Raw genomic sequence first — 57,671 nt, 5'->3', positions numbered from 1 at the left:
CTATCCCTAACGAGGAGAGCGGGATGACCGACACAGGCATCACCCCGACACCCAAGGTCGGGACCTGAGGCTCGGTTCAAATCAAGACGATCAAAGCCGGCTCTTAACGGGCCGGCTTTTTTCGCGTCCTGCGAAGCCGCCTGCACGTCTCCTTCGCTATGATCGCGATTCCCGTTGCGCGACGCTCGAATGACCCGCAACCGGCGTTACGCCATCGATCAAACTAAAATAATCCGTGGCGCTGGCATCCGGGATCGTGGTGATCGGGGCTTGGCCACACCTCAGACATACGACGTCGAAATGGCAAACCTGCTCAGGCTCAGGCTCAGGCCTCATGACTGGCGACGGCGAGATCGGTAATAGTCGCGACCGCATTGGCCAGCGCCTGTTTCCGTTGGCGGTTGAGAGGGCGTCGGCCAGTCGCTCTGGGCCGCTGTCCCGCGGGCTGTTGCGTCTGTCCGCCGGCCTGGCCATTCCGCGGGTCCAGCGCCTCGGCCGCGCGGCGATCGCGGTCGGCGTCCTAGGCGGGGCAGGGCTGGCTGGCGACCATGACCGGGAGCAGGACGATCACCAGCCAGCCAGCCAGTGAAGGTGAAGCCGCCAAGGACCGCCGTCATGCCGCCAGATCGAAGCGTTGGCCGTCCGCGAAAGCCGTCTTGCCCATCTTGCGGCGGCCCTAGGCCGAAACGGACGCCCCCATGGCCCCCGGCGTTCGGGTCTTGATGTCCGAAAGGCGGGTCCAGACCCGTCCCAGCCGATCAGCCTTCTCAGGCCGCGCGAGGCCTGCCAGACCGGGGCGGCGAGGTTAGATCGCCGGCCACTCCCAACCCAGCTTGCCGTTGACGAAAGGCGCTAGGTCCACGGCTTGGCAGCGCCCACCCCTGAGGGGCTGGGGCAGGCTAATCGTGGTCTGGGACGCGCCCGCCGTCACACGCCGGCACTGCTTCCAAGCTGTCCTCAGACCGTCGCGGACGCTGAAGTCTCGCCCCCTGATCGGGGGTCGACCGCTGGATGACGCGGACAAGATCGGGGTGGGGACCCTTGAATTCGGTGCGCGACTTCGCGCCCAGCCAATGAGGCATGGGTCGGTCTTCCGATTGTATGGCGGGGTTTTGAAAGCGCGTGTTACGCCAGCGCCCAACCAGGCGGCGTCGCTTGGCCAGGCCCTCTCCGAACCGTTACTGGCTCCGGGTTGGGCCGCCCTTATCGGGCTTGCACCGGGCGGCGCGGAACAGCCGCAGATGCTGCGGGTTGTCAGGCGATGACCAAGCCTGCTGACGACACGCCCCTGATCACCGACCCGCTGAAACCTGAGGCCGTAGATGGCCGCGTCGAGGCCGTCGATCCGCCAGAATCCAAGCTGAAGATGACAGCGGACGCGGCCGAAATCTCCGCCATCCGGCTGCTGGACGCAGCCGATGCGGCGCGGGAGTCCATCAAACCCAGCCGGAAATAGCGATGGTCGTCAGGATGTTCGAAGGAAGAGGTCGCCGAACGCGCGACGAGCGGGCGCCGCTTAAGGGAACATGGCTGTTCCGGGCGTTTATGCGCTGGTTCGCTCGCTAGCGTCCGCTGCGCCCCCTGTGCGCAGGGCGTGGGGTCTTCTGTGCGGTCCGATGAGATCGCGCACGCGGCGGGCTGACCTACCGCAATAGGATCGTGACCCCTTTAGGGAGACTGACAGGGCGAACTTCAGCCCGTGGCATTGGTTGATCATTGGCGCCCAGCTGTTTCTGACATAGCCGCGCGAGGACGCAGGAACCGACCGGGCGTTTTGGCGCTGAGTCCGCCATGCCGATCGTCCGCACCCGTGTGATGTCCGCCTCCGGCGTGAAGCTGATCAAGGTGGAGACAATGGCCGGCGACCGGGTCACCGACCTGCAGTACCGCGTCACGACCCTGCGTCAGGCACAGCCGCGCATGATTGCGGATCGTGAACTCGCTGAGGCAGCGTTCCTCCAAGAGGTTACGGCGTCCAAAGCCGATCCCGTCGCGGTCAGACTGGCGATGTCCGGGTTCTAGCTGCGGGAGCGTCCTTTGCCGAAACGCACATTGCACAGTCTCGAGCCTGCCTCCCAGCGCACCTGTTTGCGAATGGCGCGCCGAGCGGAGTTTGCTGCTGGCGTGGTGAAAGATCCTCAAGCCCAGAGGATGTTCATGGCGGAAGCCGACGAATGGCGCGCAAGGGCCGCACAACGGGTGTCTACCTGAACGAATGAAAGCCCCCGCCGCTTCTGGGGCCAGGGCCAGGTTCATCTGGTCAGGATCCCCTGGAGCGGCGCGTGCCGCCGGGCCACCGCTCGCTTCGGCCGTCGCCGACTCCACAACGGTTGATCTCCATGGCAGGGTTCCGGCCATGACCCAAGTGGGCGACGTGATCACCGACCCGACCTTCCCGGCCCTCACGGTCGAGATCGCCCAGGCCGTGTTCGACGCCCTGAGGCCGAGCCTCGAAGAGCCAGCCGCTGCGCCGTCAAATGTCGACGCGGCCGAGGCCTGGCGCACCGTCGTCCGGCTGGCGTTCACCCTGCCTTTTCCTGCACTGAGCGAGACCCTGGAGCGGATGCAGCGGGCCGAAGGGCCGGTCGCCAGGGATGCGGAATACGCCTTCACCTGGGGCGTTTACCATTCGCGCGCCGAGGATGAGATCGCCCAAGACCATGTGTAATCTCTACCGACAGAACAGCGGCCCCGGCGACATCCTGGCCATGACTCGCGCCCTGACGAACAACGCCGGCAACCTGGAGCCGCGCGACATCTATCCCGACTACGCCGCCCCGATCGTCAGGCTGGACGTGAACGGCGACCGCGAACTGGCGCTGGCGCGATGGGGGATGCCGTCTTCGAAGAAGGCGCTGTTCGACGCCGCGACCAAACGGGCGGACAAGATGCGAGCCAGGGGCGGCGAGGTGGACTTTCCCAAGCTGCTGGAGCTGGAGCCCGACAGCGGCACGACCAACGTCCGCAACACGGTCTCGGCACACTGGCGGCGCTGGCTCGAACCGGCCAACCGCTGTCTGGTCCCTTTCACGGCCTTCAGCGAGCCGGGCCGCGACGCCGTAGGGAAATACACGCCAGTCTGGTTCGAATTGCCGGATCAGCCCCTGGCCTTCTTCGCCGGCATCCATCTCCGTGACCACACCTGCGTCCGCAAGATGAAGACCGGGCCCGAGACCTGCGACCTGTTCGCCTTCTTGACAACCGAGCCCAGCGAGCCGGTGAAGTCGGTTCACCCTAAGGCCATGTCCGTGATCCTGACGACCGAGGAGGAGCGCGATGTCTGGGTGCGCGCGCCCTGGGACGAGGCTAAGGCGCTGCAGCGGGCTTTGCCGGATGGCGCCCTGGTTGTCATGAGCTAAGGCCTAAGCATGACCCTCGATGAACTGAACGACACGCTCGACGCCATGGCGGAGGCGGCCGCGGGTGATCCTCAGCAGATGCCTGGCCTGATCACGATCAACACCGACCTCTGGGTGAAGGACCTCGCCGACATGCGGGCCCCCTGCAAAGCGATCCATGACGGGATGCGGCATCGCGACGTGGCGGTGCAGGTGTCGAGCGGCTCCAAGACAGAAGTGCTGATCCAGGCTGAGGCTGGAGACCGGGGCGCACCGTATCGTGATCTGGCGCCGAAGGACTGAAACCGCGAACGCCCTCCACCCCCGTCCGCCGCCGACGGACCTATCCGATTACGGCGCACATCAGCGCCTCGGTCCGTGCACGCGCCTCGGCAGCCGCTGCGCGGACGAGGTCCTGAATGCGCACAGAGGCCGCCGCCCGCCAGGCCATGGCTTCGCCTCGCAGGTCTTGTCTTTCCGGTCCGTGGGATAGCCGCGCTTTCCTGTCGGCTTTCCAAGGCATAGACATAGGACTGCTCGATGGTCGGTCCGGGGGCAGGAACAAGTAGGGGTTGCGGGTGCCTGGAGAGACCCGCGAGAGTCTCTACGAGGGTGCTCGTCTGGTCATGCCGAGCGCTGCGCCAAGAGGGCGGTCCGCTAGGGTCTGACCTCGCCCTGGTCCTCTCCGTCCCAGTAATGGATGCGCTCGGCATGGGCCTTGATCAGGACGAGACCGGGCGTCTCGGTCCCCTTGTCAAACCAGCGCTCCAGGTCCTTGATCCAGTGGGCGTCCAGAGTCGCCTTGTCGCGGATCAGTTCAGCCACGCCTTCGATGGCGATGAAGACGCCCGGCTGGCCGAGCAGGCCCTTGGCCCCCTGCAGGGTCAGACCGACGCGTGGATTGCCCTGGATGTCCGTCACCGCGGTCGTGTCCTCCATGGCGTAGAACCAGGAGTCGCCGTCGTATTCGACGTCGCCGTTGTTGCTCATGGGACGGGCGGCGATGGCTCCATTGGCCGCGTAGGTGGACAGCATGGTGAAGTCGATGGCCTTCATCGCCTTCGCCAGGTCTTTCAGGGTCTTGTCGCTCATGGATCGCATCCTCTGTGTGGTTGCAGACCCAACCCCGCTGGAGGCGGATCGATCCCGCCCGTGATGCGCTGGGCTAGCCGGCGGCTCCTCCGCGCCGGCGTCAAGCGAGAGCGATGGCCGTCTGTCCGCATCGGGACGTCATCGGGACGCTGAACCAGAGGCGGCTTGAAGGGGCCGGGGATGTGCGGCCGCTGGGGCGCGAGCCAGTGATGAGCAAGGGGGTGGCTCTGGGGTTCCATGACGAGGCTGGCGCGTCGCCCTGGGTGGTGGTGCGGGCCCGGGCGGGACTGGAGGGGGCTGTCAGTCCAACGCGAACTCGTCTCCACTGACGGCAGTACGGGCAGGGGAGGCGAGGCTTATGCGGCGAGCGTCTGCCACTCGGCCAGGTCGGCCGAGCGTTGAGCTCTGACAGAGCCGCGGAAAGGGTTCGTGCTCTTGGCCATATGGCCAAGCTACGGGAGCACCTGCTCTCGCGCTAGCGGTTTGGGCTGACAATGCCCCGCCGCACAGTCACGGCGGCTCCGGTGTACGCCACGGTCTGGGCAACGCCCGCATCGAAGTCGTCGGCGTCGCGACGCGGCCCGTCGATCCAGCGGATGTTGAACGTCCGCGTCGCCGGCATCCCCGGATAGGTCCCGGTCCGCGCCCCGATGGTCAGGGTCCGCGACGACTGGTCCCAGCTCAGCGGGATGCGCGAGAACTCGCCGCGTTCGTAGCCGTAGGTCGTGCCCGCATCGTCATAGAGTTCGAACGACCCGTCGGCGCCCACATAGACGTTCAGGGTAATCGGCCCGTCCAGCTTTTCGGCGGTGTATTGCACCTCGGGACCCGTCGGCAGGATCGAACCGGCGCGGACGAAGACGGGGATCCGCTCCATCGGCGCGGCCACCGTGGCGGACCGGCCGCCGCGATAGTTCTCGCCCGTGTCCAGGGCATACCAGTCGGTTCCGGCCGGGAAATAGACCGACCGTTGGCGCGCCCGATACTCGTGCACCGGCGCCACCATCAGCGACGGCCCGAACAGATACTGGTCATTGATGTCGTGGGTCTTCTCGTCTGCCGCGAAGTCCATGACCAGACCGCGCATCATGGTGCCATCCTTGTGGAAGGCGTCGCCGGCCAGGGTGTAGATATAGGGCATGAGCCGGTAGCGCATTCGCATCTGCTCGGCGAAGGCGTCGTACTGGGGCGTGCCCGGCTCGGCCAGGTTGTAGACCTCGCGCAGCGGGAACTCGCCGTGCGACCGGAACACCGGCGAAAAGGCGCCGAACTGGAACCAGCGCAGGTTCAGCTCGTCCCACTCGGCCTTGTCCTCGGGCTTCATGCCGGCGGCGTTGGAATAGCGCGCCTCGACCGCAAAGCCGCCGATGTCGTGGGTCCAGTTGGTCAGGCCCGACAGGTTGGTGTTCATCCCCGCCGAGATTTGTTCGCGAAGATCGTCCCAGCGCGCCACCACGTCGCCCGACCAAAGGACCGAGCCGGTCCGTTGCAGACCGCCCCAGGCCGATCGGGTCAGAATATAGGTCCGCGTGTCCGGCTGTTCGGCGCGGAAGTGATTGTAGACCCCCTGCGCGTTCACCAGCGGGTAGGAGTTGAACACATAGGCGCCGGGGCCAATGGCCGTCGGGCCCATGCGCAGGGTGCGCTCGGGGATATCGAGGTTGGAGTGCATGTCCGGTTCGACCGAATCCAGCCACCAGCCGTCGAAGTCATACTCGCGCATGCTGTCGGAAATCTGCTTCCAGTACAGGTCGCGCGCCGCCGGCAGATAGGCATCATAGAAGCTGTTGGCGTAGCCCGGTCCGACCCAGTCGCGCGCGCCCATGTCGACGTTGCGCGTGTACATGCCGCCGATGGCGTCCAGCTCCTTGTAATGGTCGGTCGTCGGATAGAATTTCGGCCACACCGATATGATGATGTTGGCGTTCATGGCGTGGACGTCGCGGACCATCTTGCCCGGATCGGGGAAGCGGGCGGGGTCGAAATCGTGCGAGCCCCAGGCGTTCTCGGGCCAGTAGAACCAGTCCTGAACCACGTTATCGATCGGCAGGCCCAGCTCGCGATAGCGGGCCACGGTCGAGACGACCTCTTCCTGGGTGTTGTAGCGCTGGCGGCTCTGCCAGAACCCATAGGCCCAGCGAGGCAGCATGACCGACTTGCCGGTCAGGGCGCGATAGCCCGAGATGACGCCGTCCAGATTGTCGCCGCCGATGTAGAAATAATCGATCGCGGTCCCGACCTCGGACGACAGCTGCAGCGCGCCCTGATCGGCGGCGGGCAGCGGGTCCTGATGGCGCAGGGCGATATAGCCGTCGCCGGGAATCCATTCGATCTTGATCGACACCTGCCGGTTCGCCGGCAGTTCGACGTCGAAGTCGTGGTTCCACGGGTTCCAGTTCTGGCGCCAGCGGTCGATCACCAGTTCGCCGTCGATCCACACCTTGGCGTAGTTCGACGAATAGAGCCGGAATTTGTGCTGTCCCGCGGCGGCCGTCTCGATGGTGCCTTCCCAGACGACGCGTACGCCTTCCTGGCCCGACCGGCCCATGTCGCCGACCTGGACCGGCTGGTCGGGCTGCAGCTTGAAGCCCTCGGGCCAGCGCTGCATGTCGCGGATGAACTCGTAGTTGACCTCATGCTCCTGGCGCTGAACCTTCAGTTCGTCACCCTGGTAATAGCTGGCGGTCAGCCCGCCGAAGCGGCCCGTGGCGTCGCGCAGGATCAGCTGCTCGTCCAGCATGCCGTAGGGGCGCGGATCGCCGAACCGGGTGATCGAGTTGTTGTCCCACAGGATGCCGTAGTTGCGGCTCGACACGACCAGCGGAATGCCCACGTCGATATTGTGCTGGGCCAGTTCCACGTCGTGGTTCTTGTAGTTCATCACGCCTTGCTGATGCTGACCCAGGCCATAGAAGGCCTCGTCGGCGGGGCTTTCCCAGATCTGGCGGGTGCGGTGGAAGACGTGGTCTCCAGCTTGGTCCTCGACCGTGACGGGGGCGATCTCGCGGCTCAGCGGGCGCTCGCTGACGACCAGGTCGCCATTCTCGTCGAGAAAGCGCACGGCTCCCGTGACGGTAGAGATCTCGGCCGAAGCCTTGGCGGTCTTGAGCACCAGCAGGTCGCCGCGTGTTTCGACCTCGAAGGGCGTGGCGACGGGACCGTGGACGACTATGATGCTGGCCGGCAGGGCCAGATCCAAGCCGGGCGTGGCGGTGACGCGGATGGTCTCGGGACCATAGACCTGCAGGCGAACGCGACGTGCCATGCCTTCGGCGGGCGTGACGACGATACCGTCGGCCAGACGTTGATAGGCGGCCGTCGCCGTCGCCTGGGGCAATTGCGCCAGAGCAGTCGTCGCCGTCAGGGGAGCCAGACACAGCAGGCCGATCAGGCCCGACATCTGAAGGGAGGGTGCGATCTTGCGCATCATCAGGGTGACTCCGGTATTCAGTAGGTCGCGGTGACGACGCGCAGCAGCTGCGGGCGGTCCGTGAAGTTGAGGCCGTAGTCGGTCTGGTCGCCGCTCAGGATACGTTCGAACACCCATTCGCCGGCGGCGTCGAAATGCCCCTGTTCGTAACGGACGATCATCCGGCGCTTGCCGTCTGTCGAGGGTTTGGGCGTCAGGTCGAGACGGGCGCGATAGCCGGTGACGAAGAACTCGTCCGGACCCCGCTCGGCGATGATCACCCCGCCGTTCGGCGTCTCGGTGTTCGGCACGGTGTCGAGCGGTCCCAGCCATGTCCAGTCCGGCTGTCCGAACTGCCAGCGGCGATAGCCGACCTTGGCGGTATAGTTGCCGAGGTCGATGGTCTGCTCTGACCGGTCGTCCGGCTCTGACACGCCCCACACCCGGTTCTCATAGGCCAGCTTGGCCCAGACGTGCGCCCAGGGCGCGATGACGCGATAGACGTCACGCAACGGCGTAAGCGTCTCCTCGGTGACTTCTTTCGCCCCCAGCGGATAGTTGGCGTAGCCGGTGTAATCGATGCCGAAGGGCGAGAAGCCGATCCCGCCGCGGCCCAGGGTCGAGAACAGGTAGCGCGGATACTGGACGTCGTTTCCGGTCTCGGCGACGAACAGGGCGTTGTCCGGTCGCGCATAGCGATCCAGATGGCCTTCGTAGGTGCGGCTCTCGCGATTGTAGATGTCGGGGCTGAGGAAATCGATCGACGTCCCCGCCGCGAACCAGGCGTCGAACACGGGCCAGACCGGGCCGCCCGAGGCGTAGCTTCCGGGATCGGGACGCTCGTGCGGATCCGGCAGGGCGGCGTTGACGTACATCGGCAATGGATATTCGCGCGTGCCCGCCTCGGCGACCGTGTTGACGTAGCTGGCGATGGCCCAGGCGTGGAAGAACTCCTCGGCCTCGCCGCCGAACACGGCGGACCATGTTCCCGCCGGCTTGTGGACCCGATCCAGAAGCGCCTGCGGAACCGGCCCGTCAAAGGCGGCTTGGGCCGCCGGAGAATAGTCGCGCACCGAGCCATATGTGCCGGTCTCGTTCTCGGGCTGCATCATGATGACGGTGCGCTCGCGCTCGTCGATCTGGCGGATGTGGCGCATCAGGGCGGCGAAGGCGCGCGCGTCTGCGGCCAGGGTCTCGGTCCCGAAAGGCGACATGGCGTAGGAGTCCGTGCCGTCAGACTTGACCAGCAGCGGGAACCGCTCGGGGTTCAGCTTGACCCAGGCAGGGGCGTATTTCGGCGAGGTGTTCTTCCACGTCGCGAACCACAGCAGCACCAGCCGCACGTCATGGCGGCGCGCCTCGGCGACGACATGATCGACGAATGAGAAATCGAACTGGCCCTCGACCGGCTCGATCTGCTCCCAGGCGATGGGCACCTGCACCGTATTGGCGCCGACGAACGCAACGGCCGGCCAGACCTCCGCCAGGGGCGCGGGATAGTTGGACGAGTTGTTGACCTGCGCGCCCAGGATGGTGAAGGGCGCCCCGTCCACAATCAGGGCGTGCCGGCCGCCCTCATGCAGCACATGGGGGATCGAAGTCTGTGCTGCCGAGGGACAAGCAGCTGACAGGCATGCTGCGATGAAAAGAGAAACGACGCTGGTCCACGGGTGAAGACGGCATGTGGCCCCGACTGCAACGACACCCCGCGTTTGCGCGCTGTGGGGCATCGTCCCCGAAAACCGCCAAGGCTCAGGTTGTATCGGCGTTTGTCGATGCGGCGGTTCCGACATTTCTTGTCAGTCGCAACGGGATGCGGAACGGCTGACGCCAATCGACTGAACCATGCCGGACCCGTTCCTCGATACCCGTCCGCTCTCTTCAGGCGCTGCGGCCCGTCCGCAGCCAAACCGTTCTCGGCGCGATCCGCTTTTCAAGGATGCATATGTTTTCAAAAAAGAGAACGACTAAATTCAAAACGACATTCTGGTCCGACCTCGCGGACCGAAACTTCGAAGTGAAACCGCCTTTGACGTGACCCCCTGAAACTCCTCCAGGAATAGCTAGAGTCCGTTCCTCAATTTGACCTTGCCCCCGATGTTGGACCGGGCTTTGCCGGAACGTCTCGGTGTCTAGGCGCCGGGCGGGCCATATGGCCCGCCCGACCTTAGCTGAATAGTTCTCAGGATCATCCACGGCGGCGCGCCTTCGCTAGACTTCATCAAGGCGCGACAGTCCGCTCAATCGAACGACCGAGTCTGACTCTTGGCGGAAGTTCGCAACGTCCGCTTCCGCGAATCCCGCTCAGCCGCGGTTTCAAGGGACGGCGGCAGGGCCGCTCGACAGTTTCAACGCTTCACCTCAACCGGAAGCCGATCTTTCGTAATGGATCGACCCCAAGCGGTGCTGTATGAAGAACAGTATCCTCACGCTCGATTCCGAGAACAACATCAGGATGAGGAGGCAATGTGAGCCTTTTTCCTAAACCGCTCGGCACGATTGATCTTCCTCCGCTTCCCGAGCGGAAGATCAAAGTTGGCGGTAATTGGATCGTACAGACTCCCTTCTTGGGAGCCACCACGAAGGCCCAGATTTCATCCTCGCAGTTCAAAGGGCACGATCTCATCACGACGGGGCTGAGCGCGCCCTACGACCAGTTATTGCTTCGACATAGGGGAGCCAGGAAGGTCGAAAGCGACACGCCTGTGGTGACAGCCTCGACCACTGTCACCTACGAAGAGCAGCCTGCCGGCTTCACGTTGCAATGGGACAATCTCGGCAAGCTCGCGACTTACGCCGACACTCCGGAAAAGGTTCTCGACGCCTGGATCAACGCCTTCGACTTTCACACCGAAGATGAGGTTGCCGGCCGCGCTGGACTCCGAACGCCGCAGATCGGGGCCCTTCACGCCATCTCAGCGCATTTCGCCGTGGGTACGGACTTCGAACCTGCTACGGTCGTTTTGCCGACGGGCACCGGCAAGACCGAAACGATGCTGGCTACACAGGTCTATCGCCGCCTGGAAAGGACACTCGTTCTCGTGCCGAGTGATGCGCTGCGCTCGCAGATCGCCGGCAAGTTCATCAGTTTGGGCGTCTTGCCCGAAACGACCGTCGTGCGGCACGAAATCGCTTGCCCGCGCGTGGCGGTGATCGCGACCGGATTGAAAACCGTTGAGCACGCCCGCGAGATCATTCGGCAGGCGAACGTCATCGTCACCCTGCCAAACACGCTGGAGGCTTCCAATCAGGAGGCCGTAGCGGTGCTGATCGAGAGCACCACCGATCTGTTCGTGGACGAAGCCCACCATGTGTCTGCGGCAACCTGGTTGTCCATTCGCGACAGATTCGATGCGAAACGCATCCTTCAGTTCACGGCCACGCCATTCCGCCGAGACACCAAACGCGGCGATGGCAAGATCATCTTCAACTACAAGCTCGGGGACGCTCAAGCGGCGGGCTACTACCGGCCGATCAACCTCCGCACCGTCGAAGAATACGGAGAGGACGAGACGCGCGATCGCGCCATCGCCGTCGCCGCCGTCGCCGCATTGCGCCATGACCGGGACGAGCTGAAACTCGACCACCTTCTCATGGCGCGCACCAAGTCCAAGGACAGGGCCGAGCAGATCTGCAGGCTCTACGCCGAGCTCGCGCCCGACCTGAAGCCTGTGTTCGTTCACTCCGGTTTGGGCGTGATCGCCACGAAGGAAGCGATGGCGAAGCTGTTCGATCGAGGACCGGACGGTTCCCGCATTGTCGTGTGCGTCGACATGCTGGGGGAAGGATTTGACCTGCCTTACCTCAAGGTCGCTGCTCTGCACGACAATCACAAATCGCTGGCGATCACCCTCCAGTTCATCGGCCGTTTCGCCCGTAAGGGCCACCCCGACAAGATCGGGGAAGCCACCGTCGTCACGAACATTGCCGACCCGGAAGCGGAGAAGAAGCTGGCCGACCTCTACGCTGAAGGCGCGGATTGGGACCGGATCATCAAGCGCCTTAGTGAGGAGCGCATCGACGAAGAGCTCCGCCTGCAAGACGTCGTCTACGGCCTGAAGGCGGAAGGAACGCTCCACGATCAGCTATCGCTATGGAACCTGAGACCAGGGCTCTCGGCTCAGTTCTTCAGGACCAAGTGCGAGACTTGGAGTCCGGCCGCATATCAGGAGGTTCTGCCAAAAGGAGCCGAGAGCTGGTTTTCCTATAGCGAAGAGGACGGCGTCCTGGTCGCGGTCATCTGCCGCGCCGATGAGGTGGGCTGGGGCAACTACCAAAACGTCCTGAACACGATCTACGATCTGCTCGTCGTTCGCTGGGACAAGGACGCCGGTGCCCTTTGTCTCTATTCGAGTGACTACAAGGGCGTGCGTTCGGAGAAGCTCGCCCAGATCATAACCGATGACCAAACCGAGCTCGTTTCGGGCACGCCGATTTTCAACATCCTCAACAACGTCGAACTGCCGCTCGTGAAGAGCCTCGGCTCATCGCGGATTGGCGCGATCAGCTTCACCTCGTATTTCGGCCCCAACGTCACCGAAGGGCTCGCGCTCATCGAGAAGGCGCAGTCCGAGCTCAACAACCTCGCTTGCCTCGGCTATGAAAACGGCGAGCGCGTCATTTGGGGCGGCACCCAACGCCGCGGCAAAGTCTGGCAACAGAAGGCCGGTACGATCGCCGAATGGATCGAGTGGACCAAAGCCACCTGGGCTAAGGTCACGAAAAAGGGCGAGGAACAGGCGAACGTCATTCGCGATTTCCTCAAGCCCGAAAAGCTGGACAAGCCGTATCCGTTCCAGCCCATCACAGTGCAATGGGGCGAGCAGGCGCAGCAGCGATTCAATGACCGTCAGTCGGTCCTGTTCGGCGATGTCGAAGTACCCCTTTACGAGATCGATCTCGATCTCGGCGATGCCGGCCCGAATGCCGAGATCCACGTCAGGATCGTCACCGACAACGCAGCGTCGGAATACAGCCTCACCATCCGAGAGGATCTACCTGGAGGCTACCAACACGACCACGTGTCCGGTCCGCTGGTTCGCTTCAAGATCGGGAACGGCGATCCCGTCGATCTGCCTGAATACCTGCTCAAGGACCCGTTCGTCGTTCACTACGTCGATGGCACCTACTCCTACAATTGCTACCACATCCCTGCGAATCTCGACGCCGGCCTGTTCCCGAAAGATCGCCTGGAAGCTTGGGACTGGACGGGAATACCCCTCAACAAGGAGTCGATGCACAAGGCGGCCGACCAGGCGACCATTCAGTATCGAACGGCCGAGACGCTTAAGCCGGAATACGAAGTCGTGTTCAACGACGATGGATGCGGGGAAGCCGCTGACTTGGTGTGCCTGAAGGACGTTGATGAGGACACGATCCGCATGTGTCTCGTGCATTGCAAAGGCGCGCATGGCGGTCAGGTGTCGCGGGACATCACCAATTTCTACACCGTGTGCGGCCAGGCGCAGAAGAGCATCACCGCAAAGCACGCGGGACTTCCGACGCTCTACCGCGATCTCAAACGCCGGCACGAAACTTGGGCTCGCGTAGGTGCAAACAGGTTTCTCAAGGGCAACATGAAGCAGCTCGCCTACTTCAAGGAGAAGGCCCGCCGCGCGAAGATCGAGTTCGAGATGATCCTCGTTCAGCCTGGCGGATCGGCAGCGACAATTACCGACGATGCGCTGCGCCTGTTGGCGACCACGGAACTCTATCTCTTCAAGACGACGCAGGCGAAGTTGCGGGTGGTCATTTCGGCCTGATCCTGAGGCGGCGTCACCGTTCCTCTCGCCCAAAGGTTGCGACTAGTCGCTTCAGGGCGCTAAGTTCCGACAGTTGGAAGCGCGGGGACGGGATGAGTAACAGGGGGGCTGAGTGGCGGCGTTGGGAGCCGCACGTCCATGCGCCGGGGACGGTGCTAAACAACCAGTTCGGCGTCGATCCGTGGCCCTCGTATCTTGCAAAACTGGAGACGGCGACGCCGACGATCGAGGCGATCGCCGTCACCGACTACTACGTCACCGACAGCTATGACACCGTCTTCGCCCACCGTCTCGCCGGCCGTCTGCCGCAGGTGAAGCTGCTGTTCCCGAATATCGAGCTTCGCCTCGATGTCGCGGCCAAAACCGGCTTCGTGAATATCCATCTGCTGGTCAGCCCCGAGGACGACGATCATATCGCCGAGGTTGGGAGGCTGCTTTCGCGGTTGCAATTCAATGCCTTCGGAGATCGCTTCGACTGCACGCGATCCGACCTCATCCGTCTAGGAAAGAAGGCCGACCCGACGATCGTGGATGATCGGCCGGCGCTCGCTCATGGAGCCACGCAGTTCAAGGTGAACTTCGCTCAACTGCGCGAGGTGATGGGTGAAAGCGACTGGGCGAAGGCCAACATCGTTGTCGCGGTTGCGGGCGGCGCAGGGGATGGGACGTCGGGCGTTCGGCAGGCCGCAGATGCCGTCCTTCGTCAGGAGATTGAAAAATTCGCCGACGCCATCTTCTCAAGCAACGTGGGGCAGCGTGAGTTCTGGCTCGGGGAAAAGTCGCTGACGGCGGCGCAGATCCGAGAGCGCTACAACACCTGCAAGCCTTGCCTGCATGGCAGTGACGCGCACGACCTCGCCACAGTCGGTCAGCCAACAGACAACCGGTTTTCCTGGATCAAAGGCGCTCCAACCTTCGACGCCTTGCGACAGGCGTGCATCGATCCGGCAGGGCGAGCCTTCGTGGGCCTTGCACCGCCCAACTCGGCCATGCCGTCCCAAGTCATTTCCTCGGTGACAATCGCCGACGCCGACTGGAGCGCGACGCCGCAGATCGATCTCAATCCCGGCCTCGTGGCGATTATTGGCGCTCGCGGGTCCGGCAAGACTGCATTGGCGGATTTGATCGCCGCAGCCTGCGATGCGATCACCCCGCAGGCTTGGACCGCCGACGAAAACGCCAGTCCTTCATTTCTGGTCCGCGCTCGCCCCCTTATCGGCGACGCGAGTGCGACCCTGACTTGGGGCGGTGGAGCGAGCGTGACGCGCAGGCTGGACGGCCGGGACGCCAACTTGCCGACGGCCTTTCCCCGAGCGCGCTACCTGTCCCAGCAGTTCGTGGAGGAGCTGTGCTCCGCCAAGGGGGCGTCGGAGGGTCTGATCCGGGAGATCGAAAGGGTCATCTTCGACGCCCATGCACTCGAGGACCGCGATGGGGCCGTCGATTTTGCGGATCTCCGTCAGAGGCGAACCAGTCGTTTCGAACTGGCGCGGCGTCGTGAGACCGAGTCGCTCGTGTCCCTATCCGACCGGATCGCCGACGAACTCGAGAAGGAGAATCTGGTCGGCCTGCTGGAACAGCAAACCCGGCAGAAGGCAGAACTGATCGCCGGCTACAACGATGATCTGGCGAAGTTGGTGGTCAAGGGATCCGAGGTTCAGGCCGCTCGCCATGCCGAGTTGAACCAAGCAAAGCAGGCTCTGAGCACCAGAATCCAGAACCTGGGCTCCCAGCGTCGCACCTTCGAGGCGATGCAGGACGAGGTGGTGAACATGCGGTCCGCGAGGGCACCCGAGATGCTTCGCGACGCTCAGGCGCGGCACGCGAACGCCGGGCTGGATGCCGCGAATTGGGATCAGTTCCTGCTCATCTACAAAGGCAACGTGGACAACAGTCTCGCCTACTACATCGCTTGGGCCGATCAGGAGATCGCCAAGCTGCAGGGGCTGCGGCCACCCGATGGTGACCCGGACACGCCCATCATCCCCGACGGAACGGATCTGTCGACCGTCCAGGTCGGACCGATCGTCGCCGAGATGGCTCGCCTCGAAAAGCACATCAATGCCGATGTACTGGTGCGCAATCAGTACGGTGCCTTGGCGGCCCGGATCGCCGCAGAGAACGGTGCGCTCGCCACCCTCCAGACTCAACTTATGGACGCACAAGGCGCGGTGGAGCGCAGGCGCATTCTCCAGTCCGAACGCGAAGCCTCCTACGGTCGGCTGTTTCAGGCCGTCATCGATCAACAGCAGACCCTGCAAGAACTCTACGCCCCCCTCATGGCGCGCCTGATGGCGGCCTCCGGGACTCTTCAGAAACTCAGCTTCTCAGTCGCCCGAATCGTCGACGCGAAAGCGTGGGCGGAGGCGGGAGAGAGCGATCTGATCGACTGCCGGCGAAGCGGACCATTCTTCGGAAAGGGATCGTTGGTGAATGTCGCCGATCAGGCTCTTCGCCCGGCCTGGGAGCGCGGGGACGCCGCGGCTGTGCAAGCGGCGATGACCGGGTTCATTGCAACCTACACCAAAGATCTGCTGGCTCATGCCCCGTTCGCGCCGGATCAGAGGGCGGAGTTCCGAGCCTGGTCAACCCGCTTCACGCAGTGGCTGTTCGATACGAGCCACATCAGGGTGAGTTATGAAGTCCGATACGACGGGGTGGATATTCGCAAGCTCTCGCCCGGAACGCGCGGCATCGTTCTGCTGCTGCTATATCTCGCGCTCGACGAAGCCGACGACCGCCCGCTCATCATCGATCAGCCGGAGGAAAATCTGGATCCGAAGTCGATATACGACGAACTGGTAGCCCTGTTCGTGAGGGCGAAGATAAAGCGTCAAGTCATCATGGTGACGCACAACGCCAATCTCGTGATCAACACTGACGCCGACCAGATCATCATCGCCGAGTCGTGCCCCCATTCCTCGGGAGGCCTTCCGCAGATCCGCTATCTCTCGGGCGGCCTGGAGGAGGCGGACATCCGACGTCGGGTCTGCGAGATCCTTGAAGGGGGGGAGGCCGCGTTTCTTGATCGTGCCCGGCGCCTCCGCGTCAAACTCTCACGATGAACGCTCGGATGAAGGTCTGCTTCCGGGCGGAGGGTGAATGTCCGTTCGTGGCGGTGGGCTCAACCGGTGATCGCAACACGCTAACTTTTCCTCGGAGATGGAGCGTGGGCGATGAAGCAGCGGCGACGGATCTACTATTCGGCGGCCCAGCGGGCTGAGATCTGGGATCGCTGGAAGGCCGGGGAGTCGATGAGTTCGATCGGACGACGGTTTGATCGCGAGTCCTCGTCGGTGTTTTCAGTGCTGTCGCCGACGGGCGGTATCCGGCCGCCCGACCGGAAGCGGGCGGATCGGGCGCTCAGTCTTGGCGAGCGCGAGGAGATATCGCGAGGGCTCAGCATCCGCTGCTCGCTGCGCGGGATCGCCCGGCTGCTGGGACGGTCACCCTCGACGATCAGCCGCGAGGTTCTGCGCAACGGCGGCCCGGAACGGTATCGGGCGACAGGGTCCGATCAGGCGGCCTGGGACCGGGCGCGGCGCCCCAAACGCTGCAAGCTGGCTTGCCGACCGGCTCTGGCGCGGACAGTATCGGCGAAGCTGCGGCGGAACTGGTCGCCCGAGCAGATCGCCGGCTGGCTCAAGCGCACTTGGCCCGGGGAGCCGCACAGTCAGGTGTCGCACGAAACCATCTATCGCAGCCTGTTCATCCAGACCCGAGGGGTGCTGAAGAAGGAACTTCTGGACCACCTTCGGGCCAGGCGGACCATCCGTCACGCGAGCCTGAAGCGGCAAGGTCTTGGCCAGATCAAGGACGCCGTCTCCATCAGCGAACGGCCCGCCTGCGTCGAGGACCGCGCTGTTCCCGGTCATTGGGAAGGCGATCTGGTCAGCGGTTCGCGCAACAGCTACGTCGCCACTCTAGTCGAGCGGCATTCGCGCTACGTCATGCTGGTCAAGGTCGCCAACAAGGATACCGAAAGCGTCGTCACAGCCCTGATCAAACAGTCAAGGAAGCTGCCGGGCGAACTCTATCAATCCCTGACCTGGGATCGAGGCTCGGAGCTCGCCAGCCACAAACGGCTGGCGATGGCTTCCAACGTCGAGGTCTACTTCTGCGATCCCCGGTCACCGTGGCAGCGCGGTTCGAACGAGAACACCAACCGGCTGCTGCGCCAGTACCTGCCCCACGGGACCGACCTGTCTGTGCACAGCCAGGCTCAGCTCAGCCCCATCGCCCGACAGCTCAACGAACGGCCCAGAAAGACCTTGCTCTATCGGACGCCAGCAGAGACCTTCGCCGAGTGTGTTGCGGCGATCGGTTGAGCCCACCGTCGGGAGCAGACACTCGCCCAAGGGGGGTTAGCGGACATTGGGATCGGCATTGAGTGCAGCGGAGGGATCACGCCTCTGGGGTCGGAACTGGTCTAGGGCAACTACGGCGTCTTCGAATGTGCGGTCCGTGCCGGTAACCGATACTGAGATGTCACCCCCTGTGAGACTGCGATTGGCGGCGGCGGTCATGGCGGCAAAACCACGTCCGGGAAAACGAGCCCGGTCGCGCAGATGCAAGACAATCGCGTGCTGTCGATTGGCGGTCCAGGTTGTAACATCGACGATCTCTGACCAAGGAATGGTCTGATCGGACCATGGTGTCGAACGAAGGCCGTCCACTCCGATCCGCAGGTGCTCACGCCGGTCCAGAAACCGTGTCCCACCCAAGACGAAGCAAACGCCGGAGAAAGCGATCGTAAACCAACCCATCACGGTGATGAAACCGGACGAGTAACGGCTCGATTCTGGAGGTGGGCCAAGCACACCGGCCATCCAAAGTCCGATAGCCACAAAAGCCATGGCGCCGAGGATCATCACCGCAATCCTTGGGCGCGACGGATAGGCCACAAAATCGTCCATAGGTGCATCGTGATCTGATAGCCGGGCCGTCGGCAGGGAGCGGGTGGACCTTAGCCAGGGGGCGGCAATGTCCGCAACGGGTCGAATTGCGACATCAGCACCTCGCCGGTAGTCGGACACTCCGCGACCGCCTAAACGCGGACCCGACACGCCCCTCGCGCAGTATCTGGGACATTGGACAGACGCGCATCAGAAACAATCATTCGTCCGATCGCCTTAGTTGTCTTAGCTGGACAGATGAGAGTTCTTGCCCTGACCTGCGCCTTGAGTGTTTTTCTTGTGGGGCCGTCCGCCGCACAGATCGTGCCGCTCTGGCGTATCGTAACTGACGTCACGGCATCGATCTGCCCCCTGCTGGTCGATGGCGATCTGGACGCAGCGACCCGACGCGCCCAGGAGTTTGAATACCGCATTGATAACGAGGCGAGGCCGCACCCCGAGGCCGTCGGTGCCACCGGCAGGTTCGTCTTTCTGAAAGGCCGACACTCCGACGACATGTTCCTGTCGGTGTCCGAGGGGATGGCCTGGTGCGCGATCTCCCTGCCTCAATCCACCCCGGGCTCGGTCGCGGACGTCGCAGATCCGCATCTGGCCGCTCTCGGCTACGCGCGTGCGTCTACCGAGGCTGATCGCGTCTCCTGGACTGGCGACGGCCGGGAGGCCTCGGCCTTTCGCACGTTGGAGGCCCAGCCCCGCACCACCTTGGCCTTGCATTTTCCCTACGCGTCCCACGATCAGCCGTGATGAAACCGTTCGCCGCCGTTTTCACAGCGCTCTGCCTCAGCGCGTGCGCGACAGTGCCCGCCGATGTCCTGCGACCCGTCACCGCCTCTCTGACGCGCTCTGATGGAGGCCTGGGCCGAATTTCCGATCCCGCCGCGCTCATCTCGCAGGTGTCCGTGGCGCGACCGAACGATGCTTGGTTCGTAGACTATGGAAAGACCGGCGATTCAGCCTGGTGCGGGACGGGCGGCTGCAGGCGCGAACTCTACGTTGCCCGGGGCGACGGCTACCCGCTGGTCTTCGACCATGAGGTCCTCGACTGGCGGCTGACCCAAGGGGCCACTGCAGTCCTTGATGTCGAACTGCACCGCGCCAACTGCGATGCGATAGGCTCGGAACCATGCCTGCGTCGGTTCGTGTGGAATGACGTAACGGGGCGTTTCGACGAAGCTGTGAACCGCGAGGGCTTTGGCTATCTGGTTGGGCCTCTCTTCCAGCCGATAGCGCCTCACTTTGACGACTATCCGGATATCGTCACCGCCGAAATCGAGCGGAGGGAGATGCTGTGCCACACCGCAGGCGGTCTGATGGACTCGGGCGAGTTTCGCGCTGTCAGCAGCCCCGACCTTAACGGCGACGGTCGGCGGGATTGGATCATCGGTTCACGATACACAGCCTGCCGTGGCCCGTCGGGCGACACCCACGAGATGCCCGACATGGGCGTGAGCGTCATCGTCAGCGTAGGCGATCGCTGGACCGTTGCCTTGCGCGCGCCAACAGCGGCCTATGCTGTTGACCTCGCCTATCAGCCGGCGCGGTTCGGTGTGAGGGATGAGCGGATGTGCACGGGACGGCCCGGTTGCCCGACCCGGATGTATGTATGGCATGAGGATGACCAGATGCTGCACGACTCGGGGCTGAGCGACTGGAACCCCAGCCCCACACCCACTGCAGAGACCTGGCTGGAGTGCATCGTCGCAACCGAGCGCAGCTCCGCGGACGCAGCCGAGCAATTTCTCCTCCGAAACCCAGGTCCAGCGGGCGAGGCGCGGCGTCGCGATAGTCTCGACCATTACAGCCGCATGATGGCGCTCTACCGAGAGCGGATGGAGGCGTCCTCGCCTGCGCTGACGGCTTCGGAGATCGCCGAGAGGCGGCGCGTGTACGAAGGCCGATATGACGAACCCACTGAGCTGGAACCGGCACAATGGCGGGGCGACAGCTGCGTCGCATGGCTGTAGACGCAGAACCCCGTCTGAGTCCGCCTGAGCGAATGCTAGCAGGCTAGCCCATCACCGTCATGCAAGCCGGATGTCCGTAATGGGTCGATAGCGGTCTATCGCACCGGGCCACATAGCGGGCGTCCATCCAGGTCACAGACGTATTGGAGCCTCCTCAGACCTCCGGGCGGGCCAAGGAACCGCAAAGGTTCACGCGTATCAGTGGGATGTTTGCTGGTCGGCTTTCTTGCTTAGCTGTTTCACACACAAACCAACGCCCTTCAGAGATAGTCAGGGCTGCCCCGCCCGCATCGTCAGGAACTGTAGCTGTCGTTGGCAGAACCCCGCGCGCATCATCGATTGAAACGGGAGGAAGGGCTAACATGCGCCGGTGGGTTCTGGCTTCGACGGTTATGATCTTGCTGTTGGGCGGCGGCCGGGCCGCCTTGGCGCAGGAAGGGTCCGAGGGTGCGCAGCTTTTTGTCCGCATGGTCTACGGCTCTTATCAGGACGACCATCCGTCGCCGATCGACGAAACACAGCTTGGCGCCGTATGGTCGCCGCGCATGGCAGGGCTTATCCGCCGCAGTCGTGAACTGGCAAATGGCGAGCCGTCTTATCTGCACGCCGACCCGATCTGCAACTGTCAGGATTTTGAGAACCTGACGGTTGAGCACATCCAAATATTCCAGGACCCGCAACGGCCGGATGTTGTGCGCATGGCGAGGGTGGCGTTCATCAACGCCGGACAGCCTGTGACTGTCTTGTTGGTCCTATCCGGCAGTCCGATCCAAGGCTGGCGGATAGACGATGTCGTGAATCAGGAAGGCCTCCCTAGCTTGGCCGAGGCCTTAGTTGCCTGGATCGCCGGCATGGAAGCGGGGGGGACCGCCCTCCGTCAGTGAAATCGGACGGGATCTAGGTCTGTAAGGATAACGGTCTGCGGAGGGGTGACGCGTCTCCACAGAAAACCGTCGAGCGCGACGATACCTGATTCAGTATACCTGTTATCGCCGTGAGCGAAGAGTCCGCTAAGGGCCGAGAGCTGTCCTCGCCATGAGGGCAACAGTCAGACGTTCGCATACCGCCGAATGTCGCCTTTTCGGCGGGCTGCCAATGTCTGCTCCTGGCGCATTTGCGACATCGCCGAATAGCCGAACCTGACAGAGGGCGGCGGTTGGGAAGGTCGGCTTTTGGGCAGACGATCGATCAGCCGGATTGCGCTGGTCGGAATCATCTGGGGCAATCCCAAGGGTTTGTCAGTCGCAGGGACCGCATGGATGGGCCGCTTCTCATCGACCAGCGCCGTGTGTCCGGCTGGCGGGTGAGGGATCGAAGAGTCCGGGCCCTTAGTGTCCGCCTTCTTGACCGCCCGCCGCGCGCAGAAGGTCGCCCACCCGTCGACCGTTCAGGCGGCATGAGGCGATGACCCGGTCATAGACGATGACCCGGCCGGTCCGTCCGCGAACCGCCGCACAGGACAGCACCCGGCCGCGAACCAGATTTGAAAGCCGGTCACGGTCTTCGCGGCCCGTGGGACTGTGAAGCTCCGGGGCATCGAAGTCGGAGAGCCGCACCTCGATCCAGGTCGCCGGGTCTGCGCTGGGTCCCACGCACAGGCTGTCGCCGTCACCGATGTATCGGACGACGCCCGAGAAGGTGTCGCCGGGGCGGCTCGGCAATCGCCCTTCGCAGGGATCGGCCCGGGCGATGGCGGGCGTGAACAGGAGGGCGGCGGTCAGAAACATCCACGTCATACGCCTAGGCTGGCGCGGCGAGACCGGGACGACAAGCCCGGGGAGGGGAAAAGGAAGGTCGATAGGGGGCGTGCTCCGTGTGGGAGTCGCAAAGGAGACCGCCATGAGACCGACCTTGAACCGGGCGAGCGACGGTAACGTCCATCGCCGTTCGCCTGGAACCCCCCGGCGCGCCCCCATGAGATCCTGTGACGCGTTGGATGACCAGGCCCTGTTGGCGGTTATGCTGCGGCGCTCCGACATCGATCCGGACGTCCTGGCCGCAGACCTGTTCGCCCGTTTCGGGACGTTGGGCGCCGTTGCGGGCGCGGAGGGTTCCGAACTCGGTCGGGTGCCCGGCGTCGGCCCAGAAGTGATCGAGGACCTGAAGGTCCTGCCTGAACTTGCGCTCCGACTTGCCCGCATCGAGGCCTCTCGTCGGCCTGTCATCACCTCCTGGACCGCCTTGTTGGGTTATGTGCGCGCGGCGATGGCGCATCGGCCGAGAGAGCAGTTCCGCGTCCTCTATCTCGATCGTCGCAACGCCCTGCTCAAGGATGAATTCATTGCCGAGGGCACAGTCGATCATGCCCCGGTGTATCCCCGCGAAGTGGTGCGCCGCGCCCTCGAGCTCTCCGCCTCGGCCATGATCCTGGTCCACAATCATCCCTCTGGCGATCCCGAACCCTCGCGGGCGGATATCGAGATGACGCGCCAGATCGTCGACGCCGCCCGGCTTTTCAGCCTACAGGTCCATGATCATCTGGTCATCGGCAGCCAGGGCACGGCCAGTTTCAAATCCCTCGGACTGATCTGAGGCGGCAATGACCCTGCATGCCCTGGTCGCCGCCCTCGGCGGCGATCTCTACAGCGGCGGCGCGCGCGCCAGCATCCCGGCGCCCGGCCACAGCGCCGCCGACCGGTCGATCTCCCTGCTTCTGAACGAGGGCAGGGTGGTGATCCATGGGTTCGGCGGCGCCGACTGGCGCACCGTCCGGGCCGACCTGCGGGCCAGGGGCTTAATCGACCAGGCAGGTCGCCTGATCGATGGTGGACACGCTGGGGGACGGGGCGGAGTCTCGACACGGCAGCCGGATCTGCGGGCGCGGCGGGAGACGGCTGCGCGGCTGTGGGCGGGGACCGTCGCCCTTCAATCGCATGACCCCGCGGGTCGATATCTGCGCCGTCGCGCGGTCCGGTCGGGGGCTTCGGCGCTCAATCTCGGCCTTCATCCGGAGGCGCCGGTGTCGGTCTATCGGGACGGCGGACCGACGCGACCGGCGCTCCTCGCGCGGGTCAGTGACGCCGACGACTGCGCGACGGCGGTCGAGATCACCTATCTCGATGCCAACGGAGGGGCCGCGACCGGTCTTTGGCTGACCCGCAAAACCGTCGGTCAGGTTCCGCCCGGCGCGGCCGTCAGGCTCGCCCCTGCTGCTGAAGACATGCTGGTTGGTGAAGGCGTGGTCACCACCTTATCGGCCATGGACAGCTTCGGTCTTCCGGGCTGGGCGTTGATGGCCGCCGCCAATCTCGCGGCCTGGTCGCCGCCTGCGATCGTGCGCCGCGTTTTGATCGCCGCCGACCGGGGCGCCGTCGGACAGAGCGCCGCGGCGCGGTTGCGTCGCCGGCTGGCTCGTCGGGGGCTGGAGGTTCGCATGATCTGGCCCGATGCCCCGTTCGGTGACTGGAACGAGGTCGCGGTCGCCGAGGCGAAAGGGAGGAGGGAGGGCGGTGAGGGGCGCCGGACCGGCGGGGATGAGCCTCGCCGACCGGTCGGAGAAACCTCATGACCGACCTTGTGCCCGTCCCTCATCCTGAGACGTCCGTCCCAGCCGTCATTTTCACGCCCGTCGAACGCATCGTTCGCCTTGGCGATCTCGGCATCGCCCGGGAAAACCTTCGCCACGGCGAACCGCCCGATGAGGAGATCCGGACCCTGGCCGCCACGCTCAAGGCGGCCGGTCAGCTTCAGCCCGTCACCGTCCGCCCTGGACGGGGCAAGAAGGAACAGCCCTTCATGGCGCTCGATGGTCGCCGTCGTCGGCTGGCTCTGGCGCTGTTGCTGGAAGCCGGCGAGATCGACGAGGACTATCCGGTCCGGGCCTATGTCGAGACCGATCCGGCGCGTCAGGCGGCGGCGGTCCTGCTGACCAATACCGCCGTGCCGGTCCATGTGGCCGATATCATCGCCGCGATCGGCCGGATGCTGAAGTCGAAGCTGACCGTCGAGGTTATAGCCCGCGCGCTCGGATACGCCGAGGTCGAGATCAAGCGCCTGGCGGCCCTGTCCGGCCTGCCGTCGGCGGCCATCGTGGCGCTCAGGTCCGGCCGGATGACCCTGAAACAGGCCAGACTCCTCGCCCGCCTGCCGGACAAGGCCGAGCAGGCAGACCTGGCCGAGGCCGCCCTGGAGGGCCACGGCTTCCAGGACTGGCGCATTCTCGAGCGTCTTGACGACGCCCGGGTCACGGTCCGCGATCGGCGCTGCGCCCTCGTTGACCCCCAGGCCTATGGCGCGGCCGGCGGCCGGACCGAGACGGATCTCTTCGGCGAACTGGCTCCGGTCCTGCTGGACCCGGACATCCTGACCGACGTCTGGACGCGACGCGCTCGCGGCATCGCCGCCGTCATCGAGGCCGTAGGCATCGCGGTCCAGATCACCGCTGGTCCCGAGCCGGACCTGCCCGCCGGTCTCGAAGCCCTCGGCTATGTCTACGAACGCTCGTTGCCGCCTGAAGACATGGCCCGCTACCGCGCCCAGCGCGAGGTCTATACCGACCGGCTTGAGGCCGTCCGCATCGCTCTCACCGACACCGAAAAGCCCGACCTCGCCGATCTGGCGATCATCGACATGATCCACGCCAGGATCGCATCGGACCAGACTGGCTGCGGCGGGCGGGTGGTGACCCACCTGGTGATGTGGCCGGCGTCGGGAACGGGCGTCGATCTCCGCTGCTATACCCCCGAGGAGCCGGAAATTGTGGACGACCGGGTCGCCGATGATGCGCCTCGTCACACGCCGGCGCCGCCCGTCTATGTCGCGCCGGAGGTCGAGGCGCCCGAGCCGGACACCGAGGGGGTCAACCACGCCCTTCACGGTGTCCGAACCGATGTCGCGACCCGGGGTCTGATCCGGGCCCTGGCCGACGATCCGGCGGCGGCCCTGACGGCCCTGATCGCCCGCCTGTTCAATGTGGTGGTCCGGCGGGCCCAGGTCGCTCGGTCGGACTCGGCCCTGGCCATTCTGGCCAGCGGCTTCAATCCGTCGGGCGGACACGTGATCGAGGCTCTCGACGGCGACGTGCGCCGGCGTCTCGAGGACCGTCGGGCCGCCTGGGAGGCGTCGGGCAAGACGGTGATCGCCTGGGTCCATGGCCTTCCCCACGCAGACAGGATGGGATTGCTGGCGGAACTGACCGCCATCAGCCTGGACGTCCGCGAAGAGCGTACGACCCTCATCCGGCGCAGCGCCCGGACGGAGGCGGCGGAACTGGCGGCCCTGTGCCACGCCGACATCACCCTGTACTGGACCCCCGACGCGCCCTTCCTGCAGCCCCACTCCAAGGGACTGCTGATGGGGATGCTGGAGACCATGGGCGCGGACGATGAACGGACGACGTCGCTGAAGAAGACCGAACTCGTCGACTGGGTCGCAGAACAGGCCGCAACCCGGAGCTGGGCCCCTGCCAGCCTGTCCTGGGCAGGGGCGACCGAGGAGGAGGGGCTCGATGAGGGCGAAGGGGCGCTCCAAGACGACACGGAACACGCCTCCGCCGAAAGTGGCGATGGCGCGGGCGTCCTGGTGGTGACCTCGGCAGGGGAAGCGGCCCTGGAGGCGGCCGCAGCCGCCTGAGTGACTGGAAGCCTCAACACCGCCCCGGCGCCTGCCGGGGCGGCGCCTTTAGGGGGAGCCGTGCCTGCGGCGGGAGCCTCCGACGACTGGCAGCGCCTGGCTAGGACGATTTATGAGCGGCTTGCCGCCGGGATGCTCGCGAGGAGACCCTTCCTGAAGGCGGCGGCCAAGATGGGGGCGGAAAGGTTTGCCGAAGCCACGACGCTTTCCCATCTGGCCGGAGATCACAAGCCCAGCCAGCGGATGGCGCCAACAGTCGTCAGACCGATGGCGAACACCAGCAGGCCCCAGCGGTTGATGAGGTCGCTCCTGGAGGTCGCAGGCCGCTGAAATATGGACAGAGCCCAGGCGACGCCCAGCCCGCCAACAGCGATCTCCAACCATGCGGGCCACGTACCGAGCATCAGATGAGCCTATGCCGTGGCTCCAGCCATGGCCACATCAGACGTTCTGAAAGCGGTATGCCGCCTGCCCGCAATAGGGGTCAGAAGCCTTTGCGGCTGAACGGGGCGACCGCGCGTAAGTTGTCCATCCAACAAGGGAGCCGGAGATGTCGATTAGAACCGGCTGTCTTACCCGTCGCTTCATGCATCGAATGGGGCGTCCGGTCCGGGTCTCTCCCGTTCGGTGGCGAGGAGGTTGGGTGCATCATGGACCTATAGGTGCTGGGCCTCATCCGCGCGCCAACGGAGTCTGCGCCGTCGCCAGACGAGAGCCACCAGGATCGCGCCCAGCGCATCGGCCAGGACATCGGCGAACTCCATGTCGCGACCACTGAGCCCTTGGACCCCCTCGACCGCGACGCCCGCCAGAATGGCGAGGCCGACTGCCTGAAGGCGCGTCACCTGCGGAAAGTTCAGCAGGATCGCGGCGGTAATGATGGCGAAGGCCAAGGCGTGGGCAGGCTTGTCGGTCAGACCGACACTCTGCTCCGCTCCTTGAAAGGGGCCGATCATCAACAGGAACAGACACAGGGTGGCCGCTGCAGCGGACCCTCGAAACAGTTTGGCCATCGAACGGACTCAGGCGGCGGGGAGGCCGACGCTTCTAGGTCGCACATCTCGATCCGCAGGCACACCCCCGCATTAGGAACGCGTCGATCCTGAGGGGAGGCGGTATCGCCGTCGAAGGGGAGGGGCGGGTGAAACAGGGCCTCGACGCCGGGGCTGCACCGAGAGCCTGTCTAGGGCTCCTGAACGGCGGCTTCCGCCAGGGCGCGCTTCGTCGCCCTGGCGCGCCGCGCCTTCGCATCGAGGAGCACAGCGGCCAGGCGGCCTGAGGGGTTGCTGACCGATGTCGGCTTGAAGGGCCTGCCGGCCATGATCAGCGCCTCAAGTTCCTGGGAGACCTGCTGGCGGAGCGAGGGGCTGAGTTGGGGCCAGCGCTCCAGCAAGAAGCCGATCCGCCAGTGCGCGGACCCTGCCCCGAAGGGTTCCACGCTGTAGGACCGCGCCAGGGCATCCAGGCTGGCGGGATTGAGCGGAGCGCCGTGTCGGGTCTGGATATAGGCCTGTCGCAGATAGGCATCCGTGTTGAGCGGCGATGTCCGCAGGATCGCAGCATTGGTCTTCAGCGTCTCTGTGTCGGCGTCGGGACGCTCGGCCAGGCTTCGTGCGCGGGCCTCGCGCGCCGGCGCCAGATCCGAGGCGAACGGGATGTCGAACGCGGTCTGGCTGGTCGCGAGGGCTGCGGCAGTGGCGGAGATCAGGGTGGTCAGGGCCAGAGCCCCGGCCAGGGTCAGTTTGAGCCGGTATTGGGTCGAGGGTTTCACGACGGGGTCATCCTGCTCGAACCGCTCGTGCCGGCTCTGGCCGAAAGCGAACTGGATGCCCAGGAGCAGGGCCCAGAAAGCCGCGATCGACGGCACCTGGAGCGCAAAATCCGTGGTTCCGTGGATCAGGACGACCAGATTGGACACCAGCAGGCCGCGCATCAGTCCCTGGCCAGACCGGAGCCTGAGGGATTGCCTGAGGGCGATGCCGATGATGGCGGCGATCAACAGGAACATGGGGGCGGCCCCCAGGATGCCCGCCTCTTCCAGCCACTGCAGATAGACGTTGTGGGTCGCTCTGACATTCCACAGAACGCCGTAGGTTTCGCTGGTCATCAGCAGATGATTGATCTTGTCGAAGGACCCGAGCCCATAGCCCATCAGGGGAGAGGTCCGGAAAGCGTCCCAGTGGGCGCTGAAGACCGATGCGCGAACCGCCGTGTCGAGGTGCAGCGTGTCGGTGCGCCGCCAGACGAGATCATTGCCGCCGAGGAGCAGAACCACACCCACCAGCAGCAGGATGATCCCGCCGATTAGAATGGGAAGGCGTCTCCCGCGGGCCTCGACGACCTCCCACAGGATCAGGATGCCGCAGGCCACAGCCGTCGCCGCCAGTCCCATCCGGGAAGCCGTCAGCAGCAGACAGGTCGCGAACAACAGCGTGCATGCAGCCGCTGGGGCGACATTGGAGATCATCGTGCTGACCCCGAGCCCGGCGCTCCTGCGGAAGCCGCGCATCAGGGCGGTCAGCCCGAGGACGGTCAGCACGCCAAAGACGGTTGCGGCGCTGTTGGGACTGAGGAAGCCGCCGCTCAGACGCCCCGTGTTCATGACCTGGGCGGCCGAGATAAAGGTCAGAAGAGAGACCGCCGCATAGGCGGCCCCGAGATAGACGACAAGGTCGAATGTGGCGCGCGCCCGGTCCGCGCGTGCGGACTGGAGGCAGCCGATCAGAAAGGCGCAGGCAAGACCGAGGAGCTTGAGAATCTCCACGAGGGTCGCGGATCGATCCACGGTCGAGGCGCCCGGCGCCAGGCCGGCCCAGGCCCAGATGGAATGCGGACCGCCCGGCGCCGAGGGCGTCAACGACCACAGGGCGACGCCGATCACGCAGGCGAACAGGATCGCCACAGGCGTCATGGGCCGCAGATCGAACAGGCCGATCCGCGCCGACGGGATGGCGAGGGCCAGCGCCAGACCAACGGCGAGAAGCACGGTCAGCCAGAGCGCGGCGACCGTCTGGTTGGCGCCGAAGGCGAGGTGAGCCAGATAGAGGGTCGAGGGAAGGGCGCCGAGCGCCGCCCAGGCCCCTGGACCCAATCTGGTCCTTGTTCTCGTCGAGGGTGCGAAGGCCTTGGACCGGCGCCGTCTTGCGGGGCTCGGGCTACCGGGGCTCGGGGCGCCGGGCGTAGGTGAAGAGGCGGGACGTGACATTCTGCGACCGTGATCTCAGTGTGACGGCGCTGGCGCGCCTGGCATAGCGGCGTTGAGCCCCTGCGGGCGTCGGGCGGCCTCGTGCGCGGCCGTGCTCCCCGATCAGGAGACAAAAACGCTGACCAGGTTTTTGGTCAGCGGTTCTTGGTCCCAAGTGTTTAGTGTCGCCGTGAAGAGGCGGCGTAGCATTTCTTGTAGTCGGCGTAATAATAGCCAGCGTCACCGTAGCCGTACCGGGCTTGGGCGCTCATGTCGACTTGGCGCCGGAGGCCTCCTCCAGATGCAGGACCGCGTCCAGCTTGGCCTTGCGCGTCACCACTTTCGGCAGCCCGCCCTCGGCCTGACTGATGTCGGCGATGCCCGGGCCGACGGCGCCCGGACTGCCGCGAGACTGCTGGATCTCAGCGTCCACCTCTCCCTCGATGGCGGGCTGTGGCGGAAGCGGGCGCGAGTCATGGGGCGCTGGCGGATCGAGGTGGTCGGCGGCCGGACCGATCACGACGCCCTCGTCGCGCTCGGAGGCTTCGTTGAGATCATCGCCTTCCGGCCCCGGGTGTCCGTGCCCTTGGCCTGACAAAGGTGCTGGAGGCGGTGTTGGGTCGCCCTCCGGTGCAGACCGTCGTCGATGGCGCTGCCGCCTGAGGTCCGTCAGGCGGCCTGAGACGTCTCCGCCGGCAGAGGCGGGCTCAAGGCGTCGAACAGGGCCATGGCCCGGGCCGCGTCATAGAGCACCTGGGGCTGGGCGGGCGGGGCGACCAGATAGAACATGGTCACGGGCAGCGGGTCTTCCCGCTCCCGCCGCCACAGGGTCGCGTGCGGCCGGGCCTCGATGACCGTCCAGCGGCCGGGGTCATTGGGATGGTCGTGGGGACGGGTCATGTCGGCAGGATAGTCGGGCCAACGCCGCGTGCGAAGGCCCGGTCCGCGATTTTCGAGTCGGCAGGGCCAGAAGACCACCCGGACCTTGCAAAGGGGCTCCGGGGGAGGAGGAGGGAGGAAGGGAGGTCCCAGGGTGAAGCGGGATGAGGGAGATCCGCTCCCTTGGCGCTTCGGATCAACAGGAGACTGACATGCAATCCATGATGTTCACCGGGCGCCTCGCGGCCGATCCCCAGATCAGCGACGACTTCGCCAAGGCGGTGTTCCGGTTGCTCGAGAAGCGCGGCGTCGACAATGCTGGCAAGGATCGGCTTGTCGGCGTCAACTGCGTCAGCTGGTCCAAGGGGCTCAACGAGAAGGTCATCGCCCGCGGGCTCGCCCAGGGCTGTGAGGCCACCGTCATCGGCGCCTTCATCGACACGGCCTACGCGACTAGGGACGGCCAGGAACGGACGGCCAAGGAGCTGGTGATCAACCGGCTGACCGTCCTCGACTGGGCCGAGGATCGCGACGCCGACACCGGCGCCGGCAGCGCCGACCGGCTCGCCGCCTGAACCCTCTCAATCATTGATATCCAGGAGACTGACCATGCAGACCCTCGTCATCGAAGGCTATCTGGCCGCCGACCCGTCCATCCTCTCGGCCCAGGGCTCGGGCAAGAAGCGGGCGAGCTTTCGCGTGCTGGAGACCACTCGCTTCCGCAAGGCTGACGACGCGCCCGGCGAGCGCACCACCGGCTTCAACTGCACCTGCTTCAATGAGGCGACCGCCGAGAACTACATCGAGAAATACGCCCGCAAGGGCAGCCGTGTGGTGATCCAGGGCCATGTGGAGAACAACACATGGACCGGTAAGGACGGGGTCGAACATTACGACCTGAGTGTGATCGTCGGCGACATCCGGGTGAAGAACCGGCGGGAGCGGCCTTCGGCCGACGAGGGCGCCAATGACCGTCAGGTTCAGGAGCCGGCCGGCGGATACGATCTGAACGACGACATTCCGTTCTGATCGGAGAACAAGCATGGGAGCGGCCCGGCGCGCGAGCGTCGGGCCGTTTTCCCGTGGCGGCAGGAGGAAAAGGCAGGGCGGCGCGAGGGGAGCCAATCAGGCTCGTTGATCCTGGAGCGCTGCCATGACCGCCACCGCCTGGACGGATGACCGGATCGGTCGTCTCAAGACCCTCTGGCTGGAAGGCCGAACAGCGGACTTCATCTCCAGGGACCTCGGCTGCGGCATCAGCCGCAGCGCCGTGCTCGGCAAGGTCTATCGGCTAGGCTTGTCCGCCGGGCGGACCGCCAAGGCGCCGAAGGTCTCGGCTCCGCAGATCATGAAGCCTGTCCCTGCAGGGAGGCCGGCGGCGACGCCGTCTCCGGAACTGGAGGCGGAGCTGGAGTCCGAGCCGCAGCGCGGAACCCGCAGCATCCTGTCTGTGGGTTGGCGGGACTGTCGCTGGCCGCTGGGCGATCCCCAGCAGCCGGGGTTCAGCCTCTGCGGTGGTCCGGTGGTGCGCGGCGCCTTCTGCGTCGACCATGCCCGGGTCGCCTATCGGCCTGGGCCCGCCACGTTCCATAGCCTGGAGGGGGTGACCGATTGAGCGGATCTCCGGCTTCGACCCTTGCTGTCACATCCCCAGTCCTGTGCAGACGGCGACCTCGACGAGGTCGCCGTTGTCGTGTGGGCCGATCGCCAATCCTGTCGATAACCGGAACGAAAGCAGAGCGAGCCTTTGCGGTCCTCGGTCGTCGGGGGGACACGCGTCGTCGGGTCGGCAGTCTTGGAGAGTGACGATGAACGACCAGGCCCTGGCCGATATGCGGGTTGAGCTCGATCTGGCGCTCGCGCGCCAGAAGGATCCGAACGAGACGGCGCGGCAGATCCTCAACTGCGTCGAACAGCGGGCGCCCGGATCCGTTCTTCGCCTTGCGGCGGGGATCCAGCTTCGGCGGCTCGGGTGCGCCACGGCGACGGGCTGGTAAAGTCATGCCCGATCCGAACAGGCCGCGCCTGGCGCGAGAGGATAGGGCGCCGGAGTACGGCCAGCGCCTGATCGTCCAGTGCGACCGGCCGGGTTGCGAGCGCGCCGTGTTGATGGATCCTCGTCCTCTGTTCGGCGCCAGGCGAAACTGGCCGGCCGAGGGGCGGTCCTAGCGGTTCCGTTGCCAGTGCGGACACCGTGAGGCCAGGGTGATCTATACCCGCCACGCGACGGCGCCCAACGGGCCCCTATCCGCCTCCGTCATCTCGCTCTGGTATTGATGGGCGCCGCCACCCGGACCGCTTCGCTGATGATGATTGGCGCGCCTGCGGCGGATGCGACTGATGGCCTGCGGCGCTGGACGGGGTCAACGACCGGGAGACGCCGCCGGCTCGCCGCCGTCGACGGATCTGAAGCGCGTCGCGTCTTCGTCCGTATCGGCGCGACGGCACCGAATGGGGTCCTCGCCCGAAGGGGGCGAGGACTTGCCCCCACACAACGCCCTCCGATCTTGTCACAGCACCCCGGAAGTCAACGGCTTCGCCTTATTCCCTCCGCGGCGGGCAAGCGGCCCGCCGCTCCGGTGACTGCCGGGGACCCCGCTGTGGCCAAGACCGGGGTCGTTGCGCATGGGGCGCTCGACATTTCTTCATCTCAAGGAATGATCCCATGACCCCCTTCACCACAGCTTCTTCCGCCTTCACCCCCAAATCCGACTCCGCCTTCGACGACCTGTCGGCGTCGCTCGGCGATCCGCGTCCGCATCCCACAGAGGAGGCGTTGGTCCAGCTCGGGCGGGCGCTCATGACCGAGCTGGTGGATGTGATCTCCGACACCGCGCTCGAGGATTACCAGACCATCCTGGGAGAGGCCCTGATCGGCGCTTTCCATTCGGCGGCCGGACGGATCGAGAGAGACGCGGACCGGGCGCGCGACACGATGCGATCGCTCGACCGGGACTTCGATGGATCAGAAGCGGCCGACACAGAGCTTCAGGACGCGACGGCCAAGGCGAGAGCAGGCGATGCGGCGACCCAGGCCTGCGAACTGATCCGGGACGCCGCCTCCGACACCTGGACGGTCGCAACCGGGGAGGTCTGGACGGCCTGGCGGGGAAGCCGGCGCGGCACGCATCTGACGGCGAGCCAGCTGGAAGCGAAACAGGCGATCCGGGCGATCCGCAATCGGAAATCGGGAGAGGCGGACCCGGGCGGGCCGGTGATCGCCTTCAGGGGCGCGCCAGCGGCCGACAGCGCGGAGGACGCGGGGCGGATCTTCGACGCCCTCAACTGGGCCAAACAGGAATGGCCCGACATGGCTCTGGCGACGACAGGGGCGAAAGGCTCCGAGAAGCTGGCGATCAAATGGGCCCAGCAGAAGGGGGTGAAACTGATCCTCGCCCGGGCCGATTTCGACACCCACGGCAAGGCGGCGCCCTTCAGGGCGAACGATGAACTGATCGCGCTCGAGCCGGAGGTCTGCCTGACCCTGGTCCATTCGGTGGATGGGGCGAAGGGAGAGCAGCGGCCGTTCGGACCGGCGCTCAACCTTGGACAGAAGGCGATGGAGTCCGGGCTGCGACATGTCTCCATCAAGGCCCGGGCAGCCTGAAAGATCGAGACTGTATCAACGACCCGCTCGGCTTTGGCCGGGCGGGTTTTTGTTTGTCATCCGGGGCCGTCTAGCGATCGGCGGGCGCGAGATCAGGGCCCCAGACATCCCAGGCCAGGCGGTGTTGATCGCCTTTGGTCGGATGTCGGCGGTGTTGATGGCGATGTCTGAGAATCCGTCAAAAGCGGTGGAGGGCAAGATAAAAGGCGGTTTTTGGCGTGGCCTGTTTCTCTTATTCTGCCCGCAGGTTAGCGGCCTGATCTGCGGTGTTGGACGACTTGTGGTGAGTTGTCGGACCGGAGCGCGTCGCTTTCCGGATCGGACGTGCGGCGATGCTTCTTCGAGAGGCCCTTGAGTTCCGACTTTCGACGGGGTCTGTCCAGGGGCGCGGTGATCTTCAGGTCGCCCTGCCGCTGCGCCTCAAGACCGAGCGGATGAACGTCAGGAACGGGATGCTGAAGCGGCTGGCGAGCTCGCGCGCCTTCGCCCTGGGAAATCGTTCAGGGGTGCTCAAGGCGGCGCAGAACCGTTCAGGCCGGGCCTTCCGTCTGGACGTCCGGCAACGGGTCATCGTCAAGGCCCTGGTGTCGCGCCACATCGGCAAGGGTGCCGACCGGGCGGCGGCCCTGGCCAAACACGTCGTCTATCTGGGTCGCTCCGGCGCGGGGGCGGAGGGAGCGCGCCCCGCGTTCTTCAACCGTGAAGGCGAGGGGATCGCGCCGCAGGCGGAGACCGCAGGCTGGAGCGAGGACCGGCACCATTTCCGCTTCATCATCTCGCCCGAGCATGGCGATCGACTGGACCTGGACTCCTATGTCCGGGAGGTCATGGGACGGGTTTCAGCAGACCTGGGGGAGCCTGATCTGGAATGGATCGCGACCTGCCACTATGACACCGACCAGCCGCATGCCCATGTGCTGGTGCGGGGGCGCCGAGAGGATGGGCGGGACCTGGTCATTCCGCGCGACTACATGGGTTACGGCTTCCGGGCGCGGGCGCAGGAGGTGGCCCAGGAACGGCTCGGCGATCTGTCGCGGGTCGAGGCCGAGCGCCGGATCTGGAAGGAAACGGCGGCGGACCGGTTCACGGGGTTCGACCGGCGGCTGCTGGCGGCGTCGGACGCCGGCGGGAGGGTCGATGATGGAATTGGGGCAAGCGACGCCTGGGCGGCGTTGACGCGCGGTCGGCTGCGGCATCTGGAGGGACTTGGGTTGGCCGTGCGGGAGGGGCGGCGATATCGGCTGGATGGAGAGATGGAGACGAAGTTGCGGACGCTGCAGGTGCGGCGGGACGTGATCCGGACGTTGAACCAGCGGCGGCTCGAGGGGGCGAGGGATGTGCGGCCGCTGGGCAGCGAGCGGGTCAGGGGCGTGGTGGTGAAGACGGGGTTCCATGACGAGGCGGGGGCATCGCCCTGGGTGATGGTTCGGGATCGGGAGGGGACGGAGCATTACGCCCGGCTCAGGGCGGGGGCGGAGGTGAAAATGGGAAAGACGATAACGATCGAGGCAGGGCCAAGCGGACTCGCGCAGATCGTCGAAGGGCGCGGAGCGGATCTTGGGATGGGGCGAGCCTGATGCGTCGGAGATAGCCGATCATCGATTTTCACTGTGGGAACGGGGCCCTAATTCAGACGGCGTCGGCTCCACTGTACTCGCTATCGAACGCCTTCGGAGTGCAAGCTGTTGGCCTGGCAAGACCGATCAGGATGGTGAAAAGACTGTCGTCGCCTCCTCGGCGGCGAAGGCGCTATGCCAGGCGGACAGAAAGTCATACTGAACGCTTCTGTTATCCGAGCCGGCGAGGCTGGCCTGAGGGAGGCAGGTCGCAATCCAATGGAGGCATCCCGGGTTAAAGGTGGGGCGGGCTCGGATGGGTCAGCCTCACGCATGGTTTGAAGTGCGCTGATTGGTGGGCGCCGTCTGCAGCGCATCCAGTCCCTGTGGGATAGAAGGTCACAATTCTGGAGGCCGGTTTTTTGGCACGAGAACCTGTGGCACCCTGGACGCGGTCGGCGAACGAGCCATCTCGCAGGCGCGAAAAAGAATCGCCAGTTCCGGATTTCGGCGATATAGCGAAGCGTCCCGAAACAGGGATGAACGGCGGGGGCGCTCGATCTATGGTTGGTAATGGTAAGGTTGCGCTCATCACGGGCGTGACGGGGCAGGACGGTGCCTATCTTTCTGAGCTGCTGCTTGAGAAGGGGTACATCGTGCATGGTGTTAAACGGAGATCGTCTTCGTTCAACACTGGCCGGATCGAGCACCTGTATCAGGATCCGCATGAAAAGGATCCGCGCTTCATCCTGCACCATGGCGATCTGACAGACTCCACCAACCTGATACGGATCATCCAGGAAACTCAGCCGGATGAGATCTACAATCTGGCCGCGATGAGCCACGTCCAGGTGTCTTTCGAGATGCCGGAGTATACCGCCAACGCCGATGGCATAGGCACGCTGAGAATCCTTGAGGCGATCCGCATTCTGGGCCTCGAGAAGAAGACCAAATTCTATCAGGCCTCGACCTCGGAACTGTATGGTCTGGTGCAGGAAGTGCCGCAGTCGGAGACGACGCCCTTCTACCCTCGCAGTCCCTATGCCGTGGCCAAGATGTATGGCTACTGGATCGTGGTGAACTACCGCGAGGCCTATGGCATCCACGCCTCCAACGGCATCCTGTTCAACCACGAGAGCCCGCTGCGGGGCGAGACCTTCGTCACCCGCAAGATCACCCGCGCCGTCGCGGCCATCAAGCACGGCTTCCAGGACAAGCTCTATCTCGGCAATATCGACGCCAAACGCGACTGGGGTCACGCCCGCGAGTATGTCCGCGGTATGTGGTTGATGCTGCAGCAGGACGAGCCCGACGACTATGTTCTGGCCACAGGCGAGACCACGGTCATCCGCGACTTCGTCACCCACGCCTTCGAACAGACCGGCGTCAAACTGCGCTGGGAAGGCGAGGGAGTCGACGAGAAGGGCATATGTGCTCAGACTGGCCGCGTCTATGTCGAGATCGACCCCCGCTATTTCCGCCCCACCGAGGTCGATCTGCTGATCGGCAACCCGGCCAAGGCCAAGGCCAAATTGGGCTGGACCCACGAGACAAAATGGCAGGCGCTCTGCGAAGAGATGGTCGCCGCCGACCTGATCGCCGTGGGCAGGGAGGAACGTGGCAATGGCGAGTGATCAAGGACGAAAACGCCGGGAGTTCAGTGAGGGTGAGCAGATCATCGGCCGGCGCACCCCGGAGCGACTGATCGGTGGGTTCAGCCGGCGAGACTCGACGTTCCTGTTCTATTCTCTCATTCATTCCGTCCTCGAGCCTCACTTCCGCGTCTTGGACTTCGGAGCGGGCCGAGGTGCGCAAGGCGAGAACGAATGGCCAGCAAAAAGGAAGCTGCTGACCCTGAAGGGCAAGGTGCAGTGGGTCGCAGGCGTGGATGTCGATCCGGTTGTCCTCTCCAATCCGCTGCTCGATGAAGCCCACGTCTTCGATCCCGACAAAGGCCTACCGTTTGCGGACGAGTCCTTTGATCTGATCTACAGCGACTGGGTCATCGAACACGTCGATGACGTCGAGAGATTTTCAAGCGAAGTCCATCGTGTCCTGAAGCCGGGTGGCTGGTTCTTTGGCCGAACCCCCAACAAGCTTGGCCTGATCGCGCTGTCGGCTACCCTGGTCCCCAATTCTCTTCACAAGCGGGTGCTGAAGACGCTTCAGCCGGAACGGGAATCCAAGGATGTCTTCCCGACCCGGTATCGTCTGAACACCCCATCGGCCGTTCGTCGGTGGTTCCGGCCCGAGCGATGGGAGAACTACACCACGACGATAGATACCGAGTTCATGTATCTGGCTCGAAACGCCATACTGTTCGAAATCGTGGAACGTGTCGGGCGGATACTGCCGTCGGCTTTCCGGCCCGTGTTGATCGTTTCGCTTAGAAAGCATGAGTTCTAAGTGTTCAATCTTCAAGACAAGCGGATCTGGGTCGCTGGCCATAGTGGAATGGTCGGCTCGGCAATAGTCCGGCGATTGGCGTCCGAGGGCTGCGAGGTCGTCACCGCGACCCGCGCCGAGGTCGATTTAAAATCTCCCGATCAAGTCCGGGCGTTCGTCTCCGACCGCAAGCCGAACGCCATCTTCATGGCGGCGGCCAAAGTTGGAGGCATCCTGGCCAACGACACCTATCCGGCTGACTTCTTGTACGACAACCTGATGATCTCGGCCAACGTCACGGAGGCTGCGTATCGGGAAAGCGTCAGCAAGATGCTGTTCCTGGGCTCTAGCTGCATCTATCCTAAGGAAGCGCCCCAGCCGATCCCGGAAGACGCCCTGCTGACCGGTCCGCTGGAGCCGACAAACGAATGGTACGCAGTTGCCAAGATCGCCGGCATCAAACTGGCCCAGTCGTATCGCAAGCAACACGGCTGCGACTTCATCAGCGCCATGCCGACCAACCTGTACGGTCCCGGTGACAATTACGATCTGAGTTCAAGCCACGTCCTGCCGGCACTGATCCGCAAGGCGCATGAGGCCAGGGAGGCGAGCGCTGAGACTATCGTGATCTGGGGCACGGGCACGCCGCGACGCGAGTTCCTGAACGCGGACGATTGCGCCGACGCCTGCGTGTTCCTGATGAAAAACTATTCGGCGTACGAACACGTCAACGTCGGCTCGGGCGAGGACATCGCCATTATCGATTTGGCCAGACTCGTATGTGAGATTGTCGGCTTTCACGGTGAGATCGTCATCGATGCCCGCAAGCCGGACGGCACCATGCGCAAGCTGATGAGCGGTGACAAGCTCAAGGCCATGGGATGGGCTCCGACGATCACCTTACGTGATGGTATCGCCAGCGCCTATGCGGCATTCTTGGCCACCCAGATAGATAAATCCTGATGGTGCCGACCAGACCTGAATTGCCTCCGCGAGGTATAAGCGTCGGTCTTATTGCGACTGTCCTGGCGGCGTTGCTCGCCTGGACCGCGATGCTTTTCAGGCCAACGGCGATTGGTGAAGTCTACAACTCTCAACTTGCCGCAGCGCTTGTTGGTTTGACGTTAGCGCTGCTGCTGTGTTCGGTGTGGCGTGCCAAGGCTGAAGGCCTCGTTGATATTTCCCCCCAAGCCGCGCTCTTCTTCATCGCGGTCTTGTACGTCGCGATTCGCAGCGTGTCCGCGGGCGGAATGTTCGCCGTTAACGGTCTAAAAGGTCTCGCCGTCGGCATGGCGGGCCTGTTCGCGGTCGTTGCGGTCAATCTCACGCCGGAAAGCAGGCTGAAATTCTATAGCGCCGCGGCGATCTTTGTCGTGGCGACGTGCGCCTCGACGCTGTTGACGAGAATATTGCTGTCGACCGGCATGACCGCAGACAACCTCAAAATATTCCGTTTCGCCTATACCTACGTCAGCGCCGGCGACGTGCTGACGCCCTTTACCTTTGCGTTCAATAAGGTGACAACGCTTTTCGGCGTGCAACCGCGCCTTAGCGGAATTTATCGAGAGCCGGGGCTTCTCCCGGCGTTCGCTTGCTGGGCGGCTGCCTACGCACATTTCAGGCGATGGCCCCTGTGGGTCTCGGCGGTCTGTATCGCGGGGTCGGCCGTATCGCTTTCTTCCTTCGGCCTACCTCTGGCGGTCTACACCGGCGCGCTGCTGGCCTGCTTAAAGGCGAAAATCCCCCTGTCTGTCGCGACGCTGGTTCTCATCGGACTGCTGTGTCTCGCCTGGCCGATCATCTACGGCATGAAGGATGTGGGTGTCGGTTCCAAGATCGCCTCAGACTCTGTCTCGTTCCGAGAGAGACTGTACCTGATCCAGATCGCCTTCTCCGCCCAGAACGCTGTTTTCGGCGACGGACTTCAGCGCATGTATCGAGCCAACGAGGGCATTAGCCTGATCGCGCAGACCCGCCTATTCGGTTTGTTTTACGTGTTCGTTGTCCTTGCGTACTATTTCCGCGCGGTGAAGAACTTCCCATTCTTTATCGCCGGGCTGATACCGGCACTGGTGATCATCCTGACCTCTCAGCCGATCTCGCTGGATGTGCCCGTCTTCATCATATTCACGTCTTGGGTCGCTCTTCCTGAGGTCGTGAAAGGCCGGGCGAGGCGCTCGCGCCGAGAAGCGATGACAGCATCCCCTTGGGCAGTCCGGATCCCTATATCGTATCGCAAAAGGGCCCCTGATCCTATCCGTGGCCAGAGATAGGTGCGATGACTTCGCGCCTGATCGCCATGACGCTCTGACGAAAATGCGCGGCGTCTCCAAGGATTCAGGTCGCGTGGACGTCCGGCACTGACGTCGCCTCCGGTCTATCATACCGCCGTTTCACCATCGTCCTGTTTGCCACCGCAGTGATGGCCGCGCCGCCCGCGACGCCGATCATCACTCCGATCACCGATCCGACCGCGCCGAAATTGCACGACAGGAGCCAGGCAACGATGGGCGAGAAGGTCATGGTGAATAGGCCGCCGATGATGTTCCAGCGCAGTTCGCCGCTTGCGATGCCGAGATAGTAGGCGGGGACGGCCCAGATGTTGACCATCCAACCCCCGCAGATCAGAGCGGAGATGGTCACGAACATCCAGTCGATCTTGCCGAACCAGATTAGGCTTAAGATGGGAGAACCGACCGCGAGCCCGACCATCGCCACGGTGCCAATGGTGACCATGAGCCTTTCGGCCTTGCGGTACAGGGCATTGATGCCTACGCCCAAGCCGTGCCGGTGGATCTCGGCCGTCATCAGCGGGGTGAGGTTCTGGCTAGGTGCCAGGATCAGGGCGCGCAACTGAAGGGTGGCGCGGGATGCAAGCTCATAGAGGCCGAGGACAGACACGCCCAAGGTCGTGGAGAGGACGAATTTGACTGCCGGCTCATAAAGAATGGTCGACAAGCTGAGCGCCTGCATGCGCAGCCCGAATCCGAACAGCTCCTTCAGGACGACCCGGTCGAACCGATAGGGCAGGGCACCGCCCCAGCGTCCATCAAGGATGCGGCACAGCAGAATCCAGCTGGCGATGATCATGACAAGGTACTGGCAGATCTGCGCCAGAGCCAGGCCGACAAGATTAAGCGGTCCGATCAGGGCTAGGGCGACGACGCATTGCAGGGCTGTGGCGCCTAGCATGACCATGCTCTTGCGATCCGAGCGGTGGGCGCCGATCAGGGCTGAGATCAGGACTCCGGATACCGCCTGAAGGACAAAGGCGGCGATCGCATAGATCAGGAGTTCTCGGGCGGCGTGGGTGGCGGCGCCGTGGGTCGCCCATCCGAGCGCCCACCAGGCCGGCCAGTAGATTAACGTGCCCAGACATACATACAGGGCGGTGTTCATGGCGAGCGCCGTCTCGACGTAGAGCATGGCCGCCCCGTCCGGCTCGGGCTGGTCGACTGACGACGCGTGGGTGGCGTCGGCCTGTTTCATAGCCACGAAGCGGGCGAGGCCGCCGGTGACCCCCAGATCCCCGACGCGTCCGACGGCCGTAGCCGAGACAACGAGCGCCCAGATGCCCATCGCCGCAACGCCGAGCTGGTGCAGGATCGTGCGGTAGAGGATGAAGAGAACGAGGCTGGTGACGAGCGCCTCGGCGACGTTCCAGGCCACGTTACGGCCGACACGCATCAGTGCGCCTTTCCAAGAGCGGCGAACACCAGGGCCTGGCTTCGCTCTCGCATCAAATGACTGTGGCGCTGGTTCTGGGCGGGGCTGACGGCGGCGGCCTCAAGCCCGAGGATGACCGATCCGGCGTCGTTATAGGTCGCGGTGGTGGCGCGGGCGGCGATCTGGGCCGCATGGTTGGCCATCGCCGAGCCCTCTCTGAGCAGGACCGGCTTCTCGTACTGAACCGCCCGCCCGAAGATCCCGGAGGCCTGATCGTAGTCGGGCGCGTAGAGGGCCCAGATCACGGTGGCGGCGCCGTAGAGGGAGCGAAGCTCGTCGTCGGACACATACCTGTCGACCAGACCACCGCCCGCCTCGGCGAAGGCGTTCGCGATATCCCAGGCGGACGGCGCCACCTTGCCGGCCGCGACGAAGAGCCAGCGCGAGCGAATTTCCGGCTTTTCCAGCCAGGTACGGGCCAAGATGTCGAAGCCCTTCTCCCGGTTCTGGGCGCCGAGCGCGACCAGGATGTTGCGACCGGCGGCGAGGTCGACCAGGTCGGCGCTGAGCGGTGACGGCGGCGTGCTCAGGTCTTCAATGTCCCAAAGCTGGGGATCGTCGATCCAGTCATCGGCGACCCTGGCGATGCTGGGCAGGACCGAGAACGACACGATCGACATCGTGGTGACCGGCGTGAGCGACTTCATGACGCACAGGAGGAAGGCCTTGTTGCGCAGCTTAAGCGACTGGCCCTCGGCGGCCTCCCGTCCCCGGAACAGGAGCCCGGCCGTGCGGCGACCCTGCAGCGCGCGGACGATCGCGGCGATCGCATAGCCGAAGAAGTTTTCCTCTATCATCAGGAAGCAGGCGGGACCTGCGAAGTCCAGCGTCGCTTTCCAGGTGTCGACGACGCGACAAGAATAGCCCGCCTCGTGGAGCAGGGCCTGGAACTGGTGAATATAGGCTTCCCGATGGCCGTCGCGGGAGTGGGAGACGAGCAGAACCTCGGTGGTCACGAAACAGGTCTCGCTTGCGAAGCGCGTGGGGCGAGCTTCTCTTCGTGCAGCAGTCGGTCGGCCTGAGAGAAGCGCTCGCCCACTCGCCGGGCGGGGTTGCCCGCGACGACGTCATAATCCGCGACATTTTTGGTTACGACCGAGGCGGCCGCGATGACCGCGCCCTTGCCGATGGTCACGCCGCTGAGGATGGTGGCGTTGAAACCGATCCAGACGTCGTCGCCGATGATGACCGCGTCGCGTTCGTCCCGGGGGCGAGAGCCGGGTGAGCCCAGCGTTGTCGATCCCGAAATCAGGCTGCCGATCTCGCAGGCGTCATGTTCGTAGCGGCTGACGATCCCAACCTGGCTGGCGATCATGACGCCGTCGCCGATGCTGCCGTTGCAGGAAATCCAGACGTTCGTGCCGATGGCGACCTTGGCACCGATAGTCAGACCGTCCGCCGCGTTGATGAAACAGCCCGATCCGACCCGCAGGTCGGGCGCGAAGGTGACGTTTTTGCGAATGGCGCTGCGCCGCATCAGCGACCGATATAGAGACTTGATCATGATCAGGTTTGCTCGCCGCCGAGCGCGAAGCCAGATTTCCAACGCTTTAACAGTCGTTTGATATGGCCTAGTCGCGCCAGGACGCGCTGGACGGTCGCGTCCCGGCCCCGGCGCATCAGGTCCAGGGCGACGAAGTCGGTTTCGATCCGGTCCGGCCATGCGCCGACGGCGTCGTTGTCCGGGACCTGCGTGCCTAGAAGAAGCTTGTACGGGTTCAGCCGGCTAGCATGGGTGCCGCCCTTGCCGACGCCGGCGTTGACGACATAGGCGCGGGACGGAAACAGCGACACGCCGCCCTGGCTGAAGATCTTCTGGTGCCAGCGGATGAACCAGCTGTCGACCAGCCCCTGCTGGGCAAGGTCCAGCAGGTCTGAGGCGTTGCTCAGCCCGTTGACGTCGAAGAAACGTCGGAAGCTGGGGGACTCCAGGGTCGCCGCGGGGACCGCGGGCTGGTCATACTCGAACTGGCTCCAAGTTCTCTGCCAGGTCGCCCAGCCCCACGGATGGGCGAAAGGCAAGAAGAAGGACCGATTGTCCGCCCCGAGATCCGGGTGTTGATAAGTATAGCCGCAGACGCTCCAGACCCGGGGCGTGTCCGCGTAGCGCTCGAGCGCCTGGGTGAAATAGGTCAGGGCCGCGGGCGACAGGATTAGGTCGTCTTCCAGCACGATCGCGTGGCCGAACCGCTCGCACACATCCGACACCCCGGCGTGGATGGAGCGCCGCAGTCCGCGATTGGTCTCGGCGATGACGATGCGCCAGTCATCCCGGGCCGCCTCGCGGGCGACGCGGATGGTCCGGCCGACCACCTCGGCCTCAGCAGGCGAGCGCGGGCCGTCGATGAAAATAGTGACCGCTGCGTAACCGAATTCCGGGCAGGCCGACAGGCTGTTTAACAGCCGCGAGAGGCTGTCCGGCCGGGTGAAGGCGAATATGGCAAGCGCTGGTTTCACGATTCAGGCCCCGCGTTTTCCAGACCCGGCCTGGCCCCCCTGAAACGGATCCTGGCCAGGGGTTCGCCAGCGTATACGCCATAGGGCACCGTGCTTTTTCTGACAATCGATCGAGCCGCGACGACCGAGCCCCGACCGATGGTTACGCCCGGGTGGACGAACGCTCCAGCCGCGACCCAGGCCTCGTCCTCCACGACGATCTCCTTGGCGAAGATGTCGAAGGCAATGGCGTTCATGTCGTGGCTGCCCGTGCACAGGTAACTGTATTGGGAGATAACGGCGTTGTTCCCGATGGTGATCGGACCCAGGGTATAGAGTTCGGCATAGTCGCCGACCCAGCTGTGATCCCCGATCGTCAGCTTCCACGGGTAGGTGATCCGAACGCTGGGTCGGACGATCACGCCCTTGCCGATGCGGGCGCCGAACAAGCGCAGCAGGGCGTTGCGCCAGCCGTACATGAATTGCGGGGACCAGGCGAAGGCGGTGCCCTGGACGATCCACCAGAGCTGGACCAGCCAGCCCGGCCGTCCGCGAAAATCCGCAGGCTGTTGGAAGGCCGCCAGGTTCTGGACCGTCGGTCGGATATCCTCCGCGCTCATGATCCGGGTTCCCGGATCAGTAGGGCGACCAGTTTGCGGCAGATGATTTCGCGATCGATCTCGCGCTCGACATATTCCCGGCCGGCGCGGCCGAGCTCTTCACGGAGCGCCTTGTCGTTGAGAAGGGTCTGGATGGCGTCGGCGAAGGCCTCGGGGTTCTTGGCGGGAACGCAGACCCCGCCGCCGGATGCATCGGCGACGTTGCCGAGGGGAGATCCGGGGTCCGCCGTCGCGACGAAAGCGCGGCGCGCGGCCATGATCGAGAAGACCTTGCTGGGAAGGGCGAAGCGTGCGCCCGCCGGGTCTTGGGGCACCAAGTGGAGAGCGGCCTCTCCGAGGGCGACGCTGATCTGATCCCGGTCCGCGAGATCGGAGAAGTGCACATTGGTCAAGGCCATCTTCTGGGCCTCGGCTTCCAGTTCGGCGCGTTCCGAGCCCCGGCCCCGGACATGGACGACAGCCGGGATGTGGCGGTCCATCAGCGACCGGGCGAGGGTCAGGATCTGGTCCAATCCCTGCTTGCGGCCGAGATTGCCGGAATAGAGCAGGATCGGGGTCTGTCCTGCGGGTTCCGGTTGCGGGACGATCTCGCGCACGTCGACTTGGGGCGGCAGGATGTCGATCGGCCTGTGCACGCCGAGCTTGCGCAATTCGCCGGCCATTTCGGCCGTCAGAGCCACGAGGTGATCGCAGCGGTTGAGCGACCAAGCCTCAAACACCCGCAGGACGCTTAGGATCGGGCCCGCGCCCTTGAACTTCAGCGATTGCGCGAGGCCGGACTGGATATCATGGACGATCACGACCACGCGTCCAGCCTTCTTGCGGAAGAAGGGGGCGAAGAAGACGACGAAGATCGAGGGGCAGACGCACACCACGCCGTTGTAGCGGCGCTTGCGGCCGGCCAGCGCGGCCAGCGCGAAACTGAGTTCGCCGACCAGACGACCGATCAGACCCCGCGAGCGCGGAATAAAGCTGGCCACGCGACGTACCCGGGCACCGTGATAGGCGTCGGCGTCCTTCTGGCCGTCCTCGTAGCCGCTGTAGACCTCGGAGAACGGGTAGCTTGGGCGCGCAGTTATGACGTCAGGCCTGAATCCGTTTTCGCCCGCCCAAGCCGCGAGGTCGGAAATGGGCGGCGCGCTACCCGTTGGCTCGGGATGGAAATAGTTGCTTAGGATGAGCATCTCGCCTTCGAGAAAAGCGCGCAAACCGTTTGGCTGAGTTGATGTGTTCACCCTAAGTAGTCTCTCGTCAGAAGTTGCATGCAGAGCGCTCGGGTAGTCGAGGAGCGATCGTCAGACAAAGGTCTCGTCCGTGGCTTCGGCCCAGCGCTTTATTCCGCGTCCGAACGCGCCGGGCGCGAGCAGATCGTGATCGGCCGCCCATTGGGGATAGACGTGTGTGGACTTTAGCAGCTTGGTCACTCGATCCGGATGTACTCCGCCGATCCCGTTGAGAGCGGCGATCGCGCCTGCCAGCGCCATGACCACGCTCCGAGGCAGGTCGACCAGTTTGGCTTTGGGGAAATACTGCGACTGAAGCGTCGTGACGATCTGCTCCAGCGTAGGGCATTCGGGGTAGGAGCCGTTGAGAAGGGTGAAGTCCTCCGGGGTGGTTCGGGCGGCGAGGATCAAGTCGATTAGGTCTTCGACATAGATGCAGGATTTGATCGTGTCCCGGCGGCCGGGAAACACGAAAAAGCCCGTTTTAAGAAGAGAGGCCATCCTAGCGAAGTTGCCACCCTCGCCCTGGCCGAAAACGACGGCGGGCCGAACAATAGTTAGCCTACGACCAGGCTTGGCCGCTTGCCAGGCCATATGGATTTGCTCGGCCATGAGCTTGGATTTTCCGTAAGCGGATTTCGGGTCTGCTAGGCTGCTTTCGGTTTTGTGTTCTTCCGATGGTCCATAGATAGAAATTGAACTGCTGAAAACTATCTCACGGACATTCATTTTCTCGGCGAAACGAGTTACTTGAAGTGCTCCTGTAACGTTTGTGTCATAGTATTCGTGATCCAAATGTCCTGGCGTTGTGTGTATCGCGGCTAGGTTAAAAATAACATCGGCGGCAGGAAGATTCAGATAATCCAAGCTTCGAACATCACCTCGAATGTAAATTGCATCGCTAAGTGCCTCACGAGGAGCCTTTAGGTCTAAGCATGTCACTTTCATTCCAGATTCATTTAGGCGACGCGCCAAGTGCGTGCCGATGAATCCGGATCCGCCGGTAATTAATACTTGTTTCTCAGTCAACTTAGTCCCCCGACGTTGCCCCGCACAGCGCGAGCTGGCGGCTAGTATAATTCCTACAAGCATCTTTCGTCGTCCATGCTGCGCCGCACAAGGGGGTGTTTGGTTTGATGGCGGCGAAAGCGCTCATATATGTGGTCTGCAATCCGCTTCGAATCCTGAAACCGCCGATGTTCAGGTTATTGGACCGCTAGCTTCTGGGGCGGCTCAAATCGGTCCAGTTTTGCAGGGGCAGGTCACGCCTTCCATAACCACCTCAATTTGAAGACGTCCGCCGCGTAGGTCGCCGCGCCCTCCCGAAACGACAGCCCTGCTGCGTCGATCGGCGTTCAGCTATGAGCGCATACTCGACATCTCGCCGTCGGATTTACAGGGCTAATGCTCAGCCAAGTTGCGTAGCTCGGAAAGGCGGGCCTGCGAAGCGTCGAGGACAATTTCGCGGAGGACTGCGACGCGTTCGGTGACGTATGCGAGTTCTTCGTCGCTGATCTTGTAGTGCTTCGAGTAGCGGGATTTCACATAGGCGGATCGTAGCAGCTCGAAGCACCGCTTCTGGAACTTGGTCTCGTGCGGCCAGGCTTCCGCGAGCCGCGGGACTAAGGGTTCGGTCATCTTGCGCAGATGAACAAGGTTATGGGCCTTGGGCGAGTGCAGGGTTAGGACCAGGAGCAAGCCGATGTAGAGGGCTTCTGCGGCCTGATGCAGCTCGAAAGCTGCAATCTTGTTAAATCTCTCTTTCGTAACAAGATCTGCAGTTTTGCGCCGCTGGTCGGACGTCTCCATCCAGTCGTCAAAGTACTCCTGCGCTTCTTCGAGCGCGGTGGCTGGCGACAGGGGCTGCGGGACGGAGAATGAGACGCCTGGCTCGGCGAAGAGCTGAATGCCGTCGCGCAGGATGTCGGTGAAGAAGTAGCGGCCGAGCTCGAGCTTCCTGTTTACGTCGTCCAGGCTGTGGACGATGAAGGTGACGGGGGTGCGGAGCTGGCTGCCCGTGGCGATCTCGGCGAGGAGGCGCTCGTTGGCGGCTTCCCAGAACTCCAGGTCGGTGAGGTCCTCGTGGTCGACGACGACGAGGAGATCGAAGTCGGAGAAATAGCGGCCAACGGGGTCGTGAACCCAGTCCCCCCGGGCGTAGCTGCCGAACAGGATGATCTTGAGGATCTTGCCGTCGCGCAGGCGAGGGGCCTTTCGCGTCGAGACCGTCTCGGCGAAGGTTTCACGCAGGATGGAGACCGCGTGGTCCAGCTCGCGGCGCTTTCCCGCTGGCAGTTTTCTCAAGGGCCGTTTCATGATTTGGAGTCTCGACCATCCGCCGTTGGGCGGCAAGGGTTAGGTGGGTGGGGCGCGCGAAAGTTGCGCGCCGGATGGGCGAACCCCGCCGTCTGGGCGTGAGCAATGGCGAGGCGGGGCGTTGTGGACTATCGTGAGTCTCAGCGGGTTGTCGTGAATAGGCGCCGATCCTGGGTCCGGGGGATGTGCGCCAGTCGCACGTCGGATGCGGTCGGTGGCGAATAAGCGCGCCTCTCTGACTTGCGAGGATTCCACGCCCGCGCCCCATTCTGTGCGCTTGCGCAGGCCTGGCGGCGTCTTGCTGTCGACGCCTGCGGTTGTCTGGGTGGCGTCGTGGCGTTAGGTCTGTCACGCGGGCGCCGACCTATAGGCGCAGGCCCGATCGCCGGGAGGCGCCGGCGCGAGCCGGCGACCGTCGGGGTCTGCGTTGAAGCCGTCGGGCCTTTCGCTAGGTTCCAACGCCCGCCCTCATTCAACCCTGGCGGGCCTTGCGTCGGGGAATCAAATCAGTCACGATTCCCCGTCGGCCTCGGTCGACAGGGGCGTGGAATCCCCTGCGAAGTCTCGATGATATTGATGTTGCCGGCGTGACGCCGCGCGCCGTCCTGTCCGGACGCGTCTCTCGACGCTGTCTGACGACCCCTCGCGGGGCGCAGGTTTTCCATGTGCGGCTGTCCGCAGCGCCCCTCGCAGGAAAGGGAGGCGTCGGGTGTCGAAGTCGGATGCGATGGGAGAGGGGAGGGCTGGGGCCGGGGCGCAATCGCGGCTTGATCGCCTGTATCGCCGCTATTCGCCCTGGCTGACCGCCCGCCTGCGTCGCCGCTATGGCGCGGACGCCGAGGATATTGTTCAGGATGCATGGATGCGTCTGGCGCCGATCGACGCCGGGCTTGAGATCCGGTCTCCGAAAGCCTTTCTTCTGACGCTCGCGTCCAACATCGCCATGAGCCGGGCGCGGCGGGACCGGCGCCGTTCGGAGATTCTGGACGCGGAGGCTCCGACCCAGGCCAAGGCCCAGTCGCCGGATCAGATCGACGCGGTCCTGCTCGAGGAGATCATCGGCCGCTTGCCACAACCTCTGAGGGATGTCTTTGTGTTGTCCAGGATCGTTGGAATGAGCACGGTGCAGATTTCTGAAGCGCTGGGGATCAGTCCGAAGACCGTCGAGTGGCGCATGACCCGGGCCCTGGCCCGCTGCTCTGCTGAACTCCGGCGCTAGGTATGGGGGCAAGATGACCGGCCCGAAAAACCGTGTGACGAGCGCCGACACCGAGGCGGCGAAGTGGCACGCCCGTCTCGGGGAACGCAGCGTCGCGACTCAGACCGTGGAGGACTTCTTCGCCTGGCATCAGCGACCTGAAAATGCGGAGGCCTATCGTCGGGTGCAAGCCATCTGGGGCCAGTCGCCCCAGCTGGCCGGGCAGCCGGCGATGACCGACGCCGTCAGGGACGCCCTGGCGCGCCGCAAGGCCAAACACCGGCCGGGCCGAATGCCACAGGCCCTGCTGGGCCTGGCGGCGGTCGCGACCGCGGCGGCCCTGGTCTTCGGCGGCCATGCCTGGTTCCAGGCAAGGTCCGTCTATTCGACGGTCACCGGCGAACAGCGGGTCGTTCAACTGGCGGATGGGTCGACCGTGCGGCTGGATACAGAGTCGAGGATCAGGGTGCGGTTCTCCGGCGATCATCGTGACATCGATCTCGAAGCGGGCCAGGCCCTGTTCACCGTCGTCCATGACCAGGCGCGACCGTTCGTCGTTCGCGTCGGCGAATCAACCGTGACGGCGGTCGGCACGGTCTTCCAGGTGGAGCGGCGCGGCGCTGACGCCGATGTGACCCTGGTGCAGGGAATCGTGGATGTCCGGTCTGCGGCAGAGCGCTCGAAGCCTGTGCGGATCACGGTCGGGGACCAGGCCAGGGTGCGGGCCGCCGGGGCTGCGGTCTCCCGGGTCAATCTGGCCTCTGAGACGAGCTGGACCGAGGGCCAGATCGTGCTGCGCGACACGCCGCTGCGAGACGCGGTGGCGCAGGTGAACCGGTATCTGACCGACAAGGTCGAGCTGGACGCGCCTGGCCTGGCGGCCACGCCCGTCAATGGCGTGTTCAAGACCGGCGACCGGGACGCGTTTGTGTCGATGGCGTCGGGCGGACTGGGCCTGGAGGTCTCGCCGCTCGCGGGCGGCGGGGTGAGATTGTCGGAACGCAGAAAATAATTGTCGCAGGCCTCCGGGGCCGCCCGGGGGTCTGGCGCACCTCCTCTTTGACGTGACGTCACGTCGAGGGGAGCCAAGACCATGAGCCGTAACCGTCTATTGTCCGGCAGCGCGATCATCGCCTGCATCGCATCCATCAGCGCCCAGGCCTGCGCCCAGGCGGCGCGCGACTTCGACATTCCGCCCGGGGTCCTGGCCGAGTCGCTGAACGCCTTCGCCACCCAGTCGAACCAGCAGATCTTCTTCGCCGGGGATCTGGTCGCGGGACGGCGCGCGGATGGGCTGCGGGGCCGGCTTGTTCCGTCCGAGGCCCTCAACCGCCTTCTCAGGGGCTCGGGCCTGACATGGTCGCAGCCCCGCGACGGGGTGATCTATCTGCGGCGGGCGGCCGAGTCTGCCCAGACCGGCGAGGCGGCGACCGATCTCGAAGACGTGGTCGTCACCGGCACCCTGCTGAAACGGTCGGGGGATCTGGCCTCGCCGGTCCTCGTCCTGGATCGCGACGCCCTGGATCGCCGAGGGGCGGGGACCGTGGCCGAGGCTGTCATCGACCTGCCGCAGAACTACGCCGGCTCCGGCACCCCGATCGTGCAGATGGCCAGTTCGGATCGACAGGGGTCGAACGCCGTCAATGCGACGGGGGTCAATCTTCGCGGTCTCGGACCCGCCTCGACCCTGACCCTGGTCAATGGCCGCAGGCTGGCGGGCACGGGGTTTCGGGGCGAGTTCGGGGACATCTCCGCCCTGCCGTCGGGCGCCGTGGAGCGGGTGGAAATCCTGCTCGACGGGGCTTCGGCCCTGTACGGTGCGGACGCCGTGGCCGGGGTGGTCAATGTGATCATGAGGCGGGGCTTCGACGGCCAGGAGACCCGGGCGCGTGTCAGCGCGGCGAGGGGCGGGGCCGAGGATGTCATCCTCTCCCATCTGGCGGGACGAAGCTGGTCCTCGGGCTCGGCCTATCTGTCCTGGGAATATCAGAACACGAACGGCCTGAGCTCGCTGGACCGCCCCTATACGGCAACCGGCGACCTGCGCGCCTTCGGGGGGACGGATCACAGGGTGGTCTACGCCAGTCCGGGCAATATCCTCGGCTATGATCCAGCCGCCGGGGCCTATGTGGCCCAGTACGCCATCCGGCCCAATGCCTCGGGCGCCGCCCAGGGGCCGGCGGACTTCGTCGCGGGCGTCGCCAACCTGCAGTCCCTGACCGAGGGGATCGACCTCTTGCCGGACCTGGAGCGGAACAGCCTTTACGGCCGCCTGCGCCAGGGCGTCGGGGACCGGCTGGAGCTGACGGCGGACGCCCGCTACAGCCGGCGCGACTACGCGTTCGAGGCCGGGCCCGGCATCGGGGTGTTCGTCGTCACCGCCGCAAACCCGTTTTTCGTGTCTCCGGCCGGCGCGCCCGCCCACATCCTCGGCTATTCCTTCTCGGAGGATCTCGGCCGCCCGCGCCAGTCGGGCCGGTCCGAGAGCCTCGGCCTGACGGCCGGGGCGACCTATGACCTGACCTCGGAATGGTCGCTGGACGCCTATGTCGCCCTGGCTCGGGAGAAGGGAGATCTGTCCGTGCGCGGGCGTGTGCACACAGGCTTTCTCGCCGAAGCCCTGGGCAATGCCGTCGACGACCCGGCGACCGCCTATCGGGCGGCCGCGGACGGCTATTTCAACCCGTTCGGCGACGGGCGCGCCAACGGCCGCGCCGTGCTGGACTTCATCGGCAGCGGCTACAACGAGGCCCATGATCGGAGCCGGGCGACCTCGGTCAATATCTTGGCCCAGGGGCCGGTGCTGCATCTGCCGTCCGGAGACCTGAGCCTCGCCCTGGGCGCCCAGGTGCGCGAGGAGCGGTTCGACACCCGGACCCTGTCCTTCATCTCCACGGCCTCGCCGAGCGCCAGCGTGACGCCTCGGGCCGAGCGGCGGATCGGCGCGGTCTTCGCCGAGGCCCGGCTGCCCCTGGTGGGGCCGGACCAGGCCCGGCCGGGTCTGCGCAGCCTGGAGTTTTCTGTCGCCGGGCGGTTCGAGGACTATGACGACTTCGGAACCACCACCAATCCCAAGGTGGGCGTGGTCTGGTCGCCGGCGTCGGACCTGGCCCTTCGCGCGTCCTGGGGAACCTCCTTCCGGGCGGCCTCCCTGCCGCAGATCCACGATGCCTCGGCCCTGTCCCTGACCTCGCTGCCGCGGGGTGATGGAACCACGGTGCTGGCCCTCTATCAGTACGGCGGCAACCCGGACCTGAAGCCGGAGACGGCCGAGACCCTGACCCTCGGGTTCGACTACCGGCCCCGCGGGCGGCTGACCCTGAGCGGCAATGTCTTCGAGACCGACTTCACGGACCGGATCGCACAGCCGGCTACGGAAAACCTGGCCGGGGTCCTCACCGATCCCGCCCTCGCGCCCTTCGTGACCCGGGTCAGTCCCGGGACGAATGCGGCGGACCTCGCCCTGGTTCAGAGCTATATCAGCCGGCCCGACTTCCCCTTCGGCTCCCTCTATCCCGCGACCAGCTACGGCGCGATCGTGGACGGGCGCTGGGTCAACACCGGATCCGTGCGGGTGAGGGGTGTCGATCTCTCGGGCGCGCTGCCCCTTTCGCTCGGCCGCGACGGGATCGTGCTGGACGCCTCGGCCTCCTACATCCTCGACTATGACAGCCAGACCACACCGAGCGCCGCCGTGCGCGAGGTCATCGGCCTGATCGGCTATCCGGTCCGCCTGCGGTCGCGTCTCGGCGGCGCCTGGACGCGCGGCGATCTCGGGGCCGATCTCCACTGGAACCATGTGGCGGCCTATGAGGATCGCCTCGGCGTCGGCATCGACGCCTGGAACACGGTGGATCTGCAGATGCGATGGAGCCCGGCGTCCGGCGCCTTGACCGGGATCCAGCTGGCCCTGTCGGTGCAGAACCTGTTCGACGCCGACCCGCCCTTCTACGACGCCCCCTCGGGCTTCGGCTTCGACCCGGGCCAGGCCAGCCTGCTTGGACGAACCGTCGCGCTTCAGTTGATCCGGCGCTGGTAGGCCGCGATCATGATGAGAATCTGGCGGCCTGTCATGGCCGCGGTGCTGGTGCTCGCCTGGTTTTCAGGCGAGGCGGGCGCCCAGACACGGCCTCTCTCGGTCGAGGACATCGTCTCGACCGAGGCTTTCGGGCGGGCATCGCTCTCTCCCGACGGGCGATGGGCGCTTTATGAGCGGCGGGGCGCCTATGACACGGCGCCCCGCTTCGATCGGGGGCCGCGATCCCAGTGGGCCATCACCGACCTGCGGGTCGTGGATCTCGAGGCCGCGACCGCCGCTTCCGAACGGCTGCTTCCGGGCGAGCCGCCGGGATTGATCCGGGGAGACTGGTCGCCCTCCGGCGCCCGGCTGCTGGTCTATCGGCTGCAGTCGGACCGTCTCGAGGTCGGGATCGTCACCCTGGCGAGCCGGTCAGTGACATGGACCGGACTTGCCGCCGAGATGCCGATGACCGGGGCTTCGGCCCAGTGGGCATCGGACGACCGTGTCGTGCTGCTGGCCCGCGAGGACGGCAGTCTGCCATGGCTGATCCGCTACTATGGCGCCAGCCAAACCGAAACCTCTGCGGCCTGGCGGCGGACCGCCGACGGCCGGGAGGCGTCCCGCACCGTCATGGAGGCCGACAGGGGCGTGGTCGTCGACCAGCCGGCGACGGACCAGGTCCTGGTCCTCCTTGACGCCCGTAATGGTGATCAGCGCGTCCTGGCCAGGGGGCGGATCCGCGACTTCGCCCTGTCTCCGGACGTCAAAACCCTGGCCCTGGTCAGGTCAGGCCCGTCCTTGCCGGTCCGTCCCGATGTCATCGTCCAGTCGGACATGCCGGATCGGGGCCGGCTCAGCCTCCTCGATCTCGGCGGAGGGGCGGAGAGGCCGGTGGAGGGGGACCTGGATGTCGCGCCCCATCTCCTCAGGTGGCGGCGGGATTCGCTCGCCCTCCTCGTCTGGGGGCGAAGGGATGGGCAGGCCTGGGGTGACGGGCGTCTTGTGGCCGTGTCTCCGGACGGCGCGACGACGGCGCTGGCGAGCGACCGGCTGCAGCCCCGGCCGGCGGGATCCGACATCGACAGTCTTCGCGGGGTGCAGGCCGACTGGCTGGGCGACGCCGCCATCCTCTACGCCCGACAGCCGGACGGGGCGCGGTTCGACTGGTATCTCCTGGGGGGCGGAGCCCCGCTCGCCCTGACCGCACGCCTTTCCCTCGCGCCGTCCCGCCTCGCCGCGATCGACGGGGACGCGGCCTATGCGGTCGCCGACGGCGGGGTCTGGCGAATGGAGGCTTCGGGTTTGCGGCGCGTGGCTTCGTCCGTCGAGGGCGTGCGGGAAGTGATCATCGGCGACATCGAAAAGCCCCTGCGCCTGCGTCTCAACGATGCGCCCCGCCGGGCCTGGGTCGCGACTACGGACGGGCGCGGCGGTCTGGAGATCCTGACCGGCGAGGGGGAGGCGGCGCCGCTCTGGCGCGGAGACGAGGCCGACCAGGTGCTTGCCGTCTCGCCAGCCGCCGCCCTGACCGTATCGGCCGAGGGCCTGGTGGAGACACTCGCCCTGCGCACGGCGGAAGGGGTTCGACCGGTCGATCAGGTGAATGCGGACCTCGCAGAGGTCGTCCTTCCCAAGCCCGTCCGGCTCGACCATCTCGACGCGTTCGGCCGCCCGGCGCAGAGCTGGCTCTTCCTGCCGGAGGGCCGGACAGCCGCTTCGGTGCGAGGGTTGGTCCTGGAGGTCTATCCCGGTTCCGTGGACTCCGGCGCATGGAGCGGTCCCCTCTCCCTGACCTATAGTCTGCGGGCCGCGGTGCTCGCCGGCGCGGGCTTTGCGGTGTTGAGCCCGGCCATGCCCACCGGACACAAAGAGTTGGCGACGGCCGACGACCATGTTCGCAGCGTCGATCTGGCCGTCGACGCGGCCCTGGCCGCCTATCCAGAGTTGCCGGGAGACCGGATCGCCGTCGCCGGCCACAGTTTCGGGGGCGGGGTGGCGCTCGCGATCGCGACGCGCTCGACCCGCTACCGGTCCTATATCGCCTGGGCGGGGACGGCGGAGATGGCGTCCAAATGGGGTGAGTTCATTCCGGTCACGCGCCTGTTGGCTGAGGACCGTCACATGATGCGCAACCAGCAGGGTTGGGTGGAGGTCGGGCAGGGGGCGATCGGCGCCCCGCCCTGGGCGGACCCACAGGCCTATGTCGACAAGAGCCCGATCTTCACCGCGAACCGGATCACCGCGCCCGTCATGCTGATCTCCGCCGACCGGGATTTCGTGCCTGTCTCACAGGCTGAGCAGATGTTCAGCGCCCTGTACCGACTGGGCGGGCGGGTCAGGCTGGTGACCTACTGGGGCGAGGAGCATTCGCTCTGGAGCCCCGCCAATATCCGGGACGTCTATGCGCAGATCTTCGACTGGCTCGATCTCACCCTGGCTCAGTCCCCTGTCAGTCCCGACGGCCCAGCCGAGCTTCCCAGACCCTGACCCAGGCCTCGAACACCGCGGCGATCATGATCTCCCCATAGGCGCCGCGCCACATCAGGCTCTCACGGGTGAGCAGGTCATCGGCAGCCGCCCGGTCCAGGATTCCCCGGGCGGCCAGGCGACCGTCGAGGAGCCAGGGCCGGAGGAAGGGCAGGCTGTCGAGGATCATCCGGCCGTAGATGCAAGTCAGGTCGCCCTTGGACCGGCGGTCCAGGATCGCCTTCGGCAGCCGATCGGCGAAGGCCTGACGGGCCAGCCCCCGGTCACGCCCGCCGACGGTCATCATCGGCGTCGGAATCGTCAGACAGGCCTCGACGACGGGTTGGGCGCACAGCGGATGAAGGACATCGATCACCTCGGTCTGTAGTGACGGGCCGTGACGGGAAATATTGTCGATGGCGGCGGCGATCTGGAAGGTCTTGCCGGGGCCGAAGATCTCGGCTCCGTCGAGCCAAGGATGGATCGCCGGGGCGTCGACGGCCGGGCGCAGCAGTCCCGTATCGCGCGTTGGGCGGCGCGGCCCGGTGCGGCCAAAGGCGCGGGCCTCTCGGACCAGGGTCCAGACCGACACCTCGTTGCCGCGCGCCAGCGGAACGACGTCGCCGGAGCCCAGGGCCCGCCAGCGCTTCTGAAGCCAGAGATCGGTGAAGACGTCGCCGGTCGCCGCCTGGACCAGGATGCCGTCGCCTCCCTTGCCGGTCATGATCGCCCCGGCCCCTGTGGCGGGGACCCGTTGGGCCCAGTCCAGGTCATGATGCATGTCGAGCGCGTTCAGACCCGGGCGGACGCCGCCCGAAATCCGCTCCAGCAGGGCTTCCGTCACCGTGCCGACCGCCAGAGGGACGCTCTGGGGGGCGATACCGAGCTTCGTCGCGAGCGCGGCGACGAACCGCCTCTCATCGGATTCCGGCGTGGCGCCGTGGGCGTTGAACCAGCCCCTGATGCTGGCCGGCGCGCCGTGGACCAGGCTGGCGGCGACGATGCTGGAATCCAGTCCACCCGACACCTCGGCGGCCAGCCCCTCAGGGAGACCGGCGAGCCCCCTGACCGCCTCATCAAGGCTCGAGCGCAGCAGGGTCTCAGCCTCCGTCTGGTCCAGGGCGCGGTCTCGTCCCCGTCTGGCGAAGGCGATGGGTGACCAGATGCTTTGCGCCGCCAGATCGAGCGGCAGGGGCTGGATGGTTCCGGGGGCGACCGTGGTGGGGCCAAGAAGGGGAATGTCGCCCGAGGCGGCAAGCGGATCCCTCAGCGCCATCTCCAGAGCGGTGAAATCGATCCGCCAGTCGGGCTTGAAGAATTCGACGAGCCATCGGGGAAGGGTGGAGGTCACAATGGTCACGCCGTCCTGGACCCAGGCGATGGCTTCGACGGCGCCCGATGGGTCTCGGAGAATGTTGCAGATGCCGCCTTGCCCGGAGATCTGGACGCCGACGTAGCGTCCCCACACCCTGGCCACGAGCTTGCGCTCAAACAGATAGGGGTCGTCCTCAGTAACCGAGGGCATTATGGGGCGATGGCGATCGAAGACATCGCCGATCAGCATCCAGGATCCGATCGCCAGGACCTTGGGGGGATGGGGTCCGGTCGCCGCCATCCAGGCGAAGCGGCCGAGCGGCAGGGTCTGGCTGGCGTGAGTTCCGGCCAGCCGTTTCACCTCATTCGAAAGGGTTTCGGCGCCGGGGTGGTCGGGATCATAGCTTACAGCCAGATAGGCGCCCATCACACGACCATGATGCCAGTGTAGGCCTGGACACGGCCCAGGGTGTCGCCGACGACCCGGTCGCCGACCTGGATCCAGCAGTGGGCGCCGAACGGCCAGGTGCGAACGCCGAAGACCCAGTCGCATGCAAAGCCCTGGCGCGTCAGAAGGCGTCTGAGCTGAAAGGACCGCTGCAGGCACTCGCCCTCGCCGGGGACCCAGGGCAGGATGGCCTCATAGGCGGCGAGGCATCTTGCAAGCCGGGCTTCATCCAGGGGCTCG

49 protein-coding genes and 1 pseudogene (2 of these 50 running past the window's edge) are annotated in these 57,671 nt (G+C 65.1%); 30 read left to right on the top strand and 20 right to left on the bottom strand.

Features of this window, described 5'->3' with window-relative positions; all coding sequences use genetic code 11:
• The 6 genes from ACO05L_RS10650 to ACO05L_RS10625 form a co-directional block, all read left to right on the top strand.
• On the top strand, positions 1-10 hold the final stretch of the coding sequence (locus ACO05L_RS10650) for a hypothetical protein (RefSeq protein ID WP_421729150.1). The gene continues 677 nt to the left of window position 1, outside the view; only the last 10 of its 687 coding nucleotides appear in the window; its start codon lies beyond the left edge, outside the window; its stop codon occupies positions 8-10.
• Between the two features lie 1,251 nt (positions 11-1,261).
• Positions 1,262-1,456, top strand: a complete 195-nt coding sequence (locus ACO05L_RS10645; RefSeq protein ID WP_421729149.1) for a hypothetical protein — start codon at positions 1,262-1,264, stop codon at positions 1,454-1,456.
• Between the two features lie 335 nt (positions 1,457-1,791).
• On the top strand, positions 1,792-2,022 hold the full coding sequence (locus ACO05L_RS10640) for a hypothetical protein (protein WP_421729148.1): 231 nt from the start codon (positions 1,792-1,794) through the stop codon (positions 2,020-2,022).
• A gap of 334 nt (positions 2,023-2,356) precedes the next feature.
• Positions 2,357-2,668: a hypothetical protein gene (locus ACO05L_RS10635; RefSeq protein WP_421729147.1), complete on the top strand. Its 312-nt coding sequence runs from the start codon at positions 2,357-2,359 to the stop codon at positions 2,666-2,668.
• Positions 2,661-3,359, top strand: coding sequence for an SOS response-associated peptidase (locus ACO05L_RS10630; RefSeq protein WP_421729146.1), 699 nt, complete (start codon positions 2,661-2,663; stop codon positions 3,357-3,359). Before ACO05L_RS10635 ends, ACO05L_RS10630 begins: the two co-directional genes overlap by 8 nt.
• Before the next feature lie 9 nt (positions 3,360-3,368).
• Positions 3,369-3,641 (top strand): hypothetical protein, encoded by a 273-nt coding sequence (locus ACO05L_RS10625; RefSeq protein WP_421729145.1) that lies wholly within the window; start codon positions 3,369-3,371, stop codon positions 3,639-3,641.
• A 354-nt stretch (positions 3,642-3,995) separates the two neighbouring features.
• Here ACO05L_RS10625 and ACO05L_RS10620 read toward each other — a convergent pair whose 3' ends face one another.
• From ACO05L_RS10620 to ACO05L_RS10610, 3 genes are all read right to left on the bottom strand, one after another.
• Positions 3,996-4,430 carry a pyridoxamine 5'-phosphate oxidase family protein gene (locus ACO05L_RS10620; protein ID WP_421729144.1) on the bottom strand — a complete coding sequence of 145 codons (435 nt, stop codon included), beginning with the start codon at positions 4,428-4,430 and terminating at the stop codon, positions 3,996-3,998.
• A gap of 475 nt (positions 4,431-4,905) precedes the next feature.
• A complete protein-coding gene (locus tag ACO05L_RS10615) occupies positions 4,906-7,860 on the bottom strand; it encodes a TIM-barrel domain-containing protein (RefSeq protein WP_421729143.1) in 2,955 nt (984 codons plus the stop codon).
• A 17-nt stretch (positions 7,861-7,877) separates the two neighbouring features.
• Positions 7,878-9,425 carry a DUF5597 domain-containing protein gene (locus tag ACO05L_RS10610; RefSeq protein WP_421729142.1) on the bottom strand — a complete coding sequence of 516 codons (1,548 nt, stop codon included), beginning with the start codon at positions 9,423-9,425 and terminating at the stop codon, positions 7,878-7,880.
• An 882-nt stretch (positions 9,426-10,307) separates the two neighbouring features.
• On the opposite strand from ACO05L_RS10610, the gene ACO05L_RS10605 reads away from it, so the two are divergent.
• The 3 genes from ACO05L_RS10605 to ACO05L_RS10595 all read left to right on the top strand — a co-directional run bounded on the left by ACO05L_RS10605 (position 10,308) and on the right by ACO05L_RS10595 (position 17,929).
• A complete protein-coding gene (locus tag ACO05L_RS10605) occupies positions 10,308-13,601 on the top strand; it encodes a DEAD/DEAH box helicase (protein WP_421729141.1) in 3,294 nt (1,097 codons plus the stop codon).
• A gap of 92 nt (positions 13,602-13,693) precedes the next feature.
• Positions 13,694-16,666 carry a TrlF family AAA-like ATPase gene (locus ACO05L_RS10600; protein WP_421729140.1) on the top strand — a complete coding sequence of 991 codons (2,973 nt, stop codon included), beginning with the start codon at positions 13,694-13,696 and terminating at the stop codon, positions 16,664-16,666.
• A gap of 111 nt (positions 16,667-16,777) precedes the next feature.
• On the top strand, positions 16,778-17,929 hold the full coding sequence (locus tag ACO05L_RS10595; RefSeq protein ID WP_421729139.1) for an IS30 family transposase: 1,152 nt from the start codon (positions 16,778-16,780) through the stop codon (positions 17,927-17,929).
• 36 nt (positions 17,930-17,965) lie between these two features.
• On the opposite strand, the gene ACO05L_RS10590 is transcribed toward ACO05L_RS10595, so the two are convergent.
• Positions 17,966-18,517, bottom strand: a complete 552-nt coding sequence (locus ACO05L_RS10590; RefSeq protein ID WP_421729138.1) for an STM3941 family protein — start codon at positions 18,515-18,517, stop codon at positions 17,966-17,968.
• 237 nt (positions 18,518-18,754) lie between these two features.
• Here ACO05L_RS10590 and ACO05L_RS10585 point away from each other — a divergent pair, with 237 nt between their 5' ends.
• The 3 genes from ACO05L_RS10585 (at position 18,755) to ACO05L_RS10575 (ending at position 21,365) form a co-directional block, all read left to right on the top strand.
• Positions 18,755-19,261, top strand: coding sequence for a hypothetical protein (locus ACO05L_RS10585; protein ID WP_421729137.1), 507 nt, complete (start codon positions 18,755-18,757; stop codon positions 19,259-19,261).
• Positions 19,261-20,481: a hypothetical protein gene (locus ACO05L_RS10580; protein ID WP_421729136.1), complete on the top strand. Its 1,221-nt coding sequence runs from the start codon at positions 19,261-19,263 to the stop codon at positions 20,479-20,481. The genes ACO05L_RS10585 and ACO05L_RS10580 overlap by 1 nt, the downstream gene beginning before the upstream one ends.
• Positions 20,482-20,843: 362 nt before the next feature.
• Complete coding sequence (locus tag ACO05L_RS10575; protein ID WP_421729135.1) at positions 20,844-21,365, top strand: DUF3828 domain-containing protein; 522 nt, start codon at positions 20,844-20,846, stop codon at positions 21,363-21,365.
• Positions 21,366-21,809: 444 nt separating this feature from the next.
• Here the strand turns inward: ACO05L_RS10575 and ACO05L_RS10570 are convergent, their stop codons facing one another.
• A complete protein-coding gene (locus ACO05L_RS10570) occupies positions 21,810-22,208 on the bottom strand; it encodes a thermonuclease family protein (protein ID WP_421729134.1) in 399 nt (132 codons plus the stop codon).
• 187 nt (positions 22,209-22,395) lie between these two features.
• Here ACO05L_RS10570 and radC point away from each other — a divergent pair, with 187 nt between their 5' ends.
• The 3 genes from radC to ACO05L_RS10555 are packed head-to-tail and all read left to right on the top strand — an operon-like array spanning position 22,396 to position 26,052.
• Positions 22,396-23,013, top strand: coding sequence for a RadC family protein (gene radC, locus ACO05L_RS10565; RefSeq protein ID WP_421729133.1), 618 nt, complete (start codon positions 22,396-22,398; stop codon positions 23,011-23,013).
• A 7-nt stretch (positions 23,014-23,020) separates the two neighbouring features.
• Complete coding sequence (locus tag ACO05L_RS10560) at positions 23,021-23,989, top strand: toprim domain-containing protein (protein WP_421729132.1); 969 nt, start codon at positions 23,021-23,023, stop codon at positions 23,987-23,989.
• On the top strand, positions 23,986-26,052 hold the full coding sequence (locus tag ACO05L_RS10555) for a ParB/RepB/Spo0J family partition protein (protein WP_421729131.1): 2,067 nt from the start codon (positions 23,986-23,988) through the stop codon (positions 26,050-26,052). The genes ACO05L_RS10560 and ACO05L_RS10555 overlap by 4 nt, the downstream gene beginning before the upstream one ends.
• Before the next feature lie 224 nt (positions 26,053-26,276).
• Here the strand turns inward: ACO05L_RS10555 and ACO05L_RS10550 are convergent, their stop codons facing one another.
• From ACO05L_RS10550 to ACO05L_RS10530, 5 genes are all read right to left on the bottom strand, one after another.
• Entirely contained in the window at positions 26,277-26,456 is a 180-nt protein-coding gene (locus tag ACO05L_RS10550; protein WP_421729130.1) for a hypothetical protein, read from the bottom strand.
• Positions 26,457-26,708: 252 nt separating this feature from the next.
• Positions 26,709-27,065, bottom strand: a complete 357-nt coding sequence (locus tag ACO05L_RS10545) for a VanZ family protein (protein WP_421729129.1) — start codon at positions 27,063-27,065, stop codon at positions 26,709-26,711.
• Between the two features lie 170 nt (positions 27,066-27,235).
• Complete coding sequence (locus ACO05L_RS10540) at positions 27,236-29,143, bottom strand: O-antigen ligase family protein (protein WP_421729128.1); 1,908 nt, start codon at positions 29,141-29,143, stop codon at positions 27,236-27,238.
• A 361-nt stretch (positions 29,144-29,504) separates the two neighbouring features.
• A complete protein-coding gene (locus ACO05L_RS10535; protein ID WP_421729127.1) occupies positions 29,505-29,756 on the bottom strand; it encodes a hypothetical protein in 252 nt (83 codons plus the stop codon).
• Between the two features lie 149 nt (positions 29,757-29,905).
• Positions 29,906-30,136: a hypothetical protein gene (locus tag ACO05L_RS10530; protein WP_421729126.1), complete on the bottom strand. Its 231-nt coding sequence runs from the start codon at positions 30,134-30,136 to the stop codon at positions 29,906-29,908.
• 191 nt (positions 30,137-30,327) lie between these two features.
• Here ACO05L_RS10530 and ACO05L_RS10525 point away from each other — a divergent pair, with 191 nt between their 5' ends.
• The 11 genes from ACO05L_RS10525 to ACO05L_RS10475 all read left to right on the top strand — a co-directional run bounded on the left by ACO05L_RS10525 (position 30,328) and on the right by ACO05L_RS10475 (position 39,936).
• Entirely contained in the window at positions 30,328-30,690 is a 363-nt protein-coding gene (locus tag ACO05L_RS10525; RefSeq protein WP_421729125.1) for a single-stranded DNA-binding protein, read from the top strand.
• A 34-nt stretch (positions 30,691-30,724) separates the two neighbouring features.
• On the top strand, positions 30,725-31,144 hold the full coding sequence (locus tag ACO05L_RS10520; RefSeq protein WP_421729124.1) for a single-stranded DNA-binding protein: 420 nt from the start codon (positions 30,725-30,727) through the stop codon (positions 31,142-31,144).
• Positions 31,145-31,268: 124 nt separating this feature from the next.
• Positions 31,269-31,730 (top strand): GcrA family cell cycle regulator, encoded by a 462-nt coding sequence (locus tag ACO05L_RS10515; protein WP_421729123.1) that lies wholly within the window; start codon positions 31,269-31,271, stop codon positions 31,728-31,730.
• 193 nt (positions 31,731-31,923) lie between these two features.
• Positions 31,924-32,112, top strand: coding sequence for a hypothetical protein (locus ACO05L_RS10510; protein WP_421729122.1), 189 nt, complete (start codon positions 31,924-31,926; stop codon positions 32,110-32,112).
• A 4-nt stretch (positions 32,113-32,116) separates the two neighbouring features.
• A complete protein-coding gene (locus ACO05L_RS10505; protein ID WP_421729121.1) occupies positions 32,117-32,284 on the top strand; it encodes a hypothetical protein in 168 nt (55 codons plus the stop codon).
• 496 nt (positions 32,285-32,780) lie between these two features.
• Positions 32,781-33,722 carry a DUF2493 domain-containing protein gene (locus ACO05L_RS10500; RefSeq protein WP_421729120.1) on the top strand — a complete coding sequence of 314 codons (942 nt, stop codon included), beginning with the start codon at positions 32,781-32,783 and terminating at the stop codon, positions 33,720-33,722.
• Positions 33,723-34,054: 332 nt separating this feature from the next.
• A complete protein-coding gene (locus ACO05L_RS10495) occupies positions 34,055-35,299 on the top strand; it encodes a DUF3363 domain-containing protein (protein ID WP_421729119.1) in 1,245 nt (414 codons plus the stop codon).
• Positions 35,300-35,841: 542 nt separating this feature from the next.
• Positions 35,842-36,912 (top strand): GDP-mannose 4,6-dehydratase, encoded by a 1,071-nt coding sequence (gmd, locus tag ACO05L_RS10490; RefSeq protein WP_421729118.1) that lies wholly within the window; start codon positions 35,842-35,844, stop codon positions 36,910-36,912.
• Entirely contained in the window at positions 36,902-37,684 is a 783-nt protein-coding gene (locus tag ACO05L_RS10485; protein WP_421729117.1) for a class I SAM-dependent methyltransferase, read from the top strand. Before gmd ends, ACO05L_RS10485 begins: the two co-directional genes overlap by 11 nt.
• 48 nt (positions 37,685-37,732) lie before the next feature.
• Positions 37,733-38,626, top strand: a complete 894-nt coding sequence (locus ACO05L_RS10480; RefSeq protein ID WP_421731675.1) for a GDP-L-fucose synthase family protein — start codon at positions 37,733-37,735, stop codon at positions 38,624-38,626.
• Positions 38,626-39,936, top strand: a complete 1,311-nt coding sequence (locus tag ACO05L_RS10475) for a hypothetical protein (protein WP_421729116.1) — start codon at positions 38,626-38,628, stop codon at positions 39,934-39,936. Before ACO05L_RS10480 ends, ACO05L_RS10475 begins: the two co-directional genes overlap by 1 nt.
• 64 nt (positions 39,937-40,000) lie before the next feature.
• Here ACO05L_RS10475 and ACO05L_RS10470 read toward each other — a convergent pair whose 3' ends face one another.
• The 8 genes and pseudogenes from ACO05L_RS10470 to ACO05L_RS10435 all read right to left on the bottom strand — a co-directional run bounded on the left by ACO05L_RS10470 (position 40,001) and on the right by ACO05L_RS10435 (position 47,984).
• Complete coding sequence (locus ACO05L_RS10470; RefSeq protein WP_421729115.1) at positions 40,001-41,350, bottom strand: lipopolysaccharide biosynthesis protein; 1,350 nt, start codon at positions 41,348-41,350, stop codon at positions 40,001-40,003.
• The gene (locus tag ACO05L_RS10465; protein WP_421729114.1) at positions 41,350-42,345 is read right to left on the bottom strand and encodes a hypothetical protein; all 996 of its coding nucleotides are present in this window, start codon (positions 42,343-42,345) and stop codon (positions 41,350-41,352) included. The genes ACO05L_RS10470 and ACO05L_RS10465 overlap by 1 nt, the downstream gene beginning before the upstream one ends.
• A 62-nt stretch (positions 42,346-42,407) precedes the next feature.
• Positions 42,408-42,572: pseudogene (locus ACO05L_RS10460) on the bottom strand (DapH/DapD/GlmU-related protein); the annotation flags it as partial.
• A 323-nt stretch (positions 42,573-42,895) separates the two neighbouring features.
• Entirely contained in the window at positions 42,896-43,846 is a 951-nt protein-coding gene (locus ACO05L_RS10455) for a hypothetical protein (RefSeq protein WP_421729113.1), read from the bottom strand.
• Positions 43,843-44,445 (bottom strand): WcaF family extracellular polysaccharide biosynthesis acetyltransferase, encoded by a 603-nt coding sequence (locus tag ACO05L_RS10450; protein WP_421729112.1) that lies wholly within the window; start codon positions 44,443-44,445, stop codon positions 43,843-43,845. The genes ACO05L_RS10455 and ACO05L_RS10450 overlap by 4 nt, the downstream gene beginning before the upstream one ends.
• Positions 44,442-45,680, bottom strand: a complete 1,239-nt coding sequence (locus tag ACO05L_RS10445) for a glycosyltransferase family 4 protein (RefSeq protein ID WP_421729111.1) — start codon at positions 45,678-45,680, stop codon at positions 44,442-44,444. Before ACO05L_RS10445 ends, ACO05L_RS10450 begins: the two co-directional genes overlap by 4 nt.
• Before the next feature lie 60 nt (positions 45,681-45,740).
• Positions 45,741-46,697 carry an NAD-dependent epimerase/dehydratase family protein gene (locus tag ACO05L_RS10440; RefSeq protein ID WP_421729110.1) on the bottom strand — a complete coding sequence of 319 codons (957 nt, stop codon included), beginning with the start codon at positions 46,695-46,697 and terminating at the stop codon, positions 45,741-45,743.
• A 372-nt stretch (positions 46,698-47,069) separates the two neighbouring features.
• Positions 47,070-47,984, bottom strand: coding sequence for a HEPN domain-containing protein (locus tag ACO05L_RS10435; RefSeq protein WP_421729109.1), 915 nt, complete (start codon positions 47,982-47,984; stop codon positions 47,070-47,072).
• A gap of 709 nt (positions 47,985-48,693) precedes the next feature.
• On the opposite strand from ACO05L_RS10435, the gene ACO05L_RS10430 reads away from it, so the two are divergent.
• The 4 genes from ACO05L_RS10430 (at position 48,694) to ACO05L_RS10415 (ending at position 55,690) form a co-directional block, all read left to right on the top strand.
• On the top strand, positions 48,694-49,203 hold the full coding sequence (locus ACO05L_RS10430) for an RNA polymerase sigma factor (RefSeq protein WP_421729108.1): 510 nt from the start codon (positions 48,694-48,696) through the stop codon (positions 49,201-49,203).
• Between the two features lie 13 nt (positions 49,204-49,216).
• Positions 49,217-50,194 carry a FecR family protein gene (locus ACO05L_RS10425; protein WP_421729107.1) on the top strand — a complete coding sequence of 326 codons (978 nt, stop codon included), beginning with the start codon at positions 49,217-49,219 and terminating at the stop codon, positions 50,192-50,194.
• 81 nt (positions 50,195-50,275) lie between these two features.
• A complete protein-coding gene (locus ACO05L_RS10420) occupies positions 50,276-53,221 on the top strand; it encodes a TonB-dependent receptor domain-containing protein (protein WP_421729106.1) in 2,946 nt (981 codons plus the stop codon).
• A gap of 9 nt (positions 53,222-53,230) precedes the next feature.
• Positions 53,231-55,690 carry an alpha/beta hydrolase family protein gene (locus ACO05L_RS10415; protein ID WP_421729105.1) on the top strand — a complete coding sequence of 820 codons (2,460 nt, stop codon included), beginning with the start codon at positions 53,231-53,233 and terminating at the stop codon, positions 55,688-55,690.
• Here the strand turns inward: ACO05L_RS10415 and ACO05L_RS10410 are convergent.
• Positions 55,653-57,410 (bottom strand): asparagine synthase-related protein, encoded by a 1,758-nt coding sequence (locus ACO05L_RS10410; protein ID WP_421729104.1) that lies wholly within the window; start codon positions 57,408-57,410, stop codon positions 55,653-55,655. The genes ACO05L_RS10415 and ACO05L_RS10410 overlap by 38 nt on opposite strands.
• On the bottom strand, positions 57,410-57,671 hold the end of the coding sequence (locus ACO05L_RS10405) for a lasso peptide biosynthesis B2 protein (protein WP_421729103.1). The gene runs 392 nt beyond the window's last position; 262 of the gene's 654 nt are visible here — the last part of the coding sequence; the start codon falls outside the window, past its right edge — the gene reads right to left on this strand; the stop codon is at positions 57,410-57,412. Before ACO05L_RS10405 ends, ACO05L_RS10410 begins: the two co-directional genes overlap by 1 nt.

This window comes from Brevundimonas sp. (assembly GCF_965227765.1).
Taxonomy (GTDB): Bacteria; Pseudomonadota; Alphaproteobacteria; order Caulobacterales; family Caulobacteraceae; genus Brevundimonas.
The sequence above is the reverse complement of the archived record's forward strand: the minus strand, read 5'-3'. Positions and strand labels throughout refer to the sequence as shown.

What these genes read in the sequence shown, in the direction of transcription:
- ACO05L_RS10645 (WP_421729149.1), top strand. Translation starts at nt 1,262, where the DNA reads ATGACCAAGCCTGCTGACGACACGCCCCTGATCACCGACCCGCTGAAA.
- ACO05L_RS10640 (WP_421729148.1), top strand. Translation starts at nt 1,792, where the DNA reads ATGCCGATCGTCCGCACCCGTGTGATGTCCGCCTCCGGCGTGAAGCTG.
- ACO05L_RS10635 (WP_421729147.1), top strand. Translation starts at nt 2,357, where the DNA reads ATGACCCAAGTGGGCGACGTGATCACCGACCCGACCTTCCCGGCCCTC.
- ACO05L_RS10630 (WP_421729146.1), top strand. Translation starts at nt 2,661, where the DNA reads ATGTGTAATCTCTACCGACAGAACAGCGGCCCCGGCGACATCCTGGCC.
- ACO05L_RS10625 (WP_421729145.1), top strand. Translation starts at nt 3,369, where the DNA reads ATGACCCTCGATGAACTGAACGACACGCTCGACGCCATGGCGGAGGCG.
- ACO05L_RS10620 (WP_421729144.1), bottom strand. Translation starts at nt 4,430, where the DNA reads ATGAGCGACAAGACCCTGAAAGACCTGGCGAAGGCGATGAAGGCCATC.
- ACO05L_RS10615 (WP_421729143.1), bottom strand. Translation starts at nt 7,860, where the DNA reads ATGATGCGCAAGATCGCACCCTCCCTTCAGATGTCGGGCCTGATCGGC.
- ACO05L_RS10600 (WP_421729140.1), top strand. Translation starts at nt 13,694, where the DNA reads ATGAGTAACAGGGGGGCTGAGTGGCGGCGTTGGGAGCCGCACGTCCAT.
- ACO05L_RS10595 (WP_421729139.1), top strand. Translation starts at nt 16,778, where the DNA reads ATGAAGCAGCGGCGACGGATCTACTATTCGGCGGCCCAGCGGGCTGAG.
- ACO05L_RS10590 (WP_421729138.1), bottom strand. Translation starts at nt 18,517, where the DNA reads ATGGACGATTTTGTGGCCTATCCGTCGCGCCCAAGGATTGCGGTGATG.
- ACO05L_RS10585 (WP_421729137.1), top strand. Translation starts at nt 18,755, where the DNA reads ATGAGAGTTCTTGCCCTGACCTGCGCCTTGAGTGTTTTTCTTGTGGGG.
- ACO05L_RS10580 (WP_421729136.1), top strand. Translation starts at nt 19,261, where the DNA reads ATGAAACCGTTCGCCGCCGTTTTCACAGCGCTCTGCCTCAGCGCGTGC.
- ACO05L_RS10575 (WP_421729135.1), top strand. Translation starts at nt 20,844, where the DNA reads ATGCGCCGGTGGGTTCTGGCTTCGACGGTTATGATCTTGCTGTTGGGC.
- ACO05L_RS10570 (WP_421729134.1), bottom strand. Translation starts at nt 22,208, where the DNA reads ATGTTTCTGACCGCCGCCCTCCTGTTCACGCCCGCCATCGCCCGGGCC.
- radC (WP_421729133.1), top strand. Translation starts at nt 22,396, where the DNA reads ATGAGATCCTGTGACGCGTTGGATGACCAGGCCCTGTTGGCGGTTATG.
- ACO05L_RS10560 (WP_421729132.1), top strand. Translation starts at nt 23,021, where the DNA reads ATGACCCTGCATGCCCTGGTCGCCGCCCTCGGCGGCGATCTCTACAGC.
- ACO05L_RS10555 (WP_421729131.1), top strand. Translation starts at nt 23,986, where the DNA reads ATGACCGACCTTGTGCCCGTCCCTCATCCTGAGACGTCCGTCCCAGCC.
- ACO05L_RS10550 (WP_421729130.1), bottom strand. Translation starts at nt 26,456, where the DNA reads ATGCTCGGTACGTGGCCCGCATGGTTGGAGATCGCTGTTGGCGGGCTG.
- ACO05L_RS10545 (WP_421729129.1), bottom strand. Translation starts at nt 27,065, where the DNA reads ATGGCCAAACTGTTTCGAGGGTCCGCTGCAGCGGCCACCCTGTGTCTG.
- ACO05L_RS10530 (WP_421729126.1), bottom strand. Translation starts at nt 30,136, where the DNA reads ATGACCCGTCCCCACGACCATCCCAATGACCCCGGCCGCTGGACGGTC.
- ACO05L_RS10525 (WP_421729125.1), top strand. Translation starts at nt 30,328, where the DNA reads ATGCAATCCATGATGTTCACCGGGCGCCTCGCGGCCGATCCCCAGATC.
- ACO05L_RS10520 (WP_421729124.1), top strand. Translation starts at nt 30,725, where the DNA reads ATGCAGACCCTCGTCATCGAAGGCTATCTGGCCGCCGACCCGTCCATC.
- ACO05L_RS10515 (WP_421729123.1), top strand. Translation starts at nt 31,269, where the DNA reads ATGACCGCCACCGCCTGGACGGATGACCGGATCGGTCGTCTCAAGACC.
- ACO05L_RS10510 (WP_421729122.1), top strand. Translation starts at nt 31,924, where the DNA reads ATGAACGACCAGGCCCTGGCCGATATGCGGGTTGAGCTCGATCTGGCG.
- ACO05L_RS10505 (WP_421729121.1), top strand. Translation starts at nt 32,117, where the DNA reads ATGCCCGATCCGAACAGGCCGCGCCTGGCGCGAGAGGATAGGGCGCCG.
- ACO05L_RS10500 (WP_421729120.1), top strand. Translation starts at nt 32,781, where the DNA reads ATGACCCCCTTCACCACAGCTTCTTCCGCCTTCACCCCCAAATCCGAC.
- ACO05L_RS10495 (WP_421729119.1), top strand. Translation starts at nt 34,055, where the DNA reads ATGCTTCTTCGAGAGGCCCTTGAGTTCCGACTTTCGACGGGGTCTGTC.
- gmd (WP_421729118.1), top strand. Translation starts at nt 35,842, where the DNA reads ATGGTTGGTAATGGTAAGGTTGCGCTCATCACGGGCGTGACGGGGCAG.
- ACO05L_RS10485 (WP_421729117.1), top strand. Translation starts at nt 36,902, where the DNA reads ATGGCGAGTGATCAAGGACGAAAACGCCGGGAGTTCAGTGAGGGTGAG.
- ACO05L_RS10480 (WP_421731675.1), top strand. Translation starts at nt 37,733, where the DNA reads ATGGTCGGCTCGGCAATAGTCCGGCGATTGGCGTCCGAGGGCTGCGAG.
- ACO05L_RS10475 (WP_421729116.1), top strand. Translation starts at nt 38,626, where the DNA reads ATGGTGCCGACCAGACCTGAATTGCCTCCGCGAGGTATAAGCGTCGGT.
- ACO05L_RS10470 (WP_421729115.1), bottom strand. Translation starts at nt 41,350, where the DNA reads ATGCGTGTCGGCCGTAACGTGGCCTGGAACGTCGCCGAGGCGCTCGTC.
- ACO05L_RS10450 (WP_421729112.1), bottom strand. Translation starts at nt 44,445, where the DNA reads ATGAGCGCGGAGGATATCCGACCGACGGTCCAGAACCTGGCGGCCTTC.
- ACO05L_RS10435 (WP_421729109.1), bottom strand. Translation starts at nt 47,984, where the DNA reads ATGAAACGGCCCTTGAGAAAACTGCCAGCGGGAAAGCGCCGCGAGCTG.
- ACO05L_RS10425 (WP_421729107.1), top strand. Translation starts at nt 49,217, where the DNA reads ATGACCGGCCCGAAAAACCGTGTGACGAGCGCCGACACCGAGGCGGCG.
- ACO05L_RS10420 (WP_421729106.1), top strand. Translation starts at nt 50,276, where the DNA reads ATGAGCCGTAACCGTCTATTGTCCGGCAGCGCGATCATCGCCTGCATC.
- ACO05L_RS10415 (WP_421729105.1), top strand. Translation starts at nt 53,231, where the DNA reads ATGATGAGAATCTGGCGGCCTGTCATGGCCGCGGTGCTGGTGCTCGCC.
- ACO05L_RS10410 (WP_421729104.1), bottom strand. Translation starts at nt 57,410, where the DNA reads ATGGGCGCCTATCTGGCTGTAAGCTATGATCCCGACCACCCCGGCGCC.